The sequence below is a fragment of the Bradyrhizobium sp. 956_D2_N1_4 genome (assembly GCF_052076025.1).
Classification (GTDB): Bacteria; Pseudomonadota; Alphaproteobacteria; order Rhizobiales; family Xanthobacteraceae; genus Bradyrhizobium; species Bradyrhizobium barranii.
This window is the reverse complement of the sequence record NZ_CP197237.1, coordinates 8045865-8103535: the sequence shown is the minus strand read 5'-3', so window position 1 is coordinate 8103535 and position 57671 is coordinate 8045865. Positions and strand designations below refer to the sequence as shown.

43 protein-coding genes (2 of these 43 cut by a window edge) are annotated in these 57671 nt (G+C 64.4%); 17 read left to right on the top strand and 26 right to left on the bottom strand.

From position 1 onward, the window contains the following. The 3 genes from AB7535_RS38170 to AB7535_RS38160 all read right to left on the bottom strand — a co-directional run. Positions 1–2483 carry the 5' portion of an efflux RND transporter permease subunit gene (locus tag AB7535_RS38170; protein ID WP_439037553.1) on the bottom strand. Its footprint begins 688 nt before the window's first position, so the window shows 2483 of its 3171 coding nt (coding positions 1–2483); the start codon lies at positions 2481–2483; the stop codon falls past the left edge of the window. Continuing rightward, on the bottom strand, positions 2480–3691 hold the full coding sequence (locus AB7535_RS38165; protein ID WP_354113856.1) for an efflux RND transporter periplasmic adaptor subunit: 1212 nt from the start codon (positions 3689–3691) through the stop codon (positions 2480–2482). Before AB7535_RS38165 ends, AB7535_RS38170 begins: the two co-directional genes overlap by 4 nt. A gap of 283 nt (positions 3692–3974) precedes the next feature. After that, positions 3975–4967 (bottom strand): aldo/keto reductase, encoded by a 993-nt coding sequence (locus tag AB7535_RS38160; protein ID WP_247312926.1) that lies wholly within the window; start codon positions 4965–4967, stop codon positions 3975–3977. A gap of 323 nt (positions 4968–5290) precedes the next feature. On the opposite strand from AB7535_RS38160, the gene AB7535_RS38155 reads away from it, so the two are divergent. The 7 genes from AB7535_RS38155 (at position 5291) to AB7535_RS38125 (ending at position 13854) form a co-directional block, all read left to right on the top strand. Beyond that, positions 5291–6445, top strand: coding sequence for an iron-containing alcohol dehydrogenase (locus AB7535_RS38155; RefSeq protein WP_354113855.1), 1155 nt, complete (start codon positions 5291–5293; stop codon positions 6443–6445). Between the two features lie 18 nt (positions 6446–6463). After that, positions 6464–8014, top strand: coding sequence for an AMP-binding protein (locus tag AB7535_RS38150; RefSeq protein WP_071909070.1), 1551 nt, complete (start codon positions 6464–6466; stop codon positions 8012–8014). Between the two features lie 365 nt (positions 8015–8379). Beyond that, positions 8380–9978, top strand: a complete 1599-nt coding sequence (locus AB7535_RS38145; RefSeq protein WP_354113341.1) for an ABC transporter substrate-binding protein — start codon at positions 8380–8382, stop codon at positions 9976–9978. A 35-nt stretch (positions 9979–10013) separates the two neighbouring features. Beyond that, positions 10014–10961 (top strand): ABC transporter permease, encoded by a 948-nt coding sequence (locus AB7535_RS38140; protein ID WP_354113340.1) that lies wholly within the window; start codon positions 10014–10016, stop codon positions 10959–10961. Between the two features lie 9 nt (positions 10962–10970). Next, positions 10971–11864: an ABC transporter permease gene (locus AB7535_RS38135; RefSeq protein WP_354113339.1), complete on the top strand. Its 894-nt coding sequence runs from the start codon at positions 10971–10973 to the stop codon at positions 11862–11864. Continuing rightward, on the top strand, positions 11864–12871 hold the full coding sequence (locus AB7535_RS38130; protein ID WP_354113338.1) for an ABC transporter ATP-binding protein: 1008 nt from the start codon (positions 11864–11866) through the stop codon (positions 12869–12871). The genes AB7535_RS38135 and AB7535_RS38130 overlap by 1 nt, the downstream gene beginning before the upstream one ends. Then, a complete protein-coding gene (locus tag AB7535_RS38125) occupies positions 12868–13854 on the top strand; it encodes an ABC transporter ATP-binding protein (RefSeq protein WP_354113337.1) in 987 nt (328 codons plus the stop codon). Before AB7535_RS38130 ends, AB7535_RS38125 begins: the two co-directional genes overlap by 4 nt. Here the strand turns inward: AB7535_RS38125 and AB7535_RS38120 are convergent. From AB7535_RS38120 to AB7535_RS38085, 8 genes are all read right to left on the bottom strand, one after another. Then, the gene (locus tag AB7535_RS38120; protein WP_354113336.1) at positions 13826–14638 is read right to left on the bottom strand and encodes a hypothetical protein; all 813 of its coding nucleotides are present in this window, start codon (positions 14636–14638) and stop codon (positions 13826–13828) included. The genes AB7535_RS38125 and AB7535_RS38120 overlap by 29 nt on opposite strands. A gap of 266 nt (positions 14639–14904) precedes the next feature. Then, positions 14905–16881, bottom strand: a complete 1977-nt coding sequence (locus AB7535_RS38115; protein ID WP_354113335.1) for an acetyl/propionyl/methylcrotonyl-CoA carboxylase subunit alpha — start codon at positions 16879–16881, stop codon at positions 14905–14907. Continuing rightward, the gene (locus AB7535_RS38110; RefSeq protein WP_354113334.1) at positions 16878–18494 is read right to left on the bottom strand and encodes an acyl-CoA carboxylase subunit beta; all 1617 of its coding nucleotides are present in this window, start codon (positions 18492–18494) and stop codon (positions 16878–16880) included. The genes AB7535_RS38115 and AB7535_RS38110 overlap by 4 nt, the downstream gene beginning before the upstream one ends. 114 nt (positions 18495–18608) lie before the next feature. Continuing rightward, entirely contained in the window at positions 18609–19475 is an 867-nt protein-coding gene (locus tag AB7535_RS38105) for a 3-keto-5-aminohexanoate cleavage protein (RefSeq protein WP_028155241.1), read from the bottom strand. Between the two features lie 201 nt (positions 19476–19676). Then, the gene (locus tag AB7535_RS38100) at positions 19677–20477 is read right to left on the bottom strand and encodes a helix-turn-helix domain-containing protein (RefSeq protein ID WP_063979985.1); all 801 of its coding nucleotides are present in this window, start codon (positions 20475–20477) and stop codon (positions 19677–19679) included. Between the two features lie 175 nt (positions 20478–20652). Beyond that, on the bottom strand, positions 20653–21309 hold the full coding sequence (locus AB7535_RS38095) for a glutathione S-transferase family protein (protein WP_071909062.1): 657 nt from the start codon (positions 21307–21309) through the stop codon (positions 20653–20655). Next, a complete protein-coding gene (locus AB7535_RS38090; RefSeq protein ID WP_354113333.1) occupies positions 21309–22472 on the bottom strand; it encodes an acyl-CoA dehydrogenase family protein in 1164 nt (387 codons plus the stop codon). Before AB7535_RS38090 ends, AB7535_RS38095 begins: the two co-directional genes overlap by 1 nt. Positions 22473–22605: 133 nt before the next feature. Next, positions 22606–23742: an acyl-CoA dehydrogenase family protein gene (locus AB7535_RS38085; protein WP_354113332.1), complete on the bottom strand. Its 1137-nt coding sequence runs from the start codon at positions 23740–23742 to the stop codon at positions 22606–22608. Positions 23743–24007: 265 nt separating this feature from the next. Between AB7535_RS38085 and AB7535_RS38080 the strand changes: the two genes are divergently transcribed. Then, on the top strand, positions 24008–25558 hold the full coding sequence (locus tag AB7535_RS38080) for an acyl-CoA synthetase (RefSeq protein ID WP_354113331.1): 1551 nt from the start codon (positions 24008–24010) through the stop codon (positions 25556–25558). 88 nt (positions 25559–25646) lie between these two features. After that, positions 25647–26867 (top strand): ABC transporter substrate-binding protein, encoded by a 1221-nt coding sequence (locus AB7535_RS38075; protein ID WP_354113330.1) that lies wholly within the window; start codon positions 25647–25649, stop codon positions 26865–26867. On the opposite strand, the gene AB7535_RS38070 is transcribed toward AB7535_RS38075, so the two are convergent. Then, positions 26864–28354, bottom strand: coding sequence for a glycosyltransferase family 2 protein (locus AB7535_RS38070; RefSeq protein ID WP_439037552.1), 1491 nt, complete (start codon positions 28352–28354; stop codon positions 26864–26866). The genes AB7535_RS38075 and AB7535_RS38070 overlap by 4 nt on opposite strands. A gap of 48 nt (positions 28355–28402) precedes the next feature. Then, positions 28403–29173 carry a helix-turn-helix transcriptional regulator gene (locus AB7535_RS38065; protein WP_354113328.1) on the bottom strand — a complete coding sequence of 257 codons (771 nt, stop codon included), beginning with the start codon at positions 29171–29173 and terminating at the stop codon, positions 28403–28405. 187 nt (positions 29174–29360) lie between these two features. On the opposite strand from AB7535_RS38065, the gene AB7535_RS38060 reads away from it, so the two are divergent. The 5 genes from AB7535_RS38060 to AB7535_RS38040 all read left to right on the top strand — a co-directional run bounded on the left by AB7535_RS38060 (position 29361) and on the right by AB7535_RS38040 (position 36930). Further along, positions 29361–31625: a marine proteobacterial sortase target protein gene (locus AB7535_RS38060; protein WP_354113327.1), complete on the top strand. Its 2265-nt coding sequence runs from the start codon at positions 29361–29363 to the stop codon at positions 31623–31625. A 176-nt stretch (positions 31626–31801) separates the two neighbouring features. Beyond that, positions 31802–32371 (top strand): class GN sortase, encoded by a 570-nt coding sequence (locus AB7535_RS38055; RefSeq protein WP_354113326.1) that lies wholly within the window; start codon positions 31802–31804, stop codon positions 32369–32371. Between the two features lie 153 nt (positions 32372–32524). Beyond that, a complete protein-coding gene (locus AB7535_RS38050) occupies positions 32525–33517 on the top strand; it encodes a glycosyltransferase family 2 protein (protein WP_354113325.1) in 993 nt (330 codons plus the stop codon). Positions 33518–33735: 218 nt separating this feature from the next. Then, complete coding sequence (locus AB7535_RS38045) at positions 33736–35955, top strand: acetate--CoA ligase family protein (RefSeq protein WP_354113324.1); 2220 nt, start codon at positions 33736–33738, stop codon at positions 35953–35955. Between the two features lie 144 nt (positions 35956–36099). Beyond that, on the top strand, positions 36100–36930 hold the full coding sequence (locus tag AB7535_RS38040) for an MlaD family protein (RefSeq protein ID WP_354113323.1): 831 nt from the start codon (positions 36100–36102) through the stop codon (positions 36928–36930). A 176-nt stretch (positions 36931–37106) separates the two neighbouring features. Here AB7535_RS38040 and AB7535_RS38035 read toward each other — a convergent pair whose 3' ends face one another. The 9 genes from AB7535_RS38035 to urtA all read right to left on the bottom strand — a co-directional run bounded on the left by AB7535_RS38035 (position 37107) and on the right by urtA (position 48322). Beyond that, on the bottom strand, positions 37107–40103 hold the full coding sequence (locus AB7535_RS38035; protein ID WP_354113322.1) for an autotransporter outer membrane beta-barrel domain-containing protein: 2997 nt from the start codon (positions 40101–40103) through the stop codon (positions 37107–37109). A gap of 393 nt (positions 40104–40496) precedes the next feature. Next, entirely contained in the window at positions 40497–41537 is a 1041-nt protein-coding gene (locus AB7535_RS38030; protein ID WP_063979998.1) for an aliphatic amidase, read from the bottom strand. A 55-nt stretch (positions 41538–41592) separates the two neighbouring features. Continuing rightward, the gene (locus tag AB7535_RS38025) at positions 41593–41970 is read right to left on the bottom strand and encodes an FmdB family zinc ribbon protein (protein ID WP_063979999.1); all 378 of its coding nucleotides are present in this window, start codon (positions 41968–41970) and stop codon (positions 41593–41595) included. A 94-nt stretch (positions 41971–42064) separates the two neighbouring features. After that, positions 42065–43294, bottom strand: a complete 1230-nt coding sequence (fmdA, locus tag AB7535_RS38020; RefSeq protein ID WP_354113321.1) for a formamidase — start codon at positions 43292–43294, stop codon at positions 42065–42067. A 28-nt stretch (positions 43295–43322) separates the two neighbouring features. Beyond that, positions 43323–44012 (bottom strand): urea ABC transporter ATP-binding subunit UrtE, encoded by a 690-nt coding sequence (urtE, locus tag AB7535_RS38015; protein WP_071909047.1) that lies wholly within the window; start codon positions 44010–44012, stop codon positions 43323–43325. 12 nt (positions 44013–44024) lie between these two features. Continuing rightward, on the bottom strand, positions 44025–44780 hold the full coding sequence (gene urtD, locus AB7535_RS38010; protein WP_439037551.1) for an urea ABC transporter ATP-binding protein UrtD: 756 nt from the start codon (positions 44778–44780) through the stop codon (positions 44025–44027). A gap of 64 nt (positions 44781–44844) precedes the next feature. Next, a complete protein-coding gene (gene urtC / locus AB7535_RS38005; protein WP_085404024.1) occupies positions 44845–45987 on the bottom strand; it encodes an urea ABC transporter permease subunit UrtC in 1143 nt (380 codons plus the stop codon). 18 nt (positions 45988–46005) lie between these two features. After that, positions 46006–46932 (bottom strand): urea ABC transporter permease subunit UrtB, encoded by a 927-nt coding sequence (gene urtB, locus AB7535_RS38000; RefSeq protein ID WP_085404025.1) that lies wholly within the window; start codon positions 46930–46932, stop codon positions 46006–46008. 130 nt (positions 46933–47062) lie between these two features. Further along, the gene (urtA, locus tag AB7535_RS37995) at positions 47063–48322 is read right to left on the bottom strand and encodes an urea ABC transporter substrate-binding protein (protein ID WP_135215591.1); all 1260 of its coding nucleotides are present in this window, start codon (positions 48320–48322) and stop codon (positions 47063–47065) included. Between the two features lie 169 nt (positions 48323–48491). Between urtA and AB7535_RS37990 the strand changes: the two genes are divergently transcribed. Both AB7535_RS37990 and AB7535_RS37985 read left to right on the top strand, forming a co-directional pair. Continuing rightward, on the top strand, positions 48492–51863 hold the full coding sequence (locus AB7535_RS37990; protein WP_354113320.1) for a hybrid sensor histidine kinase/response regulator: 3372 nt from the start codon (positions 48492–48494) through the stop codon (positions 51861–51863). Continuing rightward, positions 51847–52773, top strand: a complete 927-nt coding sequence (locus AB7535_RS37985; protein WP_283017856.1) for a response regulator — start codon at positions 51847–51849, stop codon at positions 52771–52773. Before AB7535_RS37990 ends, AB7535_RS37985 begins: the two co-directional genes overlap by 17 nt. Positions 52774–53000: 227 nt before the next feature. On the opposite strand, the gene AB7535_RS37980 is transcribed toward AB7535_RS37985, so the two are convergent. Then, positions 53001–54503, bottom strand: a complete 1503-nt coding sequence (locus AB7535_RS37980) for a flavin-containing monooxygenase (protein ID WP_283017857.1) — start codon at positions 54501–54503, stop codon at positions 53001–53003. A 125-nt stretch (positions 54504–54628) separates the two neighbouring features. Beyond that, positions 54629–55387 (bottom strand): S1 family peptidase, encoded by a 759-nt coding sequence (locus AB7535_RS37975; RefSeq protein WP_208083613.1) that lies wholly within the window; start codon positions 55385–55387, stop codon positions 54629–54631. Between the two features lie 108 nt (positions 55388–55495). On the opposite strand from AB7535_RS37975, the gene AB7535_RS37970 reads away from it, so the two are divergent. After that, a complete protein-coding gene (locus AB7535_RS37970) occupies positions 55496–56131 on the top strand; it encodes an HAD-IA family hydrolase (RefSeq protein WP_283017858.1) in 636 nt (211 codons plus the stop codon). A 111-nt stretch (positions 56132–56242) separates the two neighbouring features. Here AB7535_RS37970 and mtnA read toward each other — a convergent pair whose 3' ends face one another. Next, positions 56243–57352, bottom strand: a complete 1110-nt coding sequence (mtnA, locus tag AB7535_RS37965) for an S-methyl-5-thioribose-1-phosphate isomerase (protein ID WP_063980007.1) — start codon at positions 57350–57352, stop codon at positions 56243–56245. 18 nt (positions 57353–57370) lie between these two features. Next, positions 57371–57671 carry the final stretch of an S-methyl-5'-thioadenosine phosphorylase gene (locus AB7535_RS37960; protein ID WP_166347844.1) on the bottom strand. 575 nt of this gene lie beyond the right edge of the window, so the window shows 301 of its 876 coding nt (coding positions 576–876); its start codon lies off the right edge, out of view — the gene reads right to left on this strand; the stop codon is at positions 57371–57373.

Here is a 57671-nt window from a genome sequence, read left to right as displayed (position 1 = left end):
TAGCGCGCGACGCGGTCGGGGCCGGAGACGTCCTTGAACTCGACCACGCTGCCGAGCATCACCATGTCGCCGGAGGCGTTGCGCGTGCGCAGGCGCGAGAGGTCGCTGGGCTCTTTTCGGAACGGGAAGTCAGCCTGCGCGGTGACGTGATAGGTGCGGCCGAACAGGTTGAAGTCGTTGACGTAGGTCGATCCGAAGTAGGTCTGGATCGTGTCGTTGATGTTGGCGATGGGCACGCCGAGCTTCTGCGCCTTGGTGCGGTCGATGTCGACGAAGAGCTGCGGCGTGTTGGCCGAGAACGGGGAGAAAACCGTGGGGCCGAGCAGCAACGGCGATTTGCGCGCCGCGGCGACAAGCTCGTCGGTGGCCGCGGCGAGCAGCTCAGGTCCTCGGCCCTGGCGGTCCTGGACGCGGATGGTGAAGCCGCCGCCGGTGCCGATGCCGGGCACGGCCGGCGGCGGAATCACGATGATGAAGGCGCCCTGGATTGCGGCCAGGCGCTTGCGCAGTTCGACCGTGATGGCGTTCGCAGACAATCCCTTCTTCATCCGCGCCTCGGGCTCGTCGAAAACCGGGAACAGCGCCGCAGCATTGCCCGCCTGCGTGCGGGTGGCGCCCGAGAAGCCGGCGAAGGCGGCGACGCGGACGATGCCGGGCGTGTCCAGCGAGATCCGCTCGATCTCGCGCACGACTTCGGTGGTGCGCGCCAGCGACGCCGCGCCCGGCAATTGCACGGAGATGATGACGTAGCCGCGATCCTGCGCGGGAATGAAGCCCTGCGGCGTGGTCGCGATCAGCCAGCCGGCGCTGCCGATCAGCACGACATAGATCAGGATCATCACCACCGAATGGCGGATCACGAAATTGGCGAGACCAGCATAACCATGCGCGAGCCGGTCGAACACGCGGTTGAACACGCCGGTGAAGGCATTCCAGCCGCGCGCGATGACATTCCAGGCGGCCGGCGGTCGCTTTTCCTCGTGCGGCGTGAGGATCATCGAAGCCAGCGCCGGCGACAGCGTCAGCGAGCAGAAGCAGGAGATCGCGGTCGCCACCGCGATGGTGACGGCGAATTGCTGGAAGAACTGGCCCGAAATCCCCCCTATGAACGCCGTCGGGACGAACACCGCGCACAGCACCAGCGCGATCGAGACCAGCGCGCCGCCGACCTCCTCCATGGTCTTGAGCGCGGCATCGCGCCGGCTCAAGCCGTGCTCGAGATGCCGCTCGACGTTCTCGACCACGACGATGGCGTCGTCGACCACGATGCCGACAGCGAGCACGAGGCCGAACAGCGTGAGATTGTTGATGGAGAAGCCGAGCGCTGCCATCACCGCGAAGGTGCCGACCAGCGAGACCGGTATAGCGATGATCGGAATGATCGCCGGCCGCCATCCCTGCAAGAACACCAGCACCACGATGACCACCAGCAGCATGGCCTCGTAGATGGTCTTGATCAGCTCATGGACCGACTGCGCGATGAACTCGGTCGGGTTGTAGCCGATATTGTAGTCGAGGCCTTTCGGGAAGCTCGCCTTGAGATTCACCATGGTGTCGGAGATGCTCTTGGCCGTCGCAAGGGCGTTCGACCCGGGCCGCTGCGTCACCAGCATGGCAACCGCCGATTTGCGCAGCAAGAAGCTGTTGGTCGAGTAGGCGAGAGCACCGAGCTCGATGCGGGCGACGTCGCGCAGCCGCACCGTGCGGCCGTCGGAGCCGGCCTTGATCAGGATGTCCTCGAACTGCTTCTGGTCCTTCAGGCGCCCGGTGAAAACGAGGTTTGGCTGGAAGGCCCGATCGGCGATCGGCGGCTCGGCGATCTGGCCGCCCGCGATCTGGACGTTCTGGGCACGGATCGCGGCCAGCACCTCGGTCGAGGTCAGGCCGAGATTGGCGATGCGGTCAGGATCGAGCCAGAGCCGCATCGAATAGTCGCGTGCGCCGAAGATCTGGATGTCGCCGACGCCGTCGATCCGCAGCAGCTGGTCACGGACCTGGAGCAGCGCGTAATTGGAGATGTAGAGCTGGTCGAACGTATCGTCCGGCGACAGCATGAACACGACCATCAGGATGTCGGGCGAGTTCTTGCGCGTGACGACGCCGTTGCGCTGCACTTCGTCCGGCAGCTGCGGCTGTGCGATCGCGACGCGGTTCTGCACCAGCACCTGCGCCTTGTCGAGGTCGGTCCCGAGCTTGAAGGTGACGGTGATCGTCAATTGCCCGTTCGAGGTCGCCTGGCTGTAGAGATACAGCATGTCCTCGACGCCGTTGATCTGCTGCTCGATGGGAGCTGCGACCGTGTCGGACACGGTCTGCGCCGAGGCGCCCGGATATTGCGTGGTGACGACGACCGTCGGCGGCACCACTTGCGGATATTCGGAGACCGGCAGCGTGGTATAGGCGAGCGCGCCGACGATCAGCAGCACGATCGACAGCACCATCGCCAGGATGGGCTGGTTGATGGAGAGACGGCCAAGGTTCATGACTTGTCACCGGACTTGGCCGGCGCTGGCGCGGGAGACGGAGCGACCTTGGCGCCGACGCGGGCGCGCTGGATGCCGTTGACGATGACGCGGTCCTCCGCCTTCAGCCCCTCGCGGATCACGCGCAGGCCCTCATCGAGCGGACCGAGCACCACGGGGCGGGCCTCTACGGTGTCGTCCGGCTTCACGACGAACACGATCTTGCGGGACTGGTCGGTCGCGACCGCGACGTCGGGAATCAGCAGCGCCTCATAGGGCGCGCTGCCGATCAGCCGGACGCGGCCGAACTGGCCCGGCAGGATCGAGAGATCGGTGTTCTTGATCACGGCCCGGCTGCGCAGCGTGCCGGTTGAGACATCGAGGCGGTTGTCGAGGAAGTTGATGGTGCCCTCATGCGACGGCTTGGTCTCGCCGGCGAGCGTCACCTGCACCGGGTTCGCGGTGTCGCGCGAGCTCGGGCGGCGGCCTTCGAACCACAGCTTGCTGTATTTGATGAACGTCGCCTCATCCATGTCGAAATAGACGTAGATCGGGTCGAGCGCGACGATCGAGGTGAGCAGCGTCGAGGTGCCGGTATCGCTGCCCTGCACGAGATTGCCAGGGCTGACGAGATGGCGGCTGACGCGGCCGGTGAGCGGCGCGGTCACATGGGTGAACTCGATATTGAGCCGGGCGGCCTTCAGCGCACCTGCGGCCTGCGTCTCCGCGGCATGCGCCGCCTGCAGGGCCTGGCGGCGCTGGTCGACGGCCTGCTCGGAGACCGCGCTGGTCTGGACCAGATTCAGGCCACGGTCGAGCTCGCGCTTGGCAAGCTCCACCTTGGCACGCGCGTCGGACAACTGGCCGTCCGCCTGCTCGGCCACCGCCTCGAACGGGCGCGGGTCGATGACGTAGAGCAGGTCGCCCTGATGCACGATCGCGCCGTCCTGGAACTCGACGGAGTTGACGAAGCCGCCGACGCGGGGACGCACCTGCACCTCCTCGACCGCCTCGAAGCGGCCGGTGAACTCGTCCCAATCGGTGACGGTGCGCTTGACCGGCTGGGCGACGGTCACCGGCGGCGGCGGTGGGGCGGCGGCCTGCGAGGCCGGTTGTCCGCAACCAGCGAGAGCGAACGTCGCGGCGAGGAGCCCGGCAATTGCGCAAAGTCGAGGTAGGACGAAATCGTGCGTTTTGACAAAATGCTCGTTTCGGTCCGGTCCGCTCATCCCAAGTCCCTCGCACATTTGCCGCAGCAAAAGCAGCGTACTCGCCTACCCGCGGGCGACACAAGATGGGTTTCAATGATGAAATCTTCAAGACGAAAGCGCGCGCAACGCTTGGGAGGATGCCCTAGCCGGATGACGGGTTGACAGCGAGACCGCTGGCCCCGGACGTCGCGGTCGGCGGCGCTCTTGCACGACACGGCTGCAGGCGCTCGCCCTGTCGAGTCGTGCCGCCGTCGATCTCGTTTTCATCCTTGAGGAAGGACATCCCCTCGCGGTCAAAGCCCTAGCGGTCGATTGCCGCATCCAGAGCTTCCGACAGGGCTCCGCCCGTAATTTCGATGGCGGCGAAGGCCTGATCGATCTCGCGCCAATCCTTGGCCGTCAGCTCGACGTCAGCCGCCGGCAGATTGTCATCGAGATGATCGAACTTCGTCCCGCCCGGAATCGGTACGATCCACGGCCTCTGCGCAAGCAGCCACGCGAGTGCGATTTGGGCCGGCGTAATGCCCCTGTCTGCCGCCAGACTTTTCAGGAAATCGACCACTTTGAAATTGGCCTCGAGCGCCTCGGGTTTGAAGCGGGGAAAATCCTTGCGCAGGTCGTTCGGATCGTCGAACTTCATATCCTTGGTGATCTTGCCGGTCAGGAAGCCCTGACCGAGCGGTCCCCATGCCACAAGACCGATACCGAGTTCTTCGCAGACCGGAAACTTCGTGCTCTCGGGTTCGCGCATCCACAACGAATAGTGATCCTGGATTGCGGCGACCGGCAGCACCGCATGCGCCTTGCGGATGTTCTGTGGGCTCGCCTCCGACAAGCCGAAGTGCTTTACCTTGCCCTCCGCAACGAGTTCCTTCACCGCGCCGGCCACGTCCTCCATCGGTACCGCCGGATCGACGCGGTGCTGGTACAGGAGGTCGATCCGGTCCGTCCGCAGCCGCTTCAGCGAGGCCTCGACGACCTCGCGGATGTGCCTTGGCCGGCTGTCCAGCCCGAGCATCTCGCCCTTCTCGTTGATCTTGAAGCCGAACTTCGTGCAGATCAGAACCTGATCCCGCACCGGCTCCAACGCTTCGCCAACCAATGTCTCATTGGTGAACGGCCCATAGGCTTCTGCGGTGTCGAACAGCGTCACGCCGCGCTCGACCGCTGCGCGGATCACCGCGATCGCCTCCTTATGGTCGGCTGCAGGGCCGAGACCGAAGCTCAGCCCCATGCAGCCCAGACCGATTGCCGAAACCTCAAGACCGCTCGGGCCAAGCTTGCGCGTTTTCATTGCTGGATGTCCTGCTCAAACAAGTCGACACGCTGCCCGGCAATTGCCCGACGGCTCAAAGCGACGCCGCTTTTTCTCTGATTTCAATCGAAGGGTAGCCCTTTGAGATGCGAGCGATTAGCCGACAGAATGCGCATGAACCTATGCATTTTATTCATGAATTAGGCTTGCGCCCGCTGAACCGCGCGCTTGCTAACGCCTGACCTCGTCACGCTTGTGGGGGTCGGCAATAGGACGGGCAGCGTCTTCGCGCATGACGAATGCCGCCCGCTCGGCTAGATTACCCCCACAAAAACAAGACGAATTGTCCTGGGAGGACAGGCGTGCACCAGGGACGTGTCGTTTACGGCGCGATCGAGGAGGTCGTGTTCGGCCATCCCGCGGCCGAGGCCGTTGTTGCGCAGATGGACCGGCTGGGGACGCGCCGCGCCTTCCTGATGGTCTCGGGCACGCTGAACCGTCAGACCGACGAAATCGCGAAGATCAAAGACGCGCTCGGCGCGCGCTGCGCCGGCCTGTTCGACGCCATGCCGGCGCACACGCCGCGCGAGGCGGTGATCGCGGCGACCAATGCCGCACGCGAAGTGAACGCCGACCTGATCGTCACCGTGGGCGGCGGCTCGATCACCGACGGCGCCAAGGCGGTGCAGCTCTGCCTTGCCAACGGTATCGACGACGTCGAGGGCATCGAGCGCATCCGCGTGCACAAGGGCGTCGCGCCGGAAATGACGGCGCCGAGCGTGCGCCAGATCAGCGTGCCGACCACGATCGCCGGCGGCGAGTTCAGCGCGATCGCCGGCGTCACCGACCGCGTCACGCATGTGAAGCGGATGCTGCGGCATCCGCTCACGGTGCCGCGCGCGACCATCCTCGATCCCGCCATCACCGTGCACACGCCGGAATGGCTATTTCTCTCCACCGGCATCCGCGCCGTCGACCATTGCGTCGAGGCGATCTGCTCGCGCGAGACGCATCCTTATGCCGACGCGCAGTCGGTGAAGGGGCTGGCCATGCTCGCCGACGCGCTGCCGCGGGTGAAGGCCGACCCTGCCGACCTCGACGCCCGCATGGATGCGCAGATCGGCACCTGGCTGTCGATGGGCGCGCTCGCCGCCGGCGTGCCGATGGGTGCGAGCCACGGCATTGGCTATGTGCTGGGTGCGGCCTTCGACGTGCCGCACGGCTACACCTCCTGCATCATGCTGCCCGCGGTGATGCGCTGGAATGCGCGCGACAATTCCGAGCGCCAGATGATCGTCGCCGCCGCGATGGGTTTTCCCGGCCACAACGCCGGCGACGTGCTCGATGCCTTCATCCGCTCGCTCGGCATGCCGCGCAGCCTCGCCGACGTCCGCGTCTCGCCGGAGCATTTCGACGCCATCGCCGAACAGGCGATGCGCACGAACTGGATCCCGCGCAACCCGCGCAAGATCGACGGCCCCGCCGACATTCGCGAAATCCTGCTTCTCGCCGCATAATTTCAAGCCGGAGGACTGATGTATCCAGGTCAGCATGCTCGTCTACGCCCGCTCCAACCCGCCTTCATCATGGCTGCAACCGGCGAGGCCGTCACCTATCGCGAGCTCGATGCGCGCAGCAACCGCCTGGCGCATCTGTTCCGCGAGCACGGCTTGAAGCGGCTCGACCATTATTCGATCTTCATGGAGAACAATTCGCGCTACCTCGAAGCCTGCGGCGCGGGCGAGCGCTCCGGACTGTACTACACCTGCATCAACTCGTTCCTGACGCCGGGCGAGCTCGCCTATCTCCTCGTCAACAGCCAGTCGAAAATCCTGATCACGTCCGTTGCGAAACTCGACATCGCCCGCGAGGCTATCAAGGCCTGTCCGGACATCAAGCTCTGCATCGTCGCCGACGGCCCCGGCGAGAGCGACCGTATCGTCGGCCTCGCCGAGGTGACCGCCGACCTGCCCGAGGCTCCGATCGCCGATGAATGGCTCGGCACCGCCATGCTCTATTCATCCGGCACGACCGGACGGCCGAAAGGCATCCTGCGCCCGCTGCCGGAGGAACCGCCGAAGCACAATCTGCCGCTGTTCGATTTCCTGACAAAGCTTTGGCGCTACCGCGAGGGCATGGTCTATCTCTCGCCTGCCCCCCTCTATCACTCCGCGCCGCAAGCCGCGGTGAACCTCACGATCCGCATGGGCGGCACCGTGATCATCAAGGAGACGTTCGATCCCGAACGTTATCTCCAGCTCGTCCAGCAATGGGGTATCACCCACACCCAGCTGGTGCCGACGATGTTCTCGCGCATGCTGAAGCTGCCGGAGGAGGTGCGCGACCGCTACGACCTGTCGTCGCTGGAGATTGCGATCCACGCCGCAGCGCCCTGCCCGGCATTGGTCAAGGACGACATCATCAAATGGTGGGGACCGATCATCCACGAATATTATGGCGCGACCGAAGGCCTCGGCTTCACCGCCTGCAACAGCGAGGAATGGCTTAGCCACCGCGGCACCGTCGGCAAGGTGCTGCTCGGCGACCTCCACATTCTCGACGAGAACATGAGGGCGTGCCCGACCGGCACGCCGGGCCAGGTCTGGTTCAAGACGGCATCGTCGTTCGAATATTTCAACGACCCCGAGAAGACCAGGGAGGCGCGCTCGGCCGACGGCAGCATGAGCACGGTCGGCGACGTCGGCTATGTCGACGAAGATCGTTTCCTCTATTTGACCGACCGCGCGACCTTCATGATCATCTCCGGCGGGGTGAACATCTATCCGCAGGAATGCGAGAACCTGCTCATCACCCATCCGAAGGTCGCCGATGCCGCGGTGTTCGGCGTGCCCAATCCCGATCTCGGCGAAGAGGTGAAGGCGGTGGTGCAGCCGATGCCCGGCATCGTGCCGGGCGAGGCGCTCGCTGAAGAACTGATCGCCTTCTGCGGCCAATCGCTGTCGCGGCAGAAGGTGCCGCGTTCGGTCGATTTCGAAAAGGAACTGCCGCGGCTGCCGACGGGCAAGCTGTACAAGCGGCTGCTGCGGGACCGCTATTGGGGGAACAAGACGTCACGGATCGTGTGAGCCCCACTGTCGTCCCGGGGCGCGACGAAGTCGCGAACCCGGGACCCATAAGCACCGGCAGGAGTCGTCACGCGAGCAGGTAACTCCGAGTCTTCATCAAACGACTTCCTGTGGTTATGGATCCCGGATCTGCGCTTCGCTTGTCCGGGACGACGGCGGAGTTTGTTGAGGCAGCTGCGCGCACAGGAACCATCCCTTCGCACCTGCACTCTCACATGAAGAGAGTGTGAACGCCTGCGGCCTTCCGTCATCCGAATTGTCGAGGCGGCGAGCGGCCTTGCCGGTTGCCTCGCTGCACGCGCGTCGCTATCGTCTGACAAACAGGCCGCAAAGGCCCAAAAGACTAATGTCCAGGGAGGATGAGCATGCGGAGCGTGTGGGCGCTCGCCGCAGTGGCGGCGCTATCTGTGCTGACGACCTCGACGACCGCGCTCGCCGGCGGGCCCAAACAGGGCGGAATCCTGCGGATGTACCACCGCGACAGCCCCGGCAATGCCTCGATCCATGAAGGCGCGACCTATTCGCTCAATGTTCCCTTCATGCCTGTGTTCAACAACCTCGTCATCTACAAGCAGGACGAGGCGCAGAACAGGATGGACAACATCATTCCGGAACTCGCCGAGAGCTGGGCCTGGGTCAACGACAACAAGACGCTGACCTTCAAGCTGCGTCCGGGCGTGAAATGGCATGACGGCAAGCCGTTCACCTCCGCGGACGTCAAATGCACCTTCGACATGTTGATGGGCAAGTCGCAGCAGAAGTTCCGGCAGAATCCGCGCAAGACCTGGTACGAACAGGTCAACGACGTCTCCACCAACGGCGACCTCGAAGTTTCCTTCAACTTGAAGCGACCCCAGCCTTCGCTGCTGGCCCTGCTCGCCTCGGGCTACACGCCGGTCTATCCCTGTCATGTCTCGCCCGGCGACATGCGCACGCACCCGATCGGCACCGGCCCGTTCAAATTCGTCGAGTTCAAGGCCAATGAATCGATCAAGCTGACCCGCAATCCCGACTATTGGCGCGAGGGGCGGCCCTATCTCGACGGCATCGAGTTCACCATCATCCCGAACCGTTCGACCGCGATCCTCGCCTTCGTCGCCGGCAAGTTCGACATGGCGTTCCCGACCGAAGTGAGCATTCCGCTGCTGAAGGACGTCAAATCGCAGGCGCCGAAAGCGGTCTGCGTGGTCGAGCCCAACAATGTCGCCACCAACATCATCGTCAATTCGTCGGCGCCGCCGTTCGACAATATCGACATCCGCCGCGCCATGGCGCTGTCGCTCGACCGCAAGGCGTTCATCTCGATCATGTTCGAGGGCCAGGGCGATGTCGGCGGCACCATGCTGCCGCCACCGAACGGGCTGTGGGGCATGCCGAAGGAGATGCTCGAGAGCATTCCCGGCTACGGCCCCGATGTGAACGCCAACCGCGAGGAAGCCAAGAAGCTGATGCAGAAGGCCGGCTACGGGCCGGACAAGCATCTCGCCGTCAAGGTCTCGACCCGCAACATCCCGGTCTATCGCGATCCCGCGGTGATCCTGATCGACCAGCTCAAGAGCATCTATATCGACGGCGAGCTCGACGTGGTCGAGACCGCGAACTGGTTTCCGAAGATCGCACGCAAGGACTACATGCTCGGGCTCAACCTGACCGGCAACGCCGTCGACGATCCCGACCAGTCGTTCTACGAGAACTATTCCTGCGGCTCCGAGCGCAACTACACCAATTACTGCAACAAGGAGATCGAAAAGCTGTTCGATGTGCAGTCGCAGGAGACCGACGTCAACAAGCGCAAGAAGCTGGTGTGGGACATCGACAAGAAGCTGCAGGAGGACGTCGCCCGCCCGATCATCTTCCACGCGCGCACCGGCTCCTGCTGGCAGCCCTATGTCAAGGGCGTAACGGTGATGTCGAACAGCTCCTATAATGGGTATCGCTACGAGGACGTCTGGATGGACAAGTAGCGCAGGCGGCTGACGGTTTCGACAGGAGGCGATGCATGTTTGCCTATCTGGTGCGGCGCCTGTTCCTGATGCTCGTGACCCTGTTCGGGATCTCGGTCGTCATCTTCTTCCTGCTGCGCATCGTGCCGGGCAACATCGTCGACATCCTGTTTGCCGCGGCCGGCTACGTCGACCCCGCCGACAAGGCCAATCTGGAGAAGGAGCTCGGCATCGACCAGCCACTGGTCGTGCAGTACTGGCACTGGATCAGCGGCTTTCTGCGCGGCGATTTCGGCTACTCCTATGTTTCCGAGAAGCCCGCGCTTCAGGAGATTTTGCCGCGGATCCCGATCACCGCGCGGCTCGCCGGGCTGGCGCTGTTGTTTTCCGCATCGATCGGCATTCCACTCGGCGTCATCAGCGCGGTGAAGCAGGGCACACGGCTCGATTACGCGTTGCGCGTCGTCAGCCTCAGCGGATTGTCGCTGCCCTCGTTCTGGCTCGGCCTGCTGATCCTCACGGCGTCGGTGGCGATGTTCAACCAGATGCCGATCTTCAATCCGAATCCGAAGACCTGGCTCGAGGCGTTCGCGACCTACGCCGTGCCTGCGGCAGCCGTCGGCTTCCGCAGCGCGGCGCTGACCATGCGCATCACGCGATCCTCGATGCTCGAGGTGCTGCGGCAGGACTATATCCGCACCGCGCGCGCCAAGGGCGCCTCCGACGCCGCCGTCAACTATAAGCATGCGCTGAAGAACGCGATCCTGCCCGTCATCACCGTGATCGGCATCGAGGCCGCGTTCCTGATCGGCGGCCTGATCGTGACCGAGACCGTGTTCAACATCCCCGGCGTCGCACGCTTCCTGGTCGAAGCGATCCGCTGGCGCGACTACCCGATCGTGCAGAACCTCGTGATGTTGATTGCGGTCGTGGTGGTGAGCGCGAACTTCATCGTCGACATGCTCTACGCGGTGTTCGATCCGCGCATCCGGTATACGGATTAGGAGATCAGCTTGGCCGCGATTGACTATGATCTCGAACTGAGACGCGCTGGCGCGCATGCGACCGGTGGCTGGCGGCGCGTGCTGTATTTGGCGCAGCGGCATGTGCTGGGCGCGGCCGGGCTGATCATCATGACGCTGTTCGTGTTCACAGCGATCTTTGCCGATTTCATCGCGCGCTACGATCCCCTGACCATCGACGCCGCCCGTGCGCTGGCGCGCCCGAGCCTGGCGCACTGGATGGGCACGGATTCCTTCGGCCGCGACGTGTTCAGCCGCATCATCCACGGCGCGCGTATCTCGCTCGCGGTCGGCATCGGCTCGACCGCGCTCGGCGGCACGATCGGGGTCATCGTCGGGCTGACCTCCGGCTATCTCTCCGGCTGGGTCGATCTCGTATTCCAGCGCGTCTCCGACATTCTTCAAGCGCTTCCGCTGCTGGTCCTGGCGTTGATCATGACCGCCGCGCTCGGTCCGTCCCTGCAGAACGTCATCATCGCCATCGCCATTCCGCTGATCCCGACCGTGTCGCGCGTCATTCGCGCCAACACGCTGGCGCTGCGCGAGCTGCCCTTTATCGAAGCCGCCAAGTCGATCGGCATGAGCGAGGTGCGCATCGCGCTGCGCCACGTGCTGCCGAACACGCTGGCGCCGCTGATCGTGCTCGCGACCGCGCAGCTCGGCTCGACCATCCTGACCGAGGCTTCCCTGTCCTTCCTCGGCCTCGGCATTCCCGAGCCCTATCCGTCCTGGGGCCGCATGCTCTCGGAATCCGCCGCCGAATATGTCCGCACCGCACCGTGGCTGGTGATCTTCCCCGGCATCGCGATCAGCCTCGCCGTGTTCGGCGCCAATCTGTTCGGCGACGCCCTGCGCGACATCCTCGATCCCCGGCAGCGCGGCTGATGGCAGACAAATCCGATCTCGTGCTCGATGTGAAGAACCTGAAGACGGTGTTCTTCACCAATTCCGGCCTGTTCAAAGCCGTGGACGACGTCTCCTTCACCGTGAAGCGGGGCGAGACGCTGGCGATCGTCGGCGAGTCCGGCTGCGGCAAGAGCGTCACCGCGCTGTCCCTGATGCGGCTGGTGCCCGATCCGCCCGGCCGCATCGTCGGCGGGTCGGTCACGCTCGAAGGCACCGAGCTGCTGGCGCTGGATGAAGCCGAGATGCGCGCTGTCAGGGGCAATCGCATCTCCATGATCTTCCAGGAGCCGATGACCTCGCTCAATCCGGTGATGCGGATCGGTGACCAGATCGTCGAGGCGGTCCGGTTGCACCGGGCGATGCCGGCCAGAGAAGCGCGCGACATCGCGGTCGAGATGCTGCGGCTGGTCCGCATTCCCGAACCGGCGCGGCGCGCGCGGGAGTATCCGCATCAGCTTTCCGGCGGCATGCGCCAGCGCGCGATGATCGCGATGGCGCTGGCCTGCCGTCCGGCGCTGCTGATCGCGGACGAGCCGACCACCGCGCTCGACGTCACCATCCAGGCACAGATCCTGGCGCTGATCCTCGACCTTCAGAAGGAGCTCGGCACCGGCCTCGTGCTGATCACGCATGATCTCGGCGTCGTGGCGCAGACCGCGCAGCGGGTGATCGTGATGTATGCGGGGAGGAAGGTGGAGGAGGCAACGGTGGAAGCGCTGTTCGCCGATCCCAAGCACCCCTACACGCGCGGGCTGATGGCCTCGATCCCGGCGGTGCCGGCGTCAGGTGTTCCGGTGCAGGCGCGGCTCAACGAAATTCCCGGCACCGTGCCGTCGCTGGTGCGGCTGCCGAAAGGCTGCGCCTTCGCGCCGCGCTGCAAGCTCGCGATCAAGCGTTGCGAGGCCGAATATCCGCCGCTGGAGGACTGGGGCGGCGGCCATCTCGCGGCGTGCTGGCGCGCGGCCGAAGTGGCGGAGGTGGCATGACCGAGGCGCTGCTCGAAGTCACCGATCTCAAGAAGCACTATGCGGTGCGCGCCGGCGTGTTGCGGCGGCAGGTCGGCACCGTGCATGCGGTCGACGGCGTCTCGTTCTCGGTTCATACCGGCGAGACGCTCGGCCTGGTCGGCGAATCCGGCTGCGGCAAGTCGACGGTGGCACGCAGCGTGCTGCGGCTGGTCGAGCCGACTTCGGGTCAGATCCGCCTTGACGGAGAGGACATCACCCGTCTCTCCAAGACCGCGCTGCGGCCGCATCGCCGCTCGATGCAGATCGTGTTTCAGGACCCGTTCGCTTCGCTCAATCCGCGCATGACCGCCGGCGACATCGTCGGCGAGCCGCTCGCCGTGCATGGGCTCGCGAGCGGCAAGGAGCTGGAAGCGCGGACCGCAAAACTGTTCGAGCAGGTGGGCCTGCGGCCTGATCAGATGCGCAACTTCCCGCATCAATTTTCCGGCGGCCAGCGCCAGCGCATCTGCATCGCGCGCGCGCTGGCACTCGGGCCGCGCCTGATCGTCTGCGACGAACCGGTCTCCGCGCTCGACGTCTCGATCCAGGCGCAGGTGATCAATCTCCTGATCGACCTGCAGAAGCAGCACGGCTTCTCCTATCTTTTCATCGCGCATGACCTCGCCGTGGTCGCCCATATCAGCCACCGCGTCGCCGTGATGTATCTCGGTCGGATCGTCGAGATCGCCGGCAAGGACGAGCTGTTCCGCAACCCGCGCCATCCCTACACGCAGGCCCTGCTCGCGTCAGTGCCGGTTGCGAACCCGTTTGCCAAGAAGCTCGCGCCGCTGGTCGACGGCGACGTGCCGAGCCCGGTCAATCCGCCATCGGGCTGCGCGTTTCACACCCGCTGCCGGTTTGCGATCGAGCGGTGCAAGACGGAGCGGCCGGCGCTGGTGGATGCCGGCGACGGGCATCAGGTGGCGTGTCTGCTCAACGAGGGGACGGGGCGGAGCCAGTAGGCCGCAACGCCCGGATCACCGGCCACGCCGCCAGCGCGGCGGCCAGATGCTTGAGCGTGTGGCCCGAGACAATGTGGCCTGTCGCTTCAAATATGGTCACGTCACCCAGCTCGAAAAGCTTGGCCAGCGCGTAAAAGAAGATCACGCCGCCCAGAGACACGCCAAGCGCACCGGGCCGGGGCCGTGTCAACGCCAGTCCCACGGCCAACGCCATGCCGCCGAACTGCACGACCACCCATGGCGTGAGATTCTCGCGTGCCACCCAGGCCGCGAGCAGGCCCGCAACCGTCACCAGCACCACCACCGCCTGACCGGCACGCATGCTGATGCGCTCGCTGGCCGCGATGCCCAGAAAGCCCGCGAACGCCACCGCCATACCGAGACGATCGGCCACCAGCCGCTGCGGCGCGTCGGGATCCAGATGATAGATGCACGATCCTATGCAAGTGAGGATCAGACCCACGAAGAGGCAACCTGCACCCGCGGGCGCATCAGGGTGGGCACACAGGCGCAGCAAGCCCCAAGCGCCCATCGCCAGGAAGGCGAGATTGCTCAGGACGTCGCCGGCGTTGGGCACGCCCAGCCAGGTGCGAGTGTCGACGAAATGTGGGATGTGCCAGGCGGAGGCGGGCAACGCCGGCGCGAGGAGCGCCACGAGCGTCAGGACGATGAGTGCGCCGATCAGATATTTTTCGCGAACTTGCGGCGGGGCGAACGAGAACCGGCGGGACACTGACGGCAGCAGGGCATCGGTCTCTCGGGCGTGGTGATTTGCGCGCAACATGCAGGCCTCCACATGATTTGACATCGCTCATTATTAGTAGCCCGGAATTGAACAATGTTCAATAACAATCGTGAGCGAGATCAAACAGGCAATATCATATTAGAATTATTTGGATTTATTGGGACGCCCGCGTGCAGCCACGGCAGCGAGTCGCGTTTGAGACGGCATCTCTCCCCATCGTCATTGCGAGCGCAGCGAAGCAATCCAGAGTGCTTCTGCGGATGCAGACTGGATTGCTTCTCTGCGCTCGCAATGACGGAGAGAGGCTAACCCGCCCCGATCTCCGCGACGATCCTGCCCGTCGTGACCTGCTCGCCTTCGGCGACGTCGATCGCGGCGACCACGCCGTCGATGCCGGCCTTGTGGACGTGCTCCATCTTCATTGCTTCCAAGGTCATCACCGGTTGACCGGCGGTGACGCGGTCGCCGGGCTTGACCAGCACGGCGACGACGCGGCCGTTCATGGCGGCGCGGACTTTGCCATCGCCGCCGTTGGTTGCGGCCGCCTTCGGTGCGGCGAGGGTGAGGTCGGTGACCGCAAGCGGGATGCCGCGATGCTGGAGGTAGAGCCGGTCGCCGTCGCGCACGAATTTTGCGCTGTCCATCACGCCGTCGTGGCGGAAGCGGATGGCGTCGGGATCGAGCTGGTCGATCTCGAACTTGTCCTGACGGACGTCGGCGGCGACGATGTACCCGCCACCGCGCTCACGCGTGACTTCGAGCTCGTGGGTGTGGCTGGCGATCTCGACTTTCGCCGGTAGCGGAAATGTTGCCGCCAGACTCCGTCCGCTTTGCCATGACGGCGCGCGCGGATTGGTGACGTAGAGCAGCAGGCCCGCAAGCGCCGTATCGAATGCGGCATTCGCCGAGGGCGCCAGCAACTCGTCGCGATGCGTACCGATGAAGGCTGTCGTCGCCTCGCCCTTGGCAAATCCGGGATGACGCAGGCACGACATCAGGAACGCCTGATTGGTGGTCACGCCAAATGCAGTGAGTTGCTCCAGGCCGACGATCAGCCGCCCCCTCGCCTCCTCCCGTGTCGCGCCATGGCTGATCACCTTGGCGATCATGGAATCGTAGAACGGCGGGATCTCTGCGCCCGATTGCAGCGCGTGCTCGACGCGGACGCTGTCAGGCACCTGCCAGCGGGCCATACGGCCGGACTGCGGCATGAAATCCTGCGCGGCATCTTCCGAGCACAGCCGCACCTCGATGGCGTGGCCTGAGAACTTGATGTCCTGCTGCTTCACCGGCAATGGCTCGCCGCGCGCGACGCGCAGCTGCAGCTCGACGAGATCGAGCCCGGTGATCGCCTCGGTCACGGGATGCTCGACCTGGAGGCGCGTGTTCATCTCCATGAAGTAGAATTCCCCGCTCGCATCGAGCAGGAATTCCAGCGTGCCAGCGCCCTCATAGCGCAGCGCCTTGACTGCGGCGACAGCGACCTCACCCATTTTCGCGCGCAGCTCCGGCGTGACCGCCGGCGATGGCGCCTCCTCGATCAGCTTTTGGTGTCGCCGCTGCACCGAGCAGTCGCGTTCGCCGAGATGGATGGCGTTGCCATGGCTATCGCCGAACACCTGGATCTCGATGTGGCGGGGATTCTGGATGGCGCGTTCGAGGATGACGGTCGGATCGCCAAAGGCGGCTTTGGCTTCAGACCGCGCACTGCGCAGCGCATCGGGGAAGGATGCAGCATCGGTGACGAGCCGCATGCCGCGGCCGCCGCCGCCCGCAACCGCCTTGATCATCACGGGGAAGCCGATCTTTTTGGCTTCTGCGAGCATGACCTCGTCGCTTTGGTCGGCGCCCTGATAGCCGGGCACGCAGGGCACGCCGGCCTTCCTCATGATCTCCTTGGCGCCAGCCTTGTTACCCATCGCCTCGATCGCCTGCGGCGACGGTCCAATGAAGACGAGGCCGGCCTCCTTGCACGCCTGGGCAAAGTCCTCGTTCTCGGCGAGGAAGCCGTAGCCGGGATGGACGGCATCCGCGCCGCTCGCCTTGGCCGCGGCGATGATCGCGGGAATGTTGAGATAGGATTGCGCCGGCAGGGCTTCGCCGATGCGCACGGCCTGGTCGGCCTGCCGCACGTGGAGCGCATCACGATCGGCATCCGAATAGACCGCAACGACGCCGAGGCCGAGCTGCCGCGCACTCCGCATCACGCGCAGCGCGATCTCGCCGCGATTGGCAACCAAAACCCTGAAGAACGGCCGGTTTTGCACTGATCCGTTCCTCATGGGCGGGCCACCGAGAATTGCATGCGCTGGGGCGTGCGCGCATCGCCCTCGCGGCAGATCGCGAGCACCTCGGACAGCACCGCGCGGGTGTCGCGCGGATCGATCACGCCGTCGTCGAGCACGCGCGCGCTGGTCGAGAACACGTCCATCTGGCCGTCGAAGACGCCGATGATCTGCGCCTTCATCGCGTCGAGCTTTTCTTTCTCGACCGGCTTGCCGCGGCGCGCGGCAGCGGCCTCGGTCACGATCGCCATGGTTTCCGCCGCCTGCTCGCCGCCCATCACGGCGGTCTTGGCGTTGGGCCAGGAGAAACAGAAGCGCGGATGGAAGCCGCGTCCGCACATGCCGTAATTGCCGGCGCCGAACGAGGCGCCGCAATAGATGGTGATCTGCGGCACCGTCGCCGACGTGACCGCCTGGATCATCTTCGAGCCGTGCTTGATCATGCCGGCTTCTTCATAGGCCTTGCCGACCATGTAGCCGGTGGTGTTGTTGAGATAGAGCAGCGGCGTGCGGGTCTGGCAGCAGGCCTGGATGAAATGCGTCGCCTTGTTGGCGCCGGCGGGATCGAGCGGGCCGTTGTTGGTGATGATGCCGATCGCCTGGCCTTCGATGCGGGCGTGACCGCAGACGGTGGCGGGGCCGTAATTGGGCGCCATCTCGGTGAAGTCGGAATCGTCGACGATGCGCGCGATCACCTGCTTCATGTCGACGGTGCGCTTGTGGTCCATCGGCATGATGCCGAGCAGCTCGTCCTGGTCGTAGCGCGGCGGTTTGAACTGTGAAACCGCCCGGCCCGGCCGCTCCCATTCCAGCGCCGCCATGATCTCGCGCGCGATGCGCAGCGCATCGCGGTCGTCCTCCGCGAGATAATCGCCGAGGCCGGAGACCTGGGTGTGCATCTCGGCACCGCCAAGCTCTTCCTCGGTCGCGATCTCGCCTGTCGCTGCCTTCAGCAGCGGCGGCCCGGCAAGGAAGGCGCGGGTGCGGCCGCGGACCATGACGATGTAATCGGACAGGCCGGTCTGGTAGGCGCCGCCCGCGGTCGACGAACCGTGCGTCACGGTGACGACCGGCAGCCCCGCAGCGGAAAGCCGCGCGAGATTGCGAAAGATGTTGCCGCCGCGAACAAAGTCCTCGACGCGGTAGCGCAGCAGATTGGCCCCGGCGCTTTCGACGAGCTGGACGTAAGGCAGCTTGTTCTCCAGCGCGAGCTCCTGCACCCGCAGCGTCTTGTCGAGGCCGTAAGGCTGGAGCGCACCGGCATCGATGCCGGCGTCATTGGCGCTGACCATGCAGCGGACGCCGGAGACGAAGCCGATGCCGGAGATGACGCCGCCGCCGGGCACGCTCTTGTTCGCATCTGATACGTCGAACATGTAGCCGGCGAGCGTCGACAGCTCGATGAAGGGCGCGCCGGGATCGAGCACCAGCGCGACGCGTTCGCGCGGCAGCAGCTGGCCGCGCTTGTGGAAGCGATCCTTTGCCGCCGCCGACGCCGCACGCGTGCGCTCTTCCAGCGCGCGCATGCGGTCGATCAGCGCGAGCATGCCGTCGCGATTGGCATGATAGCCAGTGCTGCCGGGGGAAATGGTGTTGTCGAGAATGGACATAACTCTATCCTGCTCGTCATTGCGAGGAGCGAAGCGACGAAGCAATCCAGACCGTCACCGCGGAAAGACCCTGGATTGCTTCGCTTCGCTCGCAATGACGGTTGAGGCGATACCTTACCTATTCGTCCCAAAGATCTTCCGCGCTTCGGCGGGGCTTGCGATCTCGCGGCCCGCACGGCGGGCGCAGGCGGCGATGGCCTCGATCAACTGGCCGTTCGAGGTCACCTTCTTGCCGTCGGCGAGATAGAAGGCGTCCTCCAGGCCGGTGCGGAGATGGCCGCCGAGCTCGGCGCAGCGCTGGTGCAGCGGCCAGATCTCTTCGCGGCCGATCGCGGTGACCTGGAAATGCGCCTCTGGGCGCTTCAGCTTGATCAGGATCGGCAGCAGATCAGGATCGGACGGCATGCCGGAGGCAACGCCCATCACGAAATTATATTCAAGCGGACCTTTGTACATGCCGACCTGATGGTACATGCCGACGCAGCGGACGATGCCGACGTCGAAACATTCGAACTCGGGGATGGTCCCGACCGCGTTCATGACGTCGAGATAGTCCTTCACCTTCTCGACCGCGTTGTCGAACATCATCGGCGGCCAGGCCCAGGTGTTGTCGGCTTTCACCTTCAGATAGTTCAGCGAGCCGGCGTTGCAGGCCGCGATCTCGGGCCTGGTCTCGCGGATGCAGTCGAGCGCGCCGCTGTAGTTCGGCCCCGAGACGCCCGAGGTGTGATTGATGATGACGCCCGGGCAGGCCTCGCGGATGGCCTGCTGAATCTCCTTGCTGACGCTCACGTCCCAGGACGGCAGGTGCCCCTTGTCCGGTGCCTGCTGGCGCAGATGGATGTGCATGATGCTGGCGCCGGCATCGAACGCAGCCTTGGCTTCGCGTGCCATCTGCTCGGGCGTCACAGGCACGTTGTGCTGCTTCGGGTCGGTGAGCACGCCGTTCAGCGCGCAGGTGATGACGGCCTTGTCGCTCATGCCAAAAATGTCTCGCACGTTGAGAATTCAACGCTTGCGATCATGGGGCGCGCGGGCATGCGGCTTCTTGCGCGGAGAAGCTAGCTAAAGACCAGCTATCGTAGGGTGGGCAAAGGCGCTCTCGCGCCGTGCCCACCATATCTTGGCGCTGAACGAAGATGGTGGGCACGCTTTCGCTTTGCCCACCCTACGAGAGCGCGCCTAACTCGCCTCGGCGAGCCTCACCGTCTCGGTGCTGCGGTAGATCGCGAGATCACGCGAGCCGACGAAGATCGCGCGCGGCTTCAATCCATAGAAGCGGCGGATCGAATGGCTGAAATGGGTGGAGTCGGGATAGCCGATGTCCTGCGCGAGATGGGCGAGATTGAGATCCTGGTTGGCGAAGTGCAGCAAATGCCGCGCACGCTTCCAGGCGCGGAAGGAGCGGAACGAGATGCCGGTCTCTTCCTTGAACAGATGCAGGAAGCGCGAGGCCGAGAGCCCCGCTTCCGCCGCGCACGTATCCGCCGTCACCGGCTCGCCGGAGAAGCGGCCGATGCGGGCGACGGCGCGCATCACGCGCGGATCGAGCACGCGACGTGGCAACGCCTCGCCAAAGCACATCTCGTCGAATTCGGCGGTGGTGATGTCGCCATAGCGGCGCTGGCGCAGCAGCGTGTAGGCAGCGAGGATCTTGCGGGCATAGACGGCCCGGTCGGGTCCGGTCAGCCGCGCGGCCAAGGCCTCGATCACGCCGTCCGGCATGCTTTCCGGCTCGAGCGTCACGCTGATTGCAGTGCGGTAGTCGCTGGCGATGGAATGCCGCTGGTTCGGCAGGGTCACGAACAGCTCGCCGGTGGCGAGAACGTCGTCGATCGTCAGATGCAGGCTGCCCTTCACCGCGACATAGACGTGGCAGCAGCCGGGGGTGCGCTTGCGGGGACGGCCGAGCAGGCCGGCATAGAATACCCGCTCCGGCGTGATCAGCATCAGATGGTCGGATTCGCGACCGTTATCTTCCATTGGGATCCTCCTCGCGCGGCTCTTTGGCCGCTGCGGACGGAGGTCACCTTAGCGGAAATTTGGGCGCTGTCACGGCGCGATAGCGCTGTCATGGCGCGCAAAAGATTACCATTCCGCGACGATGATCAGTCGTCCCGGAACCGCGATGAGACCGCAGTCCCATCCTACGGAATGCTTACGCCCTCACGCGCGGCGCAACATTCTGCTCGACGCCGGCCTTCTGCTCCGCGGCAACCGCGCGCTTGAATCCGTCGCGCTGCTGCAGCCGCGCCCAATAGGCTGCGACATTTGGCCCGAAATCCTTGGCGAGTCCGACGTTGTTGGCAAGCCGGAGCGCGTAGCCGATGACAATGTCAGCGGCGGTGAAGCGACCTGCGCACAATGTTTCGGCATTGGCCGTCGCCGCCTCGACCGCGCGCAGGCGCCCCAGGAACCATTTCGCATAATCGCCTGCGACCTGCGGATTGCGGCGCTCCTCCGGCTCGAGCTGGGTGTATCGGAGCACCAGCGTCTGCGGGAAGGTTAACGTGGCATCGCTGAAATACATCCAGTTCAGGAACGCGCCATAGGCGGGATCTTCGGGTCCGACCATCAACGGCGTCGGTCCGTGCTTGATGCCGAGGTAATGGCAGATGCCGGAGGACTCGGTCATCTTCGTCTCGCCGTCGACCATGAAGGGAATGGTGCCGAGCGGATTGAGCGCAAGGTACTCCTTGGCGAAGACCCGCGGCGGGAACGGCAGCATCTTCAATTCATATGGAAGCCCCATCTCCTCCAGCATCCAGAGCGGACGGAACGAGCGCGCGGCATCGCAGTGATAGAGCGTGATCATCAGGAAATACCTTTACTGCCGGGCAGCGTGCCCATCATCTTGCACAGGACCATCAGCATGACCTCGTCGGCACCGCCGCCGATCGACGTCAACCGGCTGTCGCGATAGGCACGGCTGACCGGCGTCTCGTTGGTAAAGCCCATTCCGCCCCAATATTGCAAGCAGGCGTCGGTGAGCTCGCGGCCGAGCCGGCCGGCTTTGAGCTTGGCCATGGTCGCAAGCTTGGTTACGTCCTCGCCAGCCACGAGCTGCTCGGCGGCGCGATAGATCAGCGCGCGCAACAGCTCGACTTCGGTCTGCATCTCCGCGAGCTTGAAGTGCACGACCTGGTTGTCGAGGATCGACTTCCCGAAGGCCTTGCGGTTGCGGGTGTACTCGATGGTCTCGTTGATGATGTATTCGTGCGCCTTCAGGCAGGCCGCCGCGCCCCAGAGCCGCTCCTCCTGGAACTGGATCATCTGGTAGGTAAACCCCTTGCCCTCCTCGCCGATCCGGTTGCGCTTGGGCACGCGGACATTGTCGAAGAAGATCTGCGCGGTGTCTGACGAGCGCATGCCCATCTTGTCGAGCTTTCGCGCCACCGTGACGCCCTTGCTCTTCATGGACACGCAAATCAGCGACTTGTTGCGGTGAACCGGCCCATCGCCGGTGTTGGCGAGCAGGCAGATCCAGTCGGCCTGGGTGCCGTTGGTGATCCACATCTTGCCGCCGTTGATGACGTAGTCGTCGCCGTCAGAGCGCGCATTGGTCTTGATCGAGGCGACGTCCGAGCCGGCGCCGGGCTCGGAGACGCCGATGCAGGCGACGTAATCGCCTGATATCGAGGGGCTGAGGAATTCGCGCCGCACCTCGTCGGAGCCAAACCGCGCCAGCGCCGGCGTTGCCATGTCGGTTTGGACCCCGATCGCCATCGGCACGCCGCCGCAGGTGATGGCGCCAAGCTCCTCCGCCATCATCAGCGCATAGGAATAATCGAGGCCGGAGCCGCCGAACTCGACCGGCTTGTTCAAGCCGAGGAAACCGAGGCTGCCCATCTTCTTGAACAGCTCATGCGCCGGGAAGATGTCGGCCTTCTCCCAGTCATCGACATGAGGATTGATCTCGTTGGCGATGAATTTTTGCAGGGAACGGCGGATGTCGTCGTGGTCGGCGGTGAATGGCATTTTTGTCAGCTCAGCTCTCGGTATCTCTAATGTGCTCGTCATGGCCGGGCTTGTCCCGGCCATCCACGTCTTCGTCACCCGGCAGCAAGAACGTGGATGCCCGGGACGAGCCCGGGCATGACGGAGAAAGCGGCTATAATCCCATCTGCCGCGACGCCAGATCCTTCATGATCTCCTCCGTCCCGCCGCCGATGGCGTTGACCTTGACCTCGCGGTAGATGCGCTCGGCCTTGATGCCGCGCATGAAGCCGGCGCCGCCGAAGATCTGGACGGCCTCGGAGGCGCAGAACGCCATGGTCTGCGTCGCCTGGTTCTTCATCATGCAGATTTCGGCGACCGGGCTCTCGCCCTGCTCCAGCCGCCAGGCCAGTAATTCCAGCATCGACTGGGATGCCGCGACCTTCTGCGCCATGTCGACGATCTTGTGCCTGATGACCTGGTGCTGGGCGAGCGGCTTGCCAAAAGTCTTGCGCTCCTTGGCATAGGCGATCGCCTCGTCGAGGCAGACCCGCGCGAAGGCGGTGCAGCCGGCCGCCATGCCCATGCGCTCGCTGTTGAAATTCCGCATGATGATCTTGAAGCCCTGGCCTTCCTCGCCGATCAGGTTTTCGGCCGGCACGCGGCAGTCATCGAAATGCAGCGTCGCGGTGTCGGAGGCCCACCAGCCCATCTTCTTCAGTTTCGTCCGTGACAGGCCGCGCGTGTCACCCTCGATCAGAAGCAGGCTGACGCCGCCGGCGCCCTCGCCGCCTGTACGCACCGCAACGGTCAGATAATCGGCGCGCATCCCTGAGGTGATGAAGGTCTTCTCGCCGGTCACGACGTAGTGATCGCCATCGCGCCGCGCCCTGGTGCGGAGGTTCGCGACGTCGGAGCCGCCGCCCGGCTCGGTGATCGCCAACGCGGAGATCTTCTCGCCCGACAGCACCTGCGGCAGCACGCGTGCCTTGACCTCCGGGCGCGCCGCCCGCGCGATCGGCGGCGAGCCGATGGTGTGGCTCATCAGGCTGGCGCTGACCCCGCCGGCCCCCGCACGCGCCAATTCCTGGCTCGCCACGATCTTCATGAACTGGTCGGCTGCGATCCCGCCATATTCCTCGGGGAATCCGAGCCCCAACAGGCCAATCTCGGCCGCCTTGCGATAGAGCACGCGGGGAAATTCACCGGCCTCGTCCCATTCATGGGCAAAGGGCGTGATCTCCTTCTCGACGAAGCGGCGCATCACCTCGCGGAAGGCATCATGCTCGGCGGTATAAAACGGGCTCTTCATTGTCGTTTCGCCCTGCTGGCGGATTCGTGTTGTCCACCATGGCCGGAACATCTGCCGCTCACTTGCGCAGAGTGGCTGACCGGGGGAACCACCCCACGCAGCCTAGGGCCTAGCAACTCAACGCAAGACGATTTTCGCCGCTCGCAGGCCAACTCCGGGGCAAAAAAAGACGTGCGCACAAACTCCGGCTGGCCCCAGGGCCACGCCGGGCATGGTGCCCGGCAAATAGGGACGCAGGCGGCACAAGACCGCCGAGGGAGGGATTTTGGCCGTTCGTTATTACGACTGGATCGTCCATCACGGCCGCCGCACGCCTGACAAGGTCGCGGTGATCGACCTCGCGAGCGAGCGCCGCTTCACCTATTCGCAGCTCGATGCCCGCGTCTCGCGCCTGGCCGGATTTCTCCGTGACGCACTCAAGGTGTCGCGCGGCGACCGCGTCGCGGTGCTGGCGCTGAACACGACCGACACGCTGGAGGTGCAGTTCGCCTGCGGACGGCTCGGCGCGGTCTTCGTGCCGCTGAACACCCGCCTCACCGTTCCCGAGCTCCAGTTCATCACCGGCGATTGCGCGCCGAAGGTGATGATTCACGACACTGATCTCGCCGAGACTGCGCTCGACGTCGCAAAACTCTGCAACGTCGCGACCAGCCTGCTGCTCGGCCCCGGCGGCGCTTACGAGACCGGCATCGCGTCCGCCAAGCCGCTCGCCCGCGCCGAGGAGGTCACGCTCGATGACGTCTCGACCATCATGTACACGTCGGGCACCACGGGCCATCCCAAGGGCGCGACCATCACCCATGGCATGACCTTCTGGAATTGCGTCAATCTCGGCGGTCCCGCCTGCATCGGCCCGGCCTCGGTGCTGCTCACGGTGCTGCCGCTGTTCCACACCGGCGGGCTCAATTGCTACACCAACCCGGTGCTGCATGCCGGCGGCACCGTGATGATCATGCGCGCCTTCGATCCCGGCACGGCGCTCGGCCTGATCAACGATCCCGCGCAGGGCATCAACGTGTTCTTCGGCGTGCCCGCGATCTACCAGTTCATGGCACAGCATCCGGCCTTCGCGACGACTGACCTGACCCGGTTGATCGTCTGCGGTGTCGGCGGCGCGCCGATGCCGGTGCCGCTGCTGAAAGTGTGGGAGGCACGCGGGGTCGCGCTGCAGCAGGGCTACGGCATGACCGAGACCTCGCCGGCCGTGCTGGTACTGGATCGCGAGGATGCGGCGCGCAAGGCGGGCTCGGCCGGCAAGCCGGTGCTGCACACCGAGGTGCGGATCGTGCGACCCGACGGCAGCGATGCCGATGTCGGCGAACTCGGCGAGCTCTGGGTCAAGGGCCCGAACATCACGCCGGGCTACTGGAACAGGCCGGAGGCAAACAAGACGTCCTTCACCGACGGCTGGCTGCACACGGGCGATGCGACGCGCGTCGACGAGGAAGGCTTCTACTATATCGTCGACCGCTGGAAGGACATGTACATCTCAGGCGGCGAGAACGTCTATCCGGCCGAGGTCGAGAACGTCCTGCATCAGCTCACCGCGATCGCGGAAGCCGCCGTGATCGGCATTCCCGATCCGCAATGGGGCGAAGTGGGGCTCGCCATCGTCGCAGCCAAGCCCGGTCAGCGGCTGACCGAGGCGGATGTCTTTGCGCACTGCGCGGCCAATCTCGCGCGCTTCAAATGCCCGCGACAGGTGCGGTTCGTCGATGCGCTCCCGCGCAACGCCACCGGCAAGATCCACAAGCCGACCTTGCGGAAAGAATTCTCGGTGGCGTCCGAAGTCGACAAGAAAGTCGCGAACGCCTGATCAAAGCGCCCCTTGCGGGCGCTTCTTCGTTTCTGACGTGCCTGCTCCAACCCAGAAGAAACCGCAAAGAAAACCCCAAGGAATTTTCATGAACAAGAAACTCTCCCTGCTTGCCGCAGCAACGGCGTTGACGCTGCTTGCGATCCCGTCCGCGTATGCGCAGAAGGCGTACGACACCGGCGTCACCGACACCGAGATCAAGATCGGCAATGTCGAGGCCTATTCCGGTCCCGCGTCCGCCTACGGCATCATCGGCAAGACCGAGGAAGCCTATTTCAAGATGATCAACGACCAGGGCGGCATCAACGGCCGCAAGATCAACTGGATCTCCTATGACGACGGCTACTCGCCGCCGAAGACCGTGGAGCAGATCCGCAAGCTGATCGAGAGCGACGAGGTCTTCCTGGTCTTCAACGCGCTGGGCACGCCGACCCAGACCGCCGTGCAGAAATATCACAATTCCAAGAAGGTGCCGCAGCTCTTCCTCGCCACCGGCGCGAGCAAGTGGAACGACCCGAAGAACTTTCCCTGGACCATGGGCTTCCAGCCGAGCTACCGGGTCGAGGCACAGATCTTCGCAAAATACATTCTGAAGGAGAAGCCGGACGCGAAGGTCGCGATCTTCTATGCCAACGACGATTTCGGCAAGGACTACCTCGCCGGCATCAAGGACGTGTTCGGCGACAAGGCATCGAAGCTGATCGTGGCCGAGGAGAGCTACGAGACCTCGGAGCCGTCGATCGACGCCCATATCGTCAAGCTCAAGGGCACCGGCGCCGATGTCTTCGTGAACATCGCGACCCCGAAATTCGCGGCGCAGGCCATCAAGAAGATCGCGGAGCTGGAGTGGAGGCCGATGCACCTGATGACCGACGTCTCGGTGTCGATCGGCGCGGTGATGAAGCCGGCCGGCCTCGAGGCATCCGAAGGCGTGTTGTCGGCCGGCTATCTGAAGGATGCGTCGGACCCGCAGTGGAAGGACGACGAGGGCATGAAGAAGTTCATGACCTTCATCGACAAGTACATGCCCGGCGCGAACATCTCGGATGCCAATCTGGTGTACGCCTATGCCGCGGCCCAGACGATGGTGCAGGTGCTGAAGCAGTCGGGTGACAATCTGACCCGTGAGAACGTGATGAAGCAGGCCTCGAGCCTCAAGGACTTCGTCCCTGACACGCTGATCCCGGGGATCAAGATCAACACCTCGGCCACCGACTTCGCGCCAATCGAGCAGCTCAAGATGTGGCGGTTCAAGAAGGGCCAGTGGGAGCTGTTCGGCGACATCATCAGCGCCGAAACGGGCGGCTAGCCACGCATCGCAGCAACGGGTGGAGACGTCCAGCTGACGTCTTCGCCTGCACTGACGTCGATCCCCGCGACCGGCAGGCCGAGCCGGCGCGGGTCATCGATGGCCGCAAAACGCGGACAGGCCCATGCCAGGATCGCCCCGCCCGATGGCGGCAGATCGAGCTGAAGAACGAAGGCACCCGCGTCGATCGCGGTCGCAGCATCCGCAACGCGCATGCCGTCGAGATAGAACTGCACGCCGATCCGATCCAGCGGCCCGCGAATCTCCGGCGACGCGATGCGAATGATGGCGCGCCCAGGCGGCGCCTCGATCCGCAAGGCGGCTTCCGGCTCGCTCCAGCGGAAGCTGCGGCCCTGCCAGACCTCCCAGGCATGGAAGCCGGCCTGTGCGACCATCTGATCGCCGAGATTCTGCGCAGCTCCGCCAAGGCTCCCCCGAATGCCACGGATACAATAGAGGCGCTGATAGTGGATCAGCGCGGCGATATAACGCTTCAGCCAGCGCGCGATGCTGCCGCGAGAGCCGCCCATGGTGAGCAGGGTCAGACTGCAGCGCGCATAGCCTGCCGACACACGTGCAAGACCAAGCGCAAGGCGGTCGCCGGCCAGTGCGATCGCGCCCCAACGCCCGATCGCCTGCAGGCCTTCGCCGGTCACGCGGCCCGCGCGCATCCGTGCAGCAAGGGCGCTACGCGCGAGCGCGACGTTGAAATCGCCGCGGCTGCTCCACTCGACCGGAGTTTCGAGCAGCTCGCTGCCGGGATCGTTGCGCGCTTCGCTGAGATAGCGGATCTCGCCCCGCACAAAATCGAGCGTGAATGTCTTCAGCTCGCCGATTTCGCCGATATAGTAATGATGGAAGCGCGCCTCCTCGAGATAGCCGATCGTATGGCCCCCCGCGTGATACGCGGCGGCGAGCACCCATTCGGCGAAATGACCGAGCTCCTCGCGCAGGCCGCCGCATTCCCAATAGACGTCGCGCCGCGTCACGAAGCACTGGTCCAGCACCTTGCGCCAGGGATGCTGCTTCATGCCGAACTCGATGTCGGCCTGGTACATGGCGGCCTCCGCCACGGACAGCCGGTTATGGCAGATCGGCACCGACTGACAGGAGAACCCAGCCCAGTCGGGACGCGCGCCGATCGCGCGGATGCAGGCCTCCATCACGTCAGGCTCGGGCCGGCAATGCGACTCCGTGAAGAACAGATATTTGCCGCGGGCCTTGGCGGCGCCGAAGGCGCAGAGCCCGATGTCATGGTCCGAATTGGTGAACTCGAGGCGCGCTTTGCCGCCGGCCAGCGCCTTCAGCTCGTTGAGTGCCTTGAAATCAGGCGGCACCACCAGAATGATTTCGTAAAGCGATTTGTCGGCGGTTTGCGACGTCCAGCCGAGCCAGGACAGCTCCCACTGCCCGCGGTGATGTTCCAGCGGGATGATGATGGAGAACAGCGGAGATTCACCGCCGTATGGTGCGGGCACGTTCTGCATGTTCCCTTATAGACGCACGCGACGCCATTCCGGACTCCTTCTCGCGAACTATACCGACAGAAACAACGCGAACGATTCCTCCACCGTGCGGCGCAGATGCTTTCCATACAATGCGTGGTTGGCATCGTCGGGGCCGACCCGTCCCAGGGATGGCTTCGCGACATTGCGGAGCGGCACATAGGCGATCGGCGCCGCGATCGGCGTCAGTTGCGAGCCGGGTCCGGCGCGGAGCGTCGAGATGATGCCGTACATCTCGCCGGCAACCGTCGGCCGCGACACCGTGATCACGCGGTGCTGGCCGTGCTTGATGATGACGAGATAGATGAAGCCGGACTGATGCGGCACAGCAACTTCGCCGGTATGCTCATAGGCGGCATCGGTCCGCTCGCCCTCGCGGAACACCAGTGAAGACACCTTCGGCTCCCAGACGATCTCGGTGCGATAGGCGAAGATCGCATCCTTGTCGCCGAAGGACGGCCGCAGCGTGATGTAGACGTCCTCGAGCCAGGTCACCGCGCGATGCGCATAGGAGCCGAGGCTGTCGGGCGCGACATCGTTTGCGGCCGGAGGCGTCACCACGGCGGTGCTTTTACGCAAGGAGACGCCCAGCGCCTGCTCCAGCCGCACGGTCGTTGCCAGCGTGAACGGCCGCCGGCCACCGAGCACCTTCTCCAGCGTCGACAGGCTGAGCTTGGCCTGCTCGGCCAACGCCTGCCGGGAAATCCGGCGCCTGGCGAGCTCCTCGCGAATGGTCTCCGCGATCTCGCGGCTCTGCTCGTCCGAAAGCTGTCCGTCGGTGACTTTATCCTGCATCTGCATCGTCAGCCCTGCTCCACGGACGCCAGTCTAGCAGGGCGGACAAACCAGCACAAAACCGTACATGGCCATCCCGGCCTTGGCCTGCCCGGGCCGGCCGCGGCGGAACATTGCCGATCATTCTGCTCGCGCATTCAGGCGCTCCCGACGGATGCTCGGAGCCAGCGAACACCCTTCGGGAGCAGGCGAAATGGATAGCTACGACACAGCCGACAGCGACGAGCACCCCATGCTGGGGCGGCTGATCAAGCTCGGATTGTTTCTTCTGGTGCAGGGCATCGCGGTGATGCTGGTCGCCTTCGTGGCCCTGCTCGTGAGTCTTGAGCCCGGATGGTCGGCGACGACGGAGCAGGCCAGCCTGCTCCAGCCCGGCGATGCCAAATCCGGCACCCTTCTCCTGAAGGAGGACGGCGCCTACGCGGAGGCGATCCGCCTCGGCATCGACGTCGACATCACGGTATCAGGCCCGACGCTGCGCGCCCGCGTCACCCAGGTCTTCCGCAATCCGACCAAGGACTGGGTCGAGGCGACCTACGTTTATCCGCTTCCCACCGGCGGCGCCGTCGACACGCTGAAGATGGTGGTCGGTGACCGCGTCATCATCGGCGACATCAAGGAGCGGCAGCAGGCACGCGTGATCTACGAGCAGGCGCGCCGTGCCGGCCAGAAGGCCGCGCTCACGGAGCAGGAGCGGCCGAACATCTTCACCAATTCGGTCGCCAATATCGGCCCCGGCGAAACCGTGCTGGTGCAGATCGAATATCAGGAACCGGTGCATCAATCCGGCAATGAATATTCGCTGCGGCTGCCGCTGGTGGTCGGGCCGCGCTACAATCCGGCGCCGATCGTGCAGAGCGTCGACTTCCGCAAGGACGGCTCGGGCTGGGGCGCGACCAATTCGGAGCCGGTGCCGGACCGCGACCGCATCTCGCCACCGGTGCTGGATCCCGCCAGGAACGCGCCGGTCAATCCGACCAGCATCACGGTCCGCCTGCAGGCAGGCTTCGCGCTCGGCGAGGTCAGGAGTCCCCACCATAACGTCAAGGTCGAGAGCCCGGACAATGCGACGCGAATCGTCACGCTCGCTGACGGCGCCGTGGCCGCCGACCGCGATTTCGAGCTGACCTGGAAGCCGGCCGCGGAGAAGGCTCCGTCGGTTGGCCTGTTCCGCGAGCGTGTCGGCGATGCCGACTATCTGCTCGCCTTCGTCACCCCGCCCAGTGCCGAGCAGGCGACGCAAAAGCCGCTGCCGCGCGAGGTTGTGTTCGTGATCGACAATTCGGGCTCGATGGGCGGTACGTCGATCGTTCAGGCCAAGGCCAGCCTGACTTACGCGCTCTCCCGCCTTCAACCGAACGACCGCTTCAACGTCATCCGCTTCGACGACACCATGGACGTGCTGTTCCCGGCCTCCGTGCCGGCCGACGCCACGCATGTCGGTGAAGCCACGTCGTTCGTCAGTACCTTGCAGGCGCGCGGCGGCACTGAGATGGTGCCGGCGATGCGCGCGGCGCTGACCGACAAGGCTGGCGACACCAGCATGGTCCGCCAGGTGGTGTTCCTGACCGATGGTGCGATCGGCAACGAGCAGCAATTGTTTGAAACGATCACTGCGATGCGGGGCCGCTCGCGCGTGTTCATGGTCGGCATCGGATCCGCACCCAACACCTATCTGATGACGCGCGCCGCCGAGCTCGGCCGCGGCGCCTTCACCCATATCGGCTCCGTCGAGCAGGTCGAGGAGCGCATGCGCGGCCTGTTCGCCAAGCTGGAGAACCCCGCGGTGACCGGGCTCAGCGTAGAGTTCTCCGATGCCAAGGCGGACGTGACGCCTGCGATCATTCCCGACGTCTATCGCGACGAACCGCTGGTGCTGGCGGCAAAGCTCGACAAGCTCGCCGGCTCGCTCGAGATCAAGGGACGTGTCGGCGACCGCCCGTGGTCGGTGACGCTGCCGCTGCAAAGCGCCGCTGAAGGCAAGGGCCTGTCAAAACTCTGGGCCAAGCGCAAGATCGGCGACGCCGAGGTGGCGCGTACCATGCGCGAGATGACGCCCGAAGACTCCGACAAGGCGATCCTCGCGCTGGCGCTCGACCACCAGATCGTCACGCGGCTCACCAGCCTCGTCGCGGTCGACAAGACGCCGAGCCGCCCCGAGGGCGAGCCGCTCAAGCTCAGCGAGCTGCCGCTCAACCTGCCGGCCGGCTGGGATTTCGAGAAGGTCTTTGGCGAGCGACCGCACCTGACGCCCACACAATTGCGCGAACGCCATGCGGATGCGCGCAACCAGCCGACGACGAGGCGGCCGACGCCCGCCGCGCCGGATGCGATCCGCCTGCCCAAGACCGCGACCTCGGCCGAGCTCAAGATGATCGCAGGTTTCATCCTGATCGTGCTCGCCCTGATCCTGTACGTGTTCAACCGGCGTCAGCCCTTGCTCACTGACGCCGCTTGAGAGAGGAGCCCCCCCGAACTCCTCTGTTAGCGCGCGCGGCTGCCCGTCCCATGGCAACGGCCGCGCGCGCCTTTTTCTTCTTGCCGTCATTGCGAGCGCAGCGAAGCAATCCAGGCTGCCTCCCCGGAAGGATTCTGGATTGCTTCGCTGCGCTCGCAATGACGCGTGTGGAAACAATGCTCCGCCTGATCTCTCCTCTCGCTCTTGCACTTGCCGGCCTCATCCTGTTCGGCGACGGCGCCTACACCCATGCCAAGGCCTGGCTCGCGCAGGTGCTGCTGGAGCGCGCGTTCGACAGGAGCGTTGCGACCGGCGGCGTGGTCAAGCCATGGTCATGGGCCGACACCTGGCCGGTCGCACGGATCGAGGTGAAGCGGATCGGCGCCAGCGCGATCGTGCTGGAAGGCACCAGCGGCCAGGCCCTCGCCTTCGGACCCGGCCATATCCACCAAACGGCTGATGCCGGCGAGCGCGGCATTGCGGTATATGCCGCGCATCGCGATACACATTTCCGCTTCCTGCGGAATGTCGCCATTGGTGACGTAATCGATGTCACACGCCGTGACGGAAAGCACTTTCGCTATCGGGCGGATTCCTCCGCTGTGGTTCGCTTCGATGAGTCCGGCATCGATCCCGCGGCGCAGGATGTCGAGCTGGTGCTCACAACCTGCTGGCCCTTCGACGCCGTCACGCCCGGACCCGAGCGCTACACCCTGCATGCCACCTTGATCGAAACAGGTGAATAGCGGTTCGCAATCGGCCATCCGGGATCGATAGAGACCGCGCCGAACAGCCGGGGAACCGCGCTTGATCGGGCCGCTGAACTGGCGTCGTCTCCTATAGACCTGTAAGAACAGCCGATTGATCTTTTGACGCTGTAATTTTCAGGACAACCTGTAATGGACGACGAGTTCAGGCAGCGCCTCGAACAGCGGCTGGAGCAACTCGAAAATCGTGTCGCGCTCCTGGAACGGAATCAGGACCTCATTGCTGCCGGACAGAGACGATCCTCGCTGCGGAGCCTCTGGCGACGACCGCCGATGTGGACCTTCGAGCAATATCCGCCGCGCCTGCTCAACCTGACTGCCTTCCCGCGTGCGCCTGCGATCCCGGCGAATGCGCCGCGGATCACGATGGTCACGCCAAGCTACAATCATGCGCAATATCTCGACGCCACGATCGAGAGCATCGTCAGTCAGAACTATCCGAAGCTGACTTATCACGTGCAGGACGGCGCCTCGATCGACGGCACGATCGATCTCCTGAAGAGCCGAGGTGAGAGCATCAGCTGGACGAGCGAGCCGGACAAGGGGCAGTCGAACGCCATCAATCTCGGCTTCGCCGGTGCCGATTGCGAGATCATGGCCTATCTCAACAGCGACGATATGCTGCTGCCCGGAGCGCTCGCCTATGTCGCCGACTACTTCATGGCGCATCCCGATGTCGACGTCGTCTACGGCCATCGCGTCTTCGTCGACCGCGAGGGGCTCGAGGTTGGACGCGCCGTGCTGCCGCCGCATGACGGCAAGGCTTTGCAATATGCCGACTACATCCCGCAGGAGACGATGTTCTGGCGCAAGCGCGTGTGGGACAGGATCGGGCCCATCGACGAGAGCCTCCACTACGCGATGGATTGGGATTTCATCCTGCGGGCGCAAGCCGCGGAATTCAAATTCGTGCGCCTGCCACGATTTCTCGCCTGCTTCCGCATCCACGATGCACAGAAGACGGCTTCGACCTACGCGCTCGGCGTCAGGGAGATGGGCATCCTGCGGCGCCGCGTTCTCGGCTTCGATCCGACGCAGATGCAGATCCGGCGCGCCATCGCTTCCTATCTCGCGAAGCAGGTGGCCTATCACTACGCCTACAAGCTGCGCCTGCTGCGTTACTGAACGATAGCAGAGGCGTGATCACCATTTGAAAGAATGCGCGTCACGCAGTCGTGGCACGTCGTCCGATCGTTCGCACTTTCGCCAAAAGTCTGGTGATGCTAGCCTTGTCGCGAAGCACCCGCCATTCCGCCACGCGGCATTGAGCCATCACGATCAGTCCCGCCAGACGCCGGCGCAAGACAGCGCGCTGCAACAAGAACAAGAGGTGAGGAAGCGCCATGGAAGCCAAGGTACCTGCTGCGTCCGTTTTTCCGCGTCCATGGTCTCCAGCGCCCGATGCCAGCGACATCGTCAAGGGCATCCACGCCATGCTGCACCCGCACAACATTGTGCTGGTGGGCGCGACCGACAAGCCCGGCAATTATGCCGAGCGCATCTGGAACAACCTCGTCAAGTACGGCTACGAGGGCGGGCTCTATCCGGTCAACGCCAAGCGCGACACCGTCTGGGGCGTGCCCTGCTACAAGGATTTCGCGAGCCTCCCGGAAAAGCCCGATCACGTGCTGGTGCTGGTGCCCGCGCGCTTTGCCGTGCAGGTGATCCGCGACGCCGCCGCGGCCGGCGCGCGCTCGGCCACCATCGTCACCTCGGGCTTCAGCGAGTTGCAGGATGAGGAGAGCCAGAAGCTCGCTGCCGAATTGCAAGCCGCGATACGCGAAACGGGGCTCGCCGTCACCGGCCCGAACTGCCTCGGCAATCTGAGCGCGGGCGAAAAGCTCTTCACCAATATCGACGACCGCGTCGTCACCATGGAACAGGGTGCGGTGGCGATCGCCGGGCAATCCGGCGCCATCGTGATGGCGATCCGGCAGGCGCTGGAGGATCGCGGCGTCGGGGTCGGCTACATGGTGACGACCGGCAACGAGGCCGGGCTCGAGACGCCGGACCTGATGCGCTATTTCGCCGAGGATCCGAGCATCAAGGTGATCGTGGTCTACCTCGAAGGCGTGCGCAACACCAAGGCGTTTCGCGACGCCTGCAAGGCCGCGCGTGCCGCAAGCAAGCCGGTCATCGCACTCAAGCTCGGTTCGTCCGAGGGTGGCCGCGCCGCGGCGATGGCGCATACCGGTGCGCTCGCAGGATCGATCGAGACGTTCGACGCCATCGCGACCCGTGAAGGCGTGATCCGGGTCGGCGGGCTCGACGAGCTGATCGAGACCACCGAATGCTTCGTTCACGCGGCCGTGCCCAAGGGCGACCGGCTCGCCGCGGTCACGCTATCAGGCGGCAAGCGCGGCATGCTGCTTGACGCCTTCTATGCCGAAGGCCTGAACTTTGCGCCGCTGAGCCCGCACGTCGGCTCCGAACTAGCGAAGATGCTCGGGCCGGGCTCGATCGTGGGCAATCCGCTCGATGCCGGCTTTGCCGCGGTGGTCGATCCCTCCGTCTACATGAAGTCGATCGAGCTGATGATCGACGACCCCGATATCGACATCGTCATCATCGATGCCGAACTGCCCAAGGCGCCGCACGAGTTGCGCGAGCGCAATCTGCGCATCGTCGATGGGATGGCGAGCCGGGCCGGCAAGCCGGTGATCTACATCAGCGCGATGTCGGTCGGCTTCACCGAATTCACCAAAGGCTTGCGCAAATCGCTGCCGCATCTCGCGGTCATGCAGGGCATGGACCGCGCGGTGACCGCGATCAAATCGCTGCTCGACTATGCGAAGCTGCGCAAGGCAGTGCCCGACATCGCCTCGAGCTCGAAGCCTGCCGCCCGCGCCGTGCTGGAGAAGGCGCTGAAATCGGCGAGCGGTGTCGCGCTCGACGAGGTTGCCTCGAAGAAGCTGCTGAAGGCCTATGGCATCCCGACCTCGAAGGAAGCGATTGCGCAGACGGCGGCGGACGCCGCGAAGATCGCGAAGCAGATCGGTTTCCCGGTCGTGGCAAAAGTCGTCAGCGCCGAGATCCTGCACAAATCCGACATCGGCGGCGTGGTGCTGAATCTCAACAGCGCCGCCGAGGTGAAGAAGGCGTTCGCCGACATCACCGCGCGGGTGGCGAAGCTGAAGGGCAAGCCGAAGCTCGACGGCATCCTGATCGCGCAGCAGGTCAAGGCCGATCTCGAGCTCGTGGTCGGCGCCTCGCTCGATGCCGAAATGGGTCCGGTCGTGCTGTTCGGCACCGGCGGCATCGACATCGAGCTGATGAAGGACGTCGCACTCGCCGGCGCACCGCTCGACGAGGCCGAGGCCCGGCTCCTGATCGGCCGCACCAAGGCCGGCATCAAGATGCGCGGCTATCGCGGCAAGCCGGCCTTGCACGAGGCCTCCGCGGTGAAAGCGCTGGTCGGCCTGTCCAATTTGATCGCAGATGCCGGCGACCGGATCGCCTCAATCGACGTCAACCCGTTCCTGATCAACACCAAGACGGGCGTCGCCGTCGACGCGCTGATCGTATTGAACAATGCTGCTGCAAGACGCGCGGCCGGCCATTGATGTCGCCTAAGGCGGATTGGCGGGTTACGCTTCCGCCTTCGCTCTTCGAGCTACGGCGGACAAGTCGTTAACCCGCCCGCTCTAGTATTGCGGCCGCAGCATCGTCCTTCCAACCATCCCGCTTTGGCCGTAAAATCGCCCTGCATGGCACGCGCGAGCAACCTCGTAATCGGAACGGCGACGCTGGCGGTCATCGCCGTGGCGTTCGGCGGCGTGCTCGGCGTGCAGAAATGGCGCACAGCCCAGAGCCGGAGCCAGTTGCGCGTGGTGTTCGAGGGCGGCTCCGCCAGCGGCCTGCGCCGCGGCGGGCCGGTCAATTTCGACGGTGTTCCCGCGGGCCAGATCCTGTCGATCAAGCTGGATAATCCGCGCAAGATCGTGGCGCTGGTGATGCTCGACAACACCGCGCCGATCCGCAAGGACACGGTTGCGGGCATCGAGTTCCAGGGTCTCACCGGCGTCGCCGCGATTTCGTTGATCGGCGGCGCGCCCTCCGCGCCGCCGGTGCCGCTGGATACGGACGGCGTCCCGATGCTGATCGCCGATCTCAGCGACGCCGAATCCATCGTCGACACCCTGCACAGCGTCGATCGCACGATCGTCAGCAATGCCCCTGCGATCAAGGACGGCCTGCGCACGTTCGAGAACTACACCGCCGATCTCAGAAGCAAGGGCGGCGAAATCGACTCCGTCATGGCCAAGGTCGACAGCGCCTTCGCAGGCTTCGACAAGGCGGTCACCAAGATCGAAGGCGTGGTCCCCGGCTTCGCCGACGGCAAGGCGGACGAGCTGTTCGAGAAGATCAGGGGACTGCACGAGCTCGCCGATGCCATGAAGAAGAAGTCGGCTGCTTACGTCGAGGACATCCGCCGCTCGCTGCTCGACGTCAGCGAAGCCGCCAGCAAGATGGCTGGCACACCCCCGCCTGCCGCCGCCCCGCGCCCGCCGCGCAAGCCTCCGCAGAAGAAGCAGTGACGCCTTCTTATCCTCCCCTGGAGGGGGAGGATCGGATCGCATGCAGCAAAGCGAAATGCGATCCGAGGTGGGGTGAAAGTGCTTCCCAGCATGCAGTGCCCGAGTGGAGAGATCACCCCACCCCGCTCGCGCTTCGCGCGATCGACCCTCCCTCTCCAGGGGAGGGTGGCAACGCCCTACCACGCGTAGCGCACGACGCCCTTGCCGGCGTAGGAGCGGGTGACGTTCGAGAACTCGCCCTCGAAGGTCGCCGACGCAGACCAGCCGTTCATCCAGTTCATCTGCACCGCCGCCGTGGTCAGCGCGGAATCGCGCGCCTGCGCCGCACCGTTCACGACGAAGGCCGACCCCGGCAGGGTCTGGAACACCGCGCCGACGCTGCGGTCCGGATTGTAATCATGCGCCCAGGCGACGCGGCCGCGCAGGGTCATCAGGCCACCGGCCGCGGCGAATGATTTGTCGGCGCGCAGGCCGAGCTCGGTGCGGGTGCTGGTCACGTCCTTGGCGGCATAGTTGAGCGCGAAGGTGCTGTTGCCGACCACCGCGAACTCCGAATAGTTCGGAAGGCTGAACATGGTGGCCTGGGCCGCCGCATAGGGCGTGAGGCCGATCCACTGCGTAGCGTAGCGGTAACCGCCCTCGACACGGCCCGAGAGCGCGTTGGCGTTGAACTGCGCCCGCAGCTGATCGACGCCGGCGGCCGTGACGATGCGGTTGGTCGTGACGTCCTGCCAGCCATAGGCCAGTGCCGCCGTGATATAGGCAGGTCCTGCCGTGTGACGAACGAAGGCGCCGGCCTGGAACAGGTCGGAGCGGCCCCAGCCGAGCCCGTTGACGTTGAAGCCGGTCCCGCCGCCGGCAAGCGCAAAGCCGGCGATCGTCGATGGCGAGAAGCGATAGTCGAGGCCGACGGCAGTGCCATAGACGCTGCTGGTGGTGTTGTTCGAACCGAGCGCGGCATTGCCGTCGGTGGTCTGCGAGCCACCGTAGCCGGCCGCCCATACATCCCAGCGCTGCTCGAAGGTTGCGGCCGGTGCCTTGCGGTAGATCGAGGCGAAGGCGTCGCGCGCGTTCTTGTCACGCCCGCCCTTGCCGGTCGCGGCATAGGCATTCGCGCCCGGCTCGTCGGCATATGGTGTTGCACCTGCCGTGCCGCTGCGTCCCGAGCCGAAGACATCGGTCAAGAGGCCGAGGAACAGGTTCATCGCATTGAAGGTCGCCTGCTGCGAACCCGTTGCCGGTTCGCCGGAGGCCTGGGTCAGGCCGTTGGGGCCGAGGCCCGCGAATTCGGCTTGAAGGAAGCCATTGGCGTTGAAGAAATTCTGAAGCGTCGTGGCGACGTTCTGCTGGTTGATGTTGAGCGCGTATTTCGCGCCATAGTTCAGCGTGAAATCGAGGAACACTTCGTTTGACCCGACCGTCGTGGTGCCGACTAGGCCACCCGGCGCGGCAACGCCGGCGAAATTACCGGTGGCGCTGCCGAAAAACTGCATGATCGAGTAGTGCTGCATTATCTTGCTGCCGGGATACAGCGCGACACCCACGGTCCCGTCCAGCGTGACGTTGCCGCTGACGAGCGCATGGCTCGTGCTGAATCCACTACCGGCCTGCACAACATAGACCGAGCCGGGCTGCAAGGTGAGATCGCCCTGGACCTGCATGCTTGAGCCCGGGCCGCCGTCGCCGGGCGCATAGATGCCACCGGTGGCGATAACGGTGTTGCCGACAATCCCGGCGCCGAACAACGCACCGCCGGCATTCACGGTGGTCAGGCTCGATTGCGAGATGTCGCCATCAACCCGCAGGATGCCGCCATTCACCGTCGTCGTACCGGTGTAAGTGTTTGTGCCGGAGAGGATCAGCGTTCCGCTGCCGACCTTTTCCAGCGAGCCGGAGCCGATGAAACCACACCCGCAGGGATCGTAGTCGCCGATGACGCCATCGACCAGCGCGGAGCGGTTATTGCTACCGACGACGAGCGTGTTGCCGCCACCGATATAGTAGGTGCCATTGCCTTCGATCGAACCGGCCGTGATGCGGCCGTCGCCGTTCGGGCCGAGGCTGATCCCGAAATCGACGACGCCTGTGCCGGTGGTGATGAAGCGCGCATTGCCGCCGGTGGAATTATCGAAGAACTCGGTCTTGCCACCGTCCTTGGTGATGATCGTGGCGTTGCCGGCCGTCGTGAACGCACCGAAATTGGTCAGGCCATCGGCCTCGTTGATAATGGTTGCATTGCCGGCGGTCGCAGTATCGGACCCGGACAGCGTACCAAACACGGTCCCGCTGAAATCCTTGTTCACGATGGTCGCGGAGCCCGCCGAGGATTGATCGAGGAATGCGGTGCCGCCGCCATTCTGGTTGGTGATGTTGGCCGTGCCCGCATTGGTCCGGCCAAAGAAGCCGGTCAAGCCGCCGTCATTGATGATGGTCGCCCGGCCGGCCGTGGCGGTGTCGGTGCCGCCCCCGAGCGGATCACCGAAGTACAGCTGGCCGTTATTGGTGATCACCATAGAGCTGGCGGAGGTCGCGTTGAGGAACATCGTCGTGCCGGAGACAGCGTTCAGGAGCGATGTAATTCCCGACGTATCGGCATTGACGATATTGAAGAGGCCCTCGTTGTTAACGGCGCCAATGATGCTCGCGGTGTGGGTGGCGTCACCGAGCTGCAGCGCTGCGCACGAACAGATGAAAGTGTCGCCGGTATAGGTGTTGGCGCCGAGCAGCGCCAGGATGCCGGGTCCCTGCACGGAGATGCCACCACTGCCGGTGATGCGCGAGGCGATGACGGCCGATGGGTCTGTCGTGCCGGTGACATCGTTGGTGAAGAACGTCGTCCCCCCGGAGGCTAGCCTGAGATCGCCGCCCTGAATGGTGTAGACAGAACCGTCGCCGGTGAGGTCGAAGCCCACGAGGCTGGTGAGTTGCACGCCGCCTGGCGTAACCGTCACCGTGCCACCGCTTGCCGGCGTCGAGACTCCCGAGTAGCCGAACACCGTGCCGACTGACGAGGGATCGTAAGCAGTGCTGGTCGAACCGAAGACGTCCGTCCAATTCGTGGTGGTGGTGTCCCAGACGCCGCCTCCGCCGTTGACGGCGCCGTTCGGCGTGGTCTGCGACCCGTTGAAGATTTGCTGCGCTGCTGCGGGGCTCGCCGCCGCCGCCGCGCTCAAGGCGAGGCCGATCCAGAATGCCGCGCGAACAGCGGTGGCACGACGCGAGCAACCCCGCCCGCTCGATGGCAACCAAGCCCCCACGCTCTTCCCCTCACCCGCGGCGCTCCCCAGCGGCGCCGCGAGGAACTTAGGCCATGAGGCTGGCCGGTAGAACTACGGTTCCTCGAGAATCAGCCAACGGGACCGCAACTTGGGCAGATTCAACAACTCATGTTGCAACCGAGCCACGGTTTTGCCGGGCTCAATTCCTACCCCGCGCATGCGCCCATGCGTCAGAATGTCCGCTCCATGTACAGCTGTTCACATCTTGGCTGATCATCCAGGGCCGCGCCCCGTGCCCCCATTCCTCGGTGCATTCGCATGAATGGCAAGCGCGCCGTCCGCAATAGCTCAGTAATTGCTCGCCGCCGACCCATTCGGGATGCCGTCGATCGGACATTCCTCCGTCCCCGGCGTCGAGCGGGTCATCGCCTCGACCATGTCCCGCGTCCCTTCCGGATCGGCGATCCAGTTCTTGTAGAAATCATAGGGGCAGGCCGCGACGCCGCGCGGGCTTTCGCCGGAATTGATCATGCCGGTATAGCCGCGGTGGACCAGCTTGTAGAGATGGTTCTGCGACTGGCCGTTGCGGCGCGCATCGCGGATCAGATGTTTCGACAACTGGGCATACTGGATGCCGTAGTCCTCCTCGCCGCACTCGCCGAGCGTCCGGCCGTCGAAGCCGATGATCGCGGAGTGACCGAAGTAGGAATAGACGCCGTCGAAGCCGGCGGCATTGGCGACGGCGACATAGACGTTGTTGGCCCACGCCATCGCCTTGGAGATCATGACCTGCTGCTCCTTGGCCGGATACATGTAGCCCTGGCAGCGCACGATCAGCTCGGCGCCCTTCATGGCGCAGTCGCGCCAGATCTCCGGAAAATTGCCGTCGTCGCAGATGATCAGGCTGACCTTCATCCCTTTCGGGCCGTCTGAGACATAGGTGCAATTGCCGGGATACCAGCCCTCGATCGGCACCCATGGCATGATCTTGCGGTACTTCTGGACGATCTCACCCTTGTCGTTCATCAGGATCAGGGTGTTGTAGGGCGCCTTGTGCGGATGCTCCTCGTGGCGTTCGCCGGTCAGCGAGAACACGCCCCAGACCTTGGCCTTGCGGCAGGCCTCCGCGAAGATCGCGGTCTCCTCACCCGGCACCGCCGAGGCCGTCTCGTACATCTCCTTGGAGTCGTACATGATGCCCTGGGTCGAGTATTCCGGGAAGATCACGAGATCCATGCCGGGTAGGCCCGCCTTCATGCCCACCAGCATGTCGGCGATCTTGCGGGCGTTGTCGAGCACCTCGGCCTTGGTGTGCAGGCGGGGCATCTTGTAGTTCACCACTGCAACACCGACGGTGTCGTTGCTGCTGGAAATGTCGCCGTGAAGCATTTTGAGCGCTCCTGTCTTTTATTTGTTTGAGGTTGCCGTCGATCGAGCGACCGAGTTAGTGGCTGATCATCCAGGGGCGCGCGGTCGGAAAGCCCTTGGCGCCGCTCCTGGTCTTGGTCATCAGCCGCGCGGGCTTTTTCTTGTCGGTCGAGCTCTTGTCCTTCACGGTCTTGCCCGTGGAGCAGCAGCCGCAACCCGGGCCGTGCGAGGCCTTGTATTGGGCGAGCGTCTGCGGCGCGTGCGAGCTGCGCTCGTTGACGGCGTGCGCCTTGCGCTTGTCCGCCGGCATGCAGAAGAAATTCGGTGCGGTCAGAATGACGCGGGGCGCCATCGTCTCGCAGTGTGGGCAGTTTTGCGGATCGTCGCATTCCGCCATCGGGCGCAAATCCTTGAACGGACCGCAGTCGTCACAGAGATATTCATAGACCGGCATCGCATCATCCCTACGCTGTTGCCTGTGAGAGAATTCCCGCGGCGGATGCGGGGCGGCAGATACGCGCCGTCCCGCATCCCGTCGCGCAGGGAGACTATTTGTCCGGCGAGATCGGCATCTGGATGTCGCCGGTGATGTGCTTGATGGGCCCGGCCGCCGACGGCATCACGTCAAAGTCGAAGATTTCCGTCGGCAGCCACAGCGTGGCGCAGGCATTGGGCACGTCGACCACGCCGGAGATGTGGCCCTGGCACGGCGCGGTGCCGAGGATCGAATAAGCCTGGGCGCCGGAGTAGCCGAACTTCTTCAGATACTCGATCGCGTTGAGGCAGGCCTGGCGATAGGCGATGTGGACGTCGAGATAGTGCTGCTTGCCCTGCTCGTCGACCGAGATGCCCTCGAAGATCAGATAGTCCTTGTAGTTCGGCGTGATCGGCGACGGCTTGAAGATCGGGTTCTTGATGCCGTACTTCGCCATGCCGTCCTTGATCACCTCGACCTTCAGATGCAGCCAGCCGGCCATCTCGATGGCGCCGCAGAAGGTGATCTCGCCGTCGCCCTGGCTGAAGTGCAGGTCGCCCATCGAGAGACCGGCGCCGGGCACATAGACCGGGAAGTAGATCTTCGAGCCGCGCGAGAGATCCTTGATGTCGCAATTGCCGCCGTGCTCGCGCGGCGGCACGGTGCGCGCGCCTTCCGCCCCGATCTTGTCCTTGACGTCGCCCTTGGCGCGGCCGCCATGGGCGGTCGGCGCGAATGGCGGATTGGCGAGGCCGGGCACGCGGGTCGGGTTGGTCGAGATCAGCTCGGCCTCACGCTTGTTCCAGGTCTCCAGCATCTTCGGATCGGGTAGACAGCCGATCAGGCCGGGATGGATCAGGCCGGCGAAGTTGACACCGGGCACGTGACGCGACGAGGTGTAGAGGCCCTTGATGTCCCAGATCGACTTCTGCGCCAGCGGGAAATGGTCGGTCAGGAAGCCGCCGCCGTTCTGCTTGGAGAAGAAGCCGTTGAAGCCCCACAGGCTCTCCTTCATCGGGCCGACGTCGAGTAGGTCGACGACGAGGAGATCACCGGGCTCGGCGCCCTTGACGCCGATCGGGCCGGAGAGGAAATGCACGATCGAAAGATCGATGTCGCGCACGTCGTCGGCGGAATCGTTGTTCTTGATGAAGCCGCCGGTCCAGTCATAGGTCTCGATGATGAAGTCGTCGCCGGGATTGACCCAGGCCACGATCGGAATGTCCGGGTGCCAGCGGTTGTGCACCATGTCATTATCGTAAGCCGATTTGGTGAGATCGACCTTGATCAGTGTCTCTGGCATCGAGATGCTCCCCTTTCTACACGGTTGGTTAGACAGACAGATATTTCGAGACCTGCGCGGCATCGACGGCGTCGCGCGGATCGTCGCGCACGATCTCGCCGTTCTCGATCACCAGCACGCGGTCGGCGATATCGAGCGCGAAGCTCAGGACCTGCTCCGACACCACGATCGAGAGCCCCTTTTCGTCGCGGATGCGCTTCAAGGTGCGCGCCATGTCCTTGATGATCGACGGCTGGATGCCTTCGGTCGGTTCGTCCAGCAGGAGAACCTTCGGCTTGGTCGCGAGCGCACGCGCAATCGCGAGCTGTTGCTGCTGTCCGCCGGAGAGATTGCCGCCGCGGCGGCCCTTCATTTCCAGCAGCACCGGGAACAATTCATAGATGTCGGCCGGCACTTCGGTCCCGCCGGAGACGACGAGGCCGGTCTCGATGTTCTCCTTCACCGTCATGGTCGAGAAGATCATGCGGCCCTGCGGCACATAGGCGAGGCCCTTGGCGACGCGCTCGTAGCTCGGCAGGCCGCCGAGCTCGGCACCGTCCATGGTCACCGAGCCGCTTTTGGCGGGGAGGATGCCCATCAGCGATTTCATCAGCGTGGTCTTGCCCATGCCGTTGCGGCCCATGATCGCAACGATCTCGTTGGGCGCGACCTTGACGTTGAGCCCGTGCAGCACCTCGCTCTGGCCGTAGGCGACGTGAAGATCGGAAATTGCCAGCATCGTCGCGTCTCCTTAACGGCCCAGATAGACTTCGACGACCTTGGGGTCGTTCTTCACCTTTTCCATGGTGCCCTCGGAGAGGATCTGCCCCTGGTGAAGCACGGTGACCTTGTGCGCGATGTCCTCGACGAATTTCATGTCGTGCTCGATCACCAGCACTGAACGGTTCTTGATGATGCGGTTGAGCAGCTCGGCAGTCTTGGCGCGCTCGGACACGCTCATGCCCGCGACGGGCTCGTCGAGCATCAGCAAATCCGGATCCTGGATCAGCAGCATGCCGATTTCGAGCCACTGCTTCTGGCCGTGGCTGAGCAGATCGGCGTTCACGTTGAGCCGGTCCTTCAGGAAGATCATTTCGGCGACTTCATGCACCCGGTCGCGCACGGCGGCGTCGCGGGTGAAGGTCAGCGCGCCGAACACCGAGCGTCCACGCGGATAGGAGATCTCCAGATTCTCGAACACCGTGAGATCGTCGTAGATCGACGGGTTCTGGAATTTGCGGCCGACGCCCGTCTTGACGATCTCGTTTTCCTTCATCCGCGTCAGCTCCTTGCCACGGAACTGGATCGAGCCCGACGTTGCTTTGGTCTTGCCGCAGATCAGGTCGAGCACGGTGGTCTTGCCGGCGCCGTTGGGACCAATGATGACGCGGATCTCGTTCTCGTCGACGTAGAACGAGAGATCGTTGACCGCCTTGAACCCGTCGAACGACACGGTCAGCGCTTCGACGGCGAGCAGGAATTCCTTGGGCTGATGACCGACGAGCATGATCTATCTCCTCACTGCCAGTGCGGCATCGGCATCGTGGTGACCTACGAGCATGATGACCTCCTCACTCCGCCGGGGCGCCGTCGGCGACCGAGCTGTCGGTCCACCCTTCAGGTTTCGGTTTGCGCGACGAGATCAGGCGATCGATGCGCGGCTGCACGTAGTCGCCCCAGATCCCGGCGAGACCGTTCGGGAAGGCCAGCACCACGGCGATGAACAGGCCACCGAGGCCAAACAGCCACAATTCGGGGAAGGTTTCGGAGAGGCTGGTCTTGGCGAAGTTGACCAGCAGCGTGCCGTAGACCGCGCCGAGGATCGAGAGCCGGCCGCCGACCGCCGTGTAGATCACCATTTCGATCGACGGCACGATGCCGACGAAGGACGGCGACATGAAGCCGACATTGAGCGCGAACATGGCGCCCCCGATCGCGGCGAACACGGCGGCAATGCAGAAGGCGAAGATCTTGAAATTCGCGACGCTGTAGCCGGAGAAGCGGACCCGATCCTCCTTCTCGCGCATCGCGACCAGGATACGCCCGAGCTTGGAGTGCCGGACGAACTGCGCGATCATGATGCAGGCGAACAGCAGTCCCACTTCGAAGAAGTACAGCACGATCTTGGCATGGTCGGGCCGGATGTCCCAACCTTTGAGCGTCCGCAGGTCGGTCATGCCGTTGATGCCGCCGGTGTAGCCCTGCTGTCCCACGATCAGGATGGTGAGAATGGCCGCGACAGCCTGGGTGATGATGGCGAAGTAGGTGCCGCCGACCCGGCGCTTGAACATCGCGGTGCCAATGATGAGAGCGAAGATGCCAGGCACGAGAATGATGGCGGCGATCGTGAAGGTGAGGCTGCTGAATGGCTTCCAGAACAGCGGCAGCGCAGTGATCTGATTCCAGTCCATGAAATCGGGAATGCCGGGCGTCGACTGGATCTTGGTGTTCTCCACGCTCGATGCCTCGAGCTTGAGGAACATCGCCATGCAGTAGCCGCCGAGCCCGAAGAACACGCCCTGACCGAGGCTGAGAATGCCGCCGTAGCCCCAGCAGATCACCAGCCCCAGCGCGACGAAGGCATAGGTCAGGTATTTCGCGACCAGATTGAGCCTGAAGACATCAAGTGTGAGCGGCAGGACCACCACCAGGAAGACCGCGAGCACCAGAATTCCGATGAACTCCGATCGATTGCAGAAACGATTGTCGGTCATTGCATCAGCCCCAGTTTCTCACTTGCGGACCTTGAGGGCGAACAGCCCTTGCGGCCGCAGCATCAGGATTCCGACAACCGCGAGCAGCGTCAGCACTTTCGCCATCGAGCCCGACATGAAGAACTCGAGGGTCGATTGCGTCTGCGAGATCGAGAAGGCCGAGGCGATGGTGCCGATCAAACTGGCGGCGCCGCCGAACACGACCACCAGGAACGTATCGACGATGTAGAGCTGTCCGGAGGTTGGCCCGGTGGAGCCAATCATCGTAAAGGCGCTGCCGGCGACACCGGCGATGCCGCAACCGAGACCGAAGGTGTAGCGATCGACCTTTTCGGTGTTGATGCCGACGGCTCCGGCCATGATGCGGTTCTGCACGACGGCGCGGACCTGGCGGCCCCAGCGCGACTTGTACATGACATAGGCGACGCCGATGGTGATCAGCAAAGTGAGGCACATCACGAAGACGCCGTTGATCGGCACCTCGATGCTGTCGGTGACGTGCAGCGAGCCGAGCATCCATTGCGGCAGCTCGACGCCGACCTCGCGCGCGCCGAACACGGAACGATAGGCCTGCTGCAGCATCAGGCTGAGGCCCCAGGTCGCAAGCAACGTATCGAGCGGGCGCTTGTAGAGATGCCGTATCAGCACCCACTCCACCAGCATTCCCAGCGCGCCGGATGCGACGAAGGCCAGGATCATCGCCAGGAAGAAGTAGCCGCTGAACAGGCTCGGCAGATAGGCCTGGAAGAAATTCGAGGTCATCCAAGTGACGTAGGCCCCGAGGATCATGAACTCGCCATGAGCCATGTTGATGACGCCCATCTGGCCGAAGATGATCGCAAGCCCAAGCGCCATCAGGACGTAGACTGAGAACAGGATCAGTCCTGCAAACCCCTGCATGACGAAGATGGAGCCAAGATCACCAAGCGAATAGTCGCCGAACATCGATGTCCTCCGTCAGGGATAAGGTCCCGCGTCGCGAGCAGGTTCGCGACGCGGGGGTCTTGGGCGTGGATTTGCTGTCCACGCCAGGGAGAGGCTTGGTGTTGAGGAAAGGCGCGAGCGACGTCGCGACTTACTGGTAACCCTTGGGGAACGGATCCGGCTCGACGAGATCGGCGGTCTCGTAGATCAGCTCGAACTGACCATCGAGCTTGGCGCGCCCCACCCGGGTCTTCGACCAGAGGTGATGGTTTTCGTGGATGCGCACATAGCCTTCCGGCGCACCCTTGAACTCGACGCCGGGCGAGGCCGCCGCGATCTTGTCGACGTCGAAGGAGCCCGCCTTCTCCACCGTCAACTTCCACAGCCACGGGCCGAGATAGGCAGCCTGGGTGACGTCTCCGATCACGGTCTTCTCGCCCCACATCTTCTTGAACGCCGGCACGAAGGTCTTGTTGTTCGGATTGTCGAGCGACTGGAAGTACTTCATGCAGGCATAGGCGCCCGCGATGTTCTCGCCGCCGATGCCGTCGATCTCGTCCTCGGTCACCGAGATCGTCAGCAGCGCCTGCTTGGAGAGGTCGATGCCGGCGGCCTTGAGCTGCTTGTAGAACGCGACGTTCGAGCCGCCGACGACGTCGGTGAAGATCACGTCGGGCTTGGTCAGCTTGATCTTGTTGATCACCGAGTTGAACTGGGTGTTGCCGAGCGGATAATACTCCTCGCCGACGACCTTGCCCTTCAGCACGTTCTCGACGTGCTTGCGCGCGATCTTGTTCGAGGTGCGCGGCCAGATGTAGTCGGAGCCGATGAAGAAGAACGACTTGGCGCCCTTTTCCTTGGCGATCCAGTTCAGGCCGGCGAGAATCTGCTGGGTCGCTTCCTGGCCGGTGTAGATCACGTTCTTGGACTGCTCGAGGCCCTCATAGAAGGTCGGGTAATAGAGCATGCCGTTGTACTGCTCCATGACCGGCAGCACCGCCTTGCGGGATGCCGAGGTCCAGCAGCCCATGATCGCCGCGACCTTGTCGTTGACGAGCAGCTTCTTGGCCTTCTCCGCAAAGGTCGGCCAATCGCTGGCGCCGTCTTCCTGGATGAACTTGATCTTGCGCCCGAGCACGCCGCCCATGGCGTTGATCTGCTCGATGGCGAGCTTTTCGGCCTCGATCGAGCCGGTCTCGGAGATGGCCATGGTGCCGGTCGCCGAGTGCAGGATGCCGACCGTCACCTCGGTGTCGGTGACCGCGAGGCCCGTGGTGTTGACCGCCGAGGTCGCCGGAGCCTGCGCGAAAGACGCCCGCGGCAGCATCGTGATGGCCGGCACGACGGCCATTCCCATCAATAGTTTGCGCCGGAGCGGCGACAACAGGCCCTTGTTTGCTTCGTCTGACATGAGCACCCCACTTTTGTTCGAGGACACGCGATTGGTGCCGTTAGGATGGCTCGAATTTGTGCAGCGCAAGCATACGCAAGATCGCGTATACTGCACCGCAAAATACCGACGTAGGCTTCTGGTACGGAATTTGCGAGGGCTCTGGGACGTATCGGGAGTGGGGTAACGAGTGGCAGGGCGGCAGCGAATAGACCGCGTCAGGCGCCAGTACAACCAGTGGGTCGCCAACCAGACGCTGGAAGACTACGCGCTGCGCTTCACCGCCAAGAGCGCGCGCCGCTGGTCTGCCGCCCGTGTCGCCAACACTGCACTCGGCGCCATCTCCTTTCTGGCGCTGGAAGCGATCGGCGGCACCATCACGCTGAACTACGGCGTCACCAACGCCAGCGCCGCGATCCTCGTTGTCTCCACCATCATCTTCTTCTGCGGCGTGCCGATTGCCTATTACGCAGCCAAATGCGGCATCGACATTGACCTGCTCACCCGCGGCGCCGGCTTCGGCTATATCGGCTCGACCGTCACCTCGTTGATCTACGCCTCCTTCACCTTCATCTTCTTCGCCATCGAGGCGGTGATCCTGGCAACGGCGCTGGAGATGTGCTTCGGCATTCCGCGCCCGATCGGCTACCTCATCAGCGCAGTGGCGATCATTCCGCTCGTGACCTACGGCATCACGCTGATCAGCCGCTTCCAGCTCTGGACGCAGCCGATCTGGATCATCCTGCACATCCTGCCCTTCGCCGCGATCGCCTGGGCCAACCCTTACTCGTTTACGGAGTGGCGCAAGTTCGCCGGCGAGCATGGCGACCCGAGCGGGCATTTCGATCTGCTGCTGTTCGGTGTCGCATCCTCCGTGGTGTTCTCGCTGGTGGCGCAGGTCGGCGAGCAGGTCGACTTCCTCCGGTTTCTGCCGCGCGACCGCCGCACGTCGCGAACGTCGTGGTGGATCGCCCTGCTGATCGCGGGCCCGGGCTGGATCATCTTCGGCGCACTGAAATTGTTACTGGGCTCCTTTCTCGCCTTCTTCGCGCTGAGCCACGGCCTCTCGGGCGAGCTGGCGGCCGAGCCCGCGCACATGTATCTCGAAGCGTTTCGCTACGTGCTGTCGCAGCCGGACCTGGCGCTGGCGCTCACCGGCATGTTCGTGATCCTGTCGCAGCTCAAGATCAACGTCACCAACGCCTATGCCGGCTCGATCGCCTGGTCGAACTTCTTCTCGCGTCTGACGCACAGCCATCCCGGCCGGGTGGTCTGGCTGGTGTTCAACGTGATGGTGGCGCTGCTGTTGATGGAGATCGGCGTCTACAAGGCGCTGGAGCAGACGCTGGCGCTCTATTCCAATGTCGCGATCGCCTGGGTCGGCGCGCTCGTCGCCGATCTCGTCGTCAACAAGCCGCTCGGCCTGCGCCCGCCGCAGATGGAGTTCAAGCGCGCCCATCTCTACGACATCAATCCGGTCGGTGTCGGCGCCATGACGATCGCGACCATCGTCTCGATCGCGGCGTTCTACGGCCTGTTCGGCCCGACCATGAAGGCGCTCGCCGCCTTCGTCGCGCTGACGGTCGCCTTCGTCACCGCGCCTGTCATCGCCTGGCTCACCGACGGAAAGTACTACATCGCGCGCAAGCCGAAGCGGAGCTGGGCCAACATCGAGTCGATCCAGTGCTGTATCTGCGAGCACAGTTTCGAGCCGGAGGACATGACGTCCTGCCCCGCTTACGCCGGCCCGATCTGCTCGCTGTGCTGCTCGCTCGATGCACGCTGCCACGACCTCTGCAAGCCGCATGCGCGGGCGCAGGTGCAGTTCGCCGACGCGCTCGGCAAGATTCTTCCCGAACCGATCTACCGGCGGATCAACTCGCAGTTCGGCCACTATATCGGCGTCTTCGTGGTCTCCGCCGGCCTCGTCGCGCTGGTGCTGGGACTGATCTATCTTCAGACCTCGGCGAGCGTGCCGGGCGAGAATTTGCTCGTCTCGAACGTGCTCTGGAAGGTGTTCTTCTCGCTCAGCATCATCATCGGCGTTGTGGCCTGGCTGTTCGTGCTGGCGCAGCAGAGCCGTCGCGCCGCCGAGGCCGAGACGCGGCGGCAGACGACGCTGCTGATCCAGGAGATCGACGCGCACAAGCGCACCGACGCCGAGCTTCAGCGCGCCAAGGAGGTCGCCGAATCTGCCAACCTCGCCAAGAGTCGCTACGTGGTGGGGCTGAGCCACGAGCTGCGCTCGCCGCTGAATGCGATCAGCGGCTATGCCCAGCTCCTGGAGCAGGACGCAACGCTCAACACCAAGCCGCGCGACCAGGTCCGCGTGGTTCGCCGCAGTGCCGATCACCTCTCCGGCCTGATCGACGGCATTCTTGATATTTCCAAGATCGAGGCGGGACGGCTGTATCTGTCGCGCGACGAAGTGCGCCTGAGCGAATTCCTCGACCAGCTCGTCGGCATGTTCCGTCTCCAGGCCGCCGCCAAGGGCATCGACTTCGTGTTCAGGCGGCCGGCGCATTTGCCGGTCGTGGTCTACGCCGACGAGAAGCGGCTCCGCCAGGTGCTGATCAACCTGCTCTCCAACGCGATCAAGTTCACCCAGACCGGCAGCGTGCAGTTCGTCGTGCACTATCGCAGCCCCGTTGCCGAGTTCGAAGTGATCGACACCGGCCCCGGCATCCAGGGCGACGACCTCGAACGCATCTTTGCGCCCTTCGAGCGTGGCGCGCTCGGCGTCTCGCAGCCGCAGACCGGCACCGGGCTGGGCCTGACCATCAGCCGGCTGCTCGCCGGCGTCATGGGCGGCGACATCAAGGTCCTGAGCACGGTTGGCGCCGGGAGCACCTTCAAGGTCAAGATCCTGCTATCGGAAGTCGCCAATCCGCTGCGCATCGCGCCGGTAGAGGCGCCGGTCTCCGGCTATCGGGGCGCACGCAAGACCATCCTCATCACCGACGACGACCCCGTGCATCGCGACCTCCTGCGCGAGGTGCTGGCGCCGCTCGGCTTCATCCTGCTCAGTGCACCCGATGGGCCAGGATGCCTCGCGCTGGCGCAGCATTGCCGGCCCGACCTGTTCCTGCTCGACATCTCGATGCCTGCCATGGACGGCTGGGCCGTCGCGGAGGCCTTGCGCACGAGCGGCCACCACCAGGCGCGCATCCTGATGGTGTCGGCGAGCGCGCTGGAGGCTCACGGCGCGCCGCTGGCGCAGCCCTTCCACGACGGCTATCTGATGAAGCCGATCGACATCCCGCGGCTGCTGGAGACGGTCCGCCAGCTCCTGAAGATCGAATGGCAGTACGGCGCGCACCAGATCGCGGTGCCGTTCTGGCGGCTCGAGAGCGGATCAAGGCCACCGGTGCGGCACATCGAGGCGCTGATGGGGCTCGGCCAGATCGGCTACGTCAAGGGCATCCAGTTGAAGCTGGACGAGATCGGCAGCGAGCACCCCGAGCATGCCGACTTCGTCGCGGAAATGCGGTCGCTGGTCGACCGCTTCGATCTCGACCGGTACATGGCCACATTGAAGACGTTGCATGCGCATGAGCATTGAGTCGAGGAAGCGCGATGTCGCGCTCGTTGTCGATGACTCCCCGGAGACGCTGCGGCTGCTCACCGACGCGCTCGACGGCGCCGGGATGACGGTGATGGTGGCGCTCGACGGCGCGGCCGCGATGCGCATCGTCGACCAGATCACGCCCGACATCGTGCTGCTGGACGCCGTGATGCCCGGCATGGACGGATTCGAGACCTGCCGCCGCCTCAAGCGCGACGCGGGCGTTGCCAACGTGCCCGTGATCTTCATGACGGGCCTCGCGGAGACCGAGCACATCGTGCGCGGGCTGGAGGCCGGCGGCGTCGACTACGTGACAAAGCCGATTGTGATCGAAGAGATGCTGGCGCGCATCCGTGTCCATCTCGGCAATGCCCGCCTGACCCAGAGCGCGCGCGCCGCGCTCGACGTCTCCGGCCGCTTCCTGTTCGCAGTCAACCGCCAGGGTCATGTGCTCTGGGCGACCCCGCAAGCCCAGAAGCTGCTGGCCGATCATCATAACGCGCAGGCCGACGACTTCGTCCTGCCGCCATCACTCCTGCAATGGCTGGAGCAGGCGAAGGACAAGGGCAGCTCGAAGTCGCAGGCGGCTCCCCTGCCCGACAATCCGCAACTGCGGCTCTACTACATGGGCGAAACCGCGCCGAACGAATTCCTGCTGCGGCTGTCCAAGGAGTCCGGCACTGCGCTGCCGCCCGAATTCACCAGCGAGCTCGGCCTCACCACCCGCGAGGGCGAGGTGCTGGCCTGGCTCAGCAAGGGCAAGACCAACCGCGACATCGCGCAGATCCTGGGCTTGAGCCCGCGCACCGTCGACAAGCACCTGGAGCAGATCTACGCCAAGCTCGGCGTGGAGAACCGGACCGCGGCGGCCGCGATTGCAACGAATGCGACGCGAAGAAATTCGTAGCGGCACTGCAGATGAGTTGGTGCGCCGTTCACCCAACCAACAGTGTCGTCCCGGGGCGCGAAGCGAGCCCGGGACCCATAACCACAGGAAGTGGTTTGGCGAAGACTCGGAGTGACCAGCCAGCCCTATGACCACTGCCTGGGAGTATGGGTCCCGGGCTCGCTTCGCGCCCCGGGACGACAGCCGAGTGTGTAGGGGCTTCTAACGTTCCCTACTCCGACGGCCCCTCACCCGTAAACAAACGCTCCGTCGTCCAGATCCGTCTTCGGGATCTCGTCCTTCTCGGTCCAGTAATCCTGGCTGTGCTGCCATTCCGGCTTGTCGCCGCGCTTGGGCAGCAGGTCCATGTTGCGCATGATGTAGCCGGGATTGAAGTTTTCCGGATCGATCCAGGGCAGGATCGGCATGTTGTGGTCCTCAGGCCGCAGCCTGACCTCGACCTTCTTCGTGCCCTTGGCCTTCATGTGGCCGAGCAGCCGGCAGACGAAATCGGCGACGACGTCGACGCGCAGCGTCCAGCTCGCACGGAAATAGCCGAACACCCAGACCATGTTCGGCACGCCCGTGAACATCATGCCGCGATAGGTCACGGTGTCGCCGAAGGCGAGCGGCTTGCCGTCGATCTCGAAGGCGATGTCACCGAGCGCCGCAAGATTGAAGCCGGTTGCGGTGACGACGACGTCGGCTTCCAGCAACTTGCCGGACTTGAGCTGGATGCCGTTCTCGACGAAACATTCGATCTCGTCGGTGACGACGGAGGCCTTGCCGCTGGCGATGCCCTTGAACAGATCGGCATCGGGCACAAAGGCGATACGCTGCCGCCACGGCCGGTAGGTCGGCGTGAAATGCGTTTCGACGTCGTAGTCCGGACCGAGAACCGCGCGGATCTGGTCGATCAGATCCTTTTTCACCTGCTCCGGCTTGGCAATGCAGAGCTTTGTGAAAGCATCCTGCTCGAACAATATTTTGCGGCGGACGATCTCGTGGATCCACTCCTCGTCGACCTGAAGCCGGCGCAGCTCCTCGGCGATCTCGATCGCGTTGCGGCCGAGCCGGAAATAGGTCGGCGAGCGCTGCAGCATGGTGACATGCGCGCAGGCGTCGGCGATGTTCGGCACCAGCGTCGCCGCGGTCGCGCCCGAGCCGATCACGACGACCTTCTTGTTCGCGAGGTCGATATCGTCGGGCCAGCTCTGCGGATGGACGATGCGGCCCTTGAAGCGGTCCATGCCCTTCCATTCCGGCGTGTAGCCTTCGGAATGGCGATAATAGCCCTGGCACATCCAGAGGAAGTTGGCGGTGAACGTTTTCGCCTCGCCGGTGTCGGTCGTCGTCGCCTCGATGGTCCAGAGATTTTGCTCGCTCGACCAGCTCGCGGAATTGATCTGGTGCTTGTAGCGGATGTGCGGGGCGATATCGTTGTCTTCGATCACCTCGTTCATGTAGGTGAGGATTTCCTCGGCGGTCGCGATCGGCGGGCCGACCCAGGGCTTGAAGCTATAACCGAAGGTATGGAGATCGCTGTCCGAGCGAATGCCGGGATAGCGATGCGTGCTCCAGGTGCCGCCGAACGTCGCCTGCGTTTCCAGGATGACGTAGCTCGTGCCGGGAAGCTGCTTTTCGATGTGATAGGCGCTGCCGATGCCGGAGATGCCGGCACCGACGATCAGCACGTCGAAATGTTCAGAGGCCTGCTTGGTTGTGGCGTGACTGCGGACAGCGACATTCATTGTTGCTTCTATGCCTTGCTTGTTTTTGTGGCCGCCCTTGACCGGACGGCGCGTTTCCTCCGCGACGGGCATGGTCGCCCATCGCGCTTCCACTTCAAAATGACACAGATCAATTCGCGGTCAAACTATAACGCCGCACCCCAGCTCCGCGCGGTCTGCAAAATCCAGTCGCGATAGAGCGTGAGCGGCGTGACGCCGGTCAATCCGCCGCAGCCGGCGGCGCCGTTCGGCCCCGTGGACCAGCTGATGACGCCGACAAGCACCGGACCGTTCGGCTTGTCCTCGAACACCGGACCGCCGGAATCGCCGGTGCAAGCGCCAATTCCGTCGCGAACACCGTTGGTTACGGGATCGACCAGCCGGATCTGGAACGTGCCGGGCTGGCCCGTGGCCACGAGCCCGGCGACGCGCGTCGCGCCGCCGCTCTTGCCGTCGCCACGCACGGTGACGCCGATACCGGCGATGACGAAGCGGCTGCCAACCTGGATTGGAATAGTCGGCGCACCGACCGACACCGTCGATTTTCCCTTGAGTGGAATTTCCAGTTGCAACAATGCCACGTCCGCGGTGGCGCGGTGCGCCTGCATTGCCTGCATGTTGAAGTTGGGATGGATCGCGACGGTGCGCACGTTCAGCAATTGCGGCGCACCGTCAGCGCCGCGATCGACGATCTTGTAGTCCGCGCCGGGCTGCACACAGTGAGCAACCGTCAGCACGACCTTCGGAGCGATCAGGCTGCCGGTGCAGAAATTGCCACGCGAGCCGACGATGGTGACGACCGCGCGCGCGACACCATCGGCCTGCGGCGTGCCGCCGCCGACGATGGCGTGTGCGGGCTTAGCGAGCAGCAGCGCGGCTGCGATGAGGGTTGCAAGCTTCTTCATGGGAACACGCTTTGGCGTCAGCATCGGTGACGGCGGGATTGCTTCGGACTGGCCCTTGCCGATAGCGCATGCTAGCGCTCTTGGGAAGGAATTGACGAGGGCGGGATCTTGACGATCGAGGCTGTGATCTTTGATTTTGGCGGCGTGCTGACGAGCTCGCCGTTCGAGGCGTTCGCGCGGTACGAGACCGAGCGCGGTCTGCCCGTCGACATCATCCGGCGCACCAACGCCGCCAATCATCTGGAAAACGCCTGGGCCAAGTTCGAGCGAGCCGAGGTCGATATCGACACCTTCGACAAGCTTTTCGCGGAGGAATCGCGCGCGCTCGGCGCGGAGGTGCGCGGCCGCGACGTGCTGCCGCTGCTTCAGGGCGATCTGCGTCCCGAGATGGTCGAGGCTCTCAAGCGCATCAAGGCGCAATTCAAGACCGGCTGCATCACCAACAATCTGCCTGCCAACGCGATCGGCAGCATGACCGGACGCTCACTCTACATCGCCGAGGTGATGGTTCTGTTCGACCACGTCATCGAATCCGCCAAGATCGGCCTGCGCAAGCCCGACCCGCGCATCTACAAGATGATGGTCGAGACGCTGAGGGTCGATCCGAAGAAGTGCGTCTATCTCGACGATCTCGGCGTCAATTTGAAGCCGGCGCGCGAGATGGGCATGACGACGATCAAGGTGACGAGTGGGGCGCAGGCCATCGCCGAGCTCGAGGCGGCGACGGGGCTGAAGTTGGGGTAGGCGCCTCATCGTTGCGAGGCGCGAAGCCGTAGGGTGGGCAAAGCGGAGCGTGCCCACCGCAAGCAGATGGTGGGCACGGCGCTTTCGCGCCTTTGCCCACCCTACGGCAGCCTATTCCGCCGCGGCGGCGATCCGCTCCGGAAAGGCGGCCGCCAGGGATGCTCTATCCGGCTTCAGCACGCCGCGCTCCGTGATGAGACCAGTGACCAGCCGCGCCGGCGTCACGTCGAACGCGTAATTCGCGACCGGCGAGCCCTCCGGCACGATGCGCACCGTCTCCAGCCGGCCGTCCGCGGTGCGGCCGGTCATATCGGTCACCTCCGTGCCGCTGCGCTGCTCGATCGGAATGTCGCGGATGCCGTCATCGACGGCGAAATCGATCGTCGGCGACGGCAGCGCGACATAGAACGGCACGCCGTTGTCGTGCGCGGCAAGCGCCTTCAGATAGGTGCCAATCTTGTTGCAGACATCGCCATTGGCGGCGACGCGGTCGGTGCCGACGATCGCGAGGTCGACCATGCCGTGCTGCATCAGGTGCCCGCCGGTGTTGTCGGGGATCACCGTGTGCGGCACGCCGTGATGACCGAGCTCCCAGGCCGTGAGCGAGGCGCCCTGGTTGCGCGGACGGGTCTCGTCGACCCAGACATGGATCTTGATGCCACGCTCGTGCGCCAGATAGATCGGCGCCGTTGCGGTGCCCCAGTCGACGGTGGCGAGCCAGCCGGCATTGCAATGGGTCAGCACGTTGACCGTCTCGCCCGGCTTCTTCTTTGCGACGATCGCCTCGATCAGCTTCAGCCCGTTGCCAGCGATGCCGCGGTTGATCTCGACATCCTGCTCGACGATCTCGTCGGCGCGCGCATAGGCCGCCTCCGCCCGTTCAACCGGATCGACCGGCGCGAGCGCCGTGCGCATCTCGTCGAGCGCCCATTTCAGATTGATCGCGGTCGGCCGCGCCACGACCAGCGTGTCATAGGCGCGCTTCAGGCCGGCGTCTGATGAGTCCTCGCGCATGGCGAGCGCCATGCCGTAGGCCGCGGTTGCACCGATCAGCGGCGCGCCGCGCACCAGCATGTCGCGAATGGCGACCGCAGCGTCTTCGCAAGAAGTCAGCTTAGCGATGACGAACTCATGCGGCAGCCGGCGCTGGTCGATCGCGCCGACCGACCAGCCATCGCGCTCGCGCCAAATGCTGCGGAAATGCTTGCCGTCAACCTTCATGGCATTCTGCCTTTCGTATCACGCCCGCAGGATGCGCCCGGCCACCGCATCGAGCTTCTTCAAGAGCTCGGGATCGCGCGCCTCGGGCGCCGTGATCAGCGCGGTGTCGAGCGCGCGGTCCGAACCGATCGGGCACGGCTCGTGCTCGCGCGGAAAGTCCCTCGCGAGCCGCGCCACCAGCGCCTTCGCCTTGTCGGCGTTCGAGGTCAGCACGCGGATGATGTCCTGCACGGTGACGGCGTCGTGGTCGGGATGCCAGCAGTCGAAATCCGTCACCATCGCGACCGTGGCGTAGCAAATCTCGGCCTCACGCGCGAGC

What these genes read in the sequence shown, in the direction of transcription:
- AB7535_RS38165 (WP_354113856.1), bottom strand. Translation starts at nt 3,691, where the DNA reads ATGAGCGGACCGGACCGAAACGAGCATTTTGTCAAAACGCACGATTTC.
- AB7535_RS38160 (WP_247312926.1), bottom strand. Translation starts at nt 4,967, where the DNA reads ATGAAAACGCGCAAGCTTGGCCCGAGCGGTCTTGAGGTTTCGGCAATC.
- AB7535_RS38150 (WP_071909070.1), top strand. Translation starts at nt 6,464, where the DNA reads ATGTATCCAGGTCAGCATGCTCGTCTACGCCCGCTCCAACCCGCCTTC.
- AB7535_RS38145 (WP_354113341.1), top strand. Translation starts at nt 8,380, where the DNA reads ATGCGGAGCGTGTGGGCGCTCGCCGCAGTGGCGGCGCTATCTGTGCTG.
- AB7535_RS38140 (WP_354113340.1), top strand. Translation starts at nt 10,014, where the DNA reads ATGTTTGCCTATCTGGTGCGGCGCCTGTTCCTGATGCTCGTGACCCTG.
- AB7535_RS38130 (WP_354113338.1), top strand. Translation starts at nt 11,864, where the DNA reads ATGGCAGACAAATCCGATCTCGTGCTCGATGTGAAGAACCTGAAGACG.
- AB7535_RS38125 (WP_354113337.1), top strand. Translation starts at nt 12,868, where the DNA reads ATGACCGAGGCGCTGCTCGAAGTCACCGATCTCAAGAAGCACTATGCG.
- AB7535_RS38120 (WP_354113336.1), bottom strand. Translation starts at nt 14,638, where the DNA reads ATGTTGCGCGCAAATCACCACGCCCGAGAGACCGATGCCCTGCTGCCG.
- AB7535_RS38115 (WP_354113335.1), bottom strand. Translation starts at nt 16,881, where the DNA reads ATGAGGAACGGATCAGTGCAAAACCGGCCGTTCTTCAGGGTTTTGGTT.
- AB7535_RS38110 (WP_354113334.1), bottom strand. Translation starts at nt 18,494, where the DNA reads ATGTCCATTCTCGACAACACCATTTCCCCCGGCAGCACTGGCTATCAT.
- AB7535_RS38105 (WP_028155241.1), bottom strand. Translation starts at nt 19,475, where the DNA reads ATGAGCGACAAGGCCGTCATCACCTGCGCGCTGAACGGCGTGCTCACC.
- AB7535_RS38100 (WP_063979985.1), bottom strand. Translation starts at nt 20,477, where the DNA reads ATGGAAGATAACGGTCGCGAATCCGACCATCTGATGCTGATCACGCCG.
- AB7535_RS38095 (WP_071909062.1), bottom strand. Translation starts at nt 21,309, where the DNA reads ATGATCACGCTCTATCACTGCGATGCCGCGCGCTCGTTCCGTCCGCTC.
- AB7535_RS38090 (WP_354113333.1), bottom strand. Translation starts at nt 22,472, where the DNA reads ATGCCATTCACCGCCGACCACGACGACATCCGCCGTTCCCTGCAAAAA.
- AB7535_RS38085 (WP_354113332.1), bottom strand. Translation starts at nt 23,742, where the DNA reads ATGAAGAGCCCGTTTTATACCGCCGAGCATGATGCCTTCCGCGAGGTG.
- AB7535_RS38075 (WP_354113330.1), top strand. Translation starts at nt 25,647, where the DNA reads ATGAACAAGAAACTCTCCCTGCTTGCCGCAGCAACGGCGTTGACGCTG.
- AB7535_RS38070 (WP_439037552.1), bottom strand. Translation starts at nt 28,354, where the DNA reads ATGCAGAACGTGCCCGCACCATACGGCGGTGAATCTCCGCTGTTCTCC.
- AB7535_RS38065 (WP_354113328.1), bottom strand. Translation starts at nt 29,173, where the DNA reads ATGCAGATGCAGGATAAAGTCACCGACGGACAGCTTTCGGACGAGCAG.
- AB7535_RS38060 (WP_354113327.1), top strand. Translation starts at nt 29,361, where the DNA reads ATGGATAGCTACGACACAGCCGACAGCGACGAGCACCCCATGCTGGGG.
- AB7535_RS38055 (WP_354113326.1), top strand. Translation starts at nt 31,802, where the DNA reads ATGCTCCGCCTGATCTCTCCTCTCGCTCTTGCACTTGCCGGCCTCATC.
- AB7535_RS38050 (WP_354113325.1), top strand. Translation starts at nt 32,525, where the DNA reads ATGGACGACGAGTTCAGGCAGCGCCTCGAACAGCGGCTGGAGCAACTC.
- AB7535_RS38045 (WP_354113324.1), top strand. Translation starts at nt 33,736, where the DNA reads ATGGAAGCCAAGGTACCTGCTGCGTCCGTTTTTCCGCGTCCATGGTCT.
- AB7535_RS38040 (WP_354113323.1), top strand. Translation starts at nt 36,100, where the DNA reads ATGGCACGCGCGAGCAACCTCGTAATCGGAACGGCGACGCTGGCGGTC.
- AB7535_RS38030 (WP_063979998.1), bottom strand. Translation starts at nt 41,537, where the DNA reads ATGCTTCACGGCGACATTTCCAGCAGCAACGACACCGTCGGTGTTGCA.
- AB7535_RS38025 (WP_063979999.1), bottom strand. Translation starts at nt 41,970, where the DNA reads ATGCCGGTCTATGAATATCTCTGTGACGACTGCGGTCCGTTCAAGGAT.
- fmdA (WP_354113321.1), bottom strand. Translation starts at nt 43,294, where the DNA reads ATGCCAGAGACACTGATCAAGGTCGATCTCACCAAATCGGCTTACGAT.
- urtE (WP_071909047.1), bottom strand. Translation starts at nt 44,012, where the DNA reads ATGCTGGCAATTTCCGATCTTCACGTCGCCTACGGCCAGAGCGAGGTG.
- urtD (WP_439037551.1), bottom strand. Translation starts at nt 44,780, where the DNA reads ATGCTCGTCGGTCATCAGCCCAAGGAATTCCTGCTCGCCGTCGAAGCG.
- urtC (WP_085404024.1), bottom strand. Translation starts at nt 45,987, where the DNA reads ATGACCGACAATCGTTTCTGCAATCGATCGGAGTTCATCGGAATTCTG.
- urtB (WP_085404025.1), bottom strand. Translation starts at nt 46,932, where the DNA reads ATGTTCGGCGACTATTCGCTTGGTGATCTTGGCTCCATCTTCGTCATG.
- urtA (WP_135215591.1), bottom strand. Translation starts at nt 48,322, where the DNA reads ATGTCAGACGAAGCAAACAAGGGCCTGTTGTCGCCGCTCCGGCGCAAA.
- AB7535_RS37985 (WP_283017856.1), top strand. Translation starts at nt 51,847, where the DNA reads ATGCGCATGAGCATTGAGTCGAGGAAGCGCGATGTCGCGCTCGTTGTC.
- AB7535_RS37980 (WP_283017857.1), bottom strand. Translation starts at nt 54,503, where the DNA reads ATGAATGTCGCTGTCCGCAGTCACGCCACAACCAAGCAGGCCTCTGAA.
- AB7535_RS37975 (WP_208083613.1), bottom strand. Translation starts at nt 55,387, where the DNA reads ATGAAGAAGCTTGCAACCCTCATCGCAGCCGCGCTGCTGCTCGCTAAG.
- mtnA (WP_063980007.1), bottom strand. Translation starts at nt 57,352, where the DNA reads ATGAAGGTTGACGGCAAGCATTTCCGCAGCATTTGGCGCGAGCGCGAT.